We start from the raw sequence: 57,671 nt of genomic DNA, 5'->3' as shown, positions 1-57,671 counted from the left end.
TCTCGCGGCGGCGCGACACCGACTTCACCCGCGGCGTGGCCATCTCGTCGTCGTTCCACCCCGACGAGCGCACGCACGTCGAGTCGGTGCGCTACGGCAAGGGCTCGAACTTCATGGGGCTGCTCGGCACGGTGCTCACCGACGGGGTCGACGGCGTCCCGCGCTGGAAGGTGTGGGCGCGCACCCTCGCGGCGAACCCCGGCGACGCCGTGCGGTCGCTGTCGGTGCGGCGCTGGTCCGAGCGCGGCGCCATCGCGCTCGTGATGCAGTCGGTGGACAACTCCGTGACGGTGTCCTCGATCCGCACCCGGCTGGGCCGGTGGAAGCTCACCTCGCGCCAGGGCGACGGCGAGCCCAACCCCACGTGGATCCCCGCGGGCAACGAGGCAGCCAGGCGCATCGCCGAGCACATCGACGGCTTCCCCATGGGCAACCTCGGCGAGCTCATCGACGCCCCGCTGACCGCGCACTTCGTCGGCGGGTGCTGCATCGGCGCCGACGCGGGGCACGGCGTCATCGACGGCTACCACCGCGTGTTCGGGCACGAGGGCCTGCACGTGGTCGACGGCGCGGCGGTGACGGCCAACCTCGGGGTGAACCCCTCCCTCACCATCACCGCGCAGGCCGAGCGCGCGATGGCCCTGTGGCCCAACAAGGGCGAGCCGGACCCCCGGCCGCCGCTCGGCTCGGCGTACACGGAGGTCGACGCCGTGCCCCCGGCGCGCCCGGTCGTGCCCGAGTCGGCGCCGGGCGCCCTGCGCCTTCCCGTCGTCGACGTGCGCCACGGCGCCGCCGCCCGTCCGGATCCCACCCGCGCCTGAGCGTGCCGTTCCCCCTGATCGTGGGGGAGCTCCGGCGGGCGCGCCGAGGACGGCCGCCACGAGCGGGACCGCAGAGGCTCCGGGCGGCCGCGGGCACGCAGCGAGCAGCGCGGACGTGCGACGTGACCCCGGGGTCGGGTCAGAACGGCGGACGGTCGGGCGGGGCCGATGAGCCGGGGTCGTCGCCGGGGGCGACATCGTCATCGTCGCCCGGTGGCGCGGCACCTGGCGCAATCGGGGCTCCCACAGGCGATGCAGCCTGTGGTGGTGCTTCGAGGACCGGTTGGGCGGGGATGCGGATGCGCTGCCGCCATCGGGTGACCCACGTTCCGGAGCCGTCGGGGGCGCTGTCCTCGAGGGTGGCGTGCCCGGCGGTCTTCACCTGGTGGCAGCGCGAGCACAGCCCGCCGCAGTTCGCCGTGTCGCTAGCGCCCTGCGGGAACGGGAGGGCGTGGTCCATCTCCTGCGCGCGGCGCGTGCAGCCCGGGCGGCGGCAGACGGGGTCGCGGCGCAGCACGAACTCGCGCAGCGCGGCGGGCAGGTACTGGCGGGTGCCGTAGTCGAGGAGGTGCCCGTCGACCGGGTCCACGACCAGCCGGCGCCACCAGTCGGCGACCGCGGCGACTTCACGGGCGATGGGCGCGGGTATCGGGGTGCCGTTGAGGAGGGCGAGCCCGTCGCGCCCTCCGCGGAGGGTGTCGAGGTCCATCACGACGTGCACCTCGGTCTGCGTCCGGGAGGCGTCGTAGACGAGCTCGCCCTCCTGGTTGCGGGTCCCGAGCACGAGGGCGGCGAGCGCGTCGGCGCGGCAGGCACCCGACGCTGCGTCGTCATTCCCGGCCTGCAGGGCCTCGGCGCCGCCGCGCTGCGCGCGCAGGGCCTTGCCCGCAGCCTCGATCGCGTCGAACACCGCGTCGATCACGGGCGCCTGGTGGGTCACGCCGAGGAACGCCAGCCCGTCACCCAGGGGCTGCCGGTACGCGTCCCGTGTCGCGACGGCCTTGTGGGCGCGGACGGTCGCGTCGGGGTCGAGGCGGGAGATCAGCTTGTCGAGGTGCTTGCGCAGCTCCGAGGCGGTCAGGGTGCGGGCCTTCTCCAGCGCCGCGCTCTCGATCGTCGCGAGTACCTCGGGGTCCGTGATGTGCCGGGTCTGGTCCACGAGGACGGCGCAGTGCCGCTCGGTGAGCTCCCCCGCAGCCAGCGCCGCCCCGAACCCCGGGAAGAGCTCCTTGAGCGCGCGGCCGCGGTCGATCTCCTTGGACGCGCCGTAGACGCTGTTGTGGGTGGCGTAGGCGACTTCCTGCTCGGCCGCCGCGTCCGCGTACGTCGCGTGAACGCTCGTCGAGTCCGGGCACGCCTTCGCCGCGAACGCGGCCTCGGCCGCCAGGCGCAGCGATGCGAGGTGGGCTTCCAGCCGGGTCGCGACGGAGAGGTAGTCGATCAGCTCGGCCGGCTCGGCGATCGCCTCGACGTCGACCTGCTCGAGCAGGATCAGGTCGGTCGCGTCCACCGGCTGCTCGAGCAGCAGCGGCAGTGCGTGGGGGTCCCCGGTGAGCCACGCGATCGGGTCGTGCACGTCCCAGTCCGGGTGGAACCCCAGACCCACCGCACGGAAGCCCAGGGCGGTGTCCCGGTCGTCGACGGCGGTCATCGGGCACCTCCCACCGGATCCACGGAGTTTCGGATGAATGTAGGAATGCTATCGAAGACCACGGACAGGCACAACCCCTAATCACCAGCAATATCAGGGGATTTCGCCGATTCGTTGTCCACAAGCTGTGGACCTCCGACCCGCTTTGCGCAGGGCCTCCCTCGCGCCTCGCTGACTACGGAGCCTCGTCGGTCCCGTCGCGGCACACTCGGTGCGGATCCCGGAGGTGTCGCGATGCGTCGAACCCGCGTGAGCGTCATCAGCGGTACGCGCAGGACAGTGGTCGGCGTCGCGGGTGCGGTGCTGATGGGGCTCACGGCGCTCACCGTGTCGGCATGCGGCTCCGCGGCGGCTTCGGCAGGGACGCCGACGCCGATCCCGACCTCGGACTGGAACGGTGGCCCGGGCATGGCGGCCCTGCTCGAGGGATCGCTCACCCGGGACGCATCGGGCTGCCTCGTGGTGGGCGGCATCGTGGTGCTCTGGCCCCAGGGGTACACGGCGGTCACCCGGGCGGACGGAGTCGTGGAGGTGCGCAACGTGGCCGGCGCGGTGGTGGCGAGGACGGGTGCGCCGCTGCATGTCGGTGGCGGAGAGCCGTCGGCAGGCACCCTCGCCGGTCCGTGCCTCACCGGGCGCGAGGTGTTCGCCGTCAACGACACCCCGTCGCCGCTCGACTGACGCGGCCCGCGCCCGAGGTGCCGTGACATCGGCGGCGCGCAGGTCGATCAGGGCAGCGTCGCGCACCGTCCAGGGCGCGCGTCGAGCCCGACCAGCCCGTCGGACGCAGCATCGCCATCGGGCAGGAGACATGCCTGCTCGCGGCCGACCACCGGCGCCCGCGACGGAGTGCCGACGTCAGTCGGCGTCGCGCCAGCTGCGCCAGAGCGCGGCGTAGGCGCCGTCGGCCGCGACGAGTTGGTCGTGGCTGCCGAGCTCGCTCACCCGGCCGTCCTCGATCACCGCGATGCGGTCGGCGTCGTAGGCGGTGTGCAGGCGGTGCGCGATCGCGATCACGGTGCGGCCCTCGAGCACCGCGTTGAGCGAGCGCTCGAGGTGGCGCGCCGCCCGCGGGTCGAGCAGCGACGTCGCCTCGTCGAGCACGAGGGTGTGCGGGTCGGCCAGGATCAGCCGGGCGAGGGCGACCTGCTGCGCCTGCCCGGGTGCCAGCGAGTGGCCGCCCTGGCCCACCTCGGTGCCCAGGCCGTCGGGAAGCGTGTCGTACCAGGGCATCGCGTCGACGGCCTCCAGGGCGGCGAGCAGCTCGTGGTCGTCGGCGTCGGGCTTGGCCAGCAGCAGGTTGTCGCGCAGCGTGCCGACGAACACGTGGTGCTCCTGGTTGACCAGGGCCACCTGCGTGCGGACCGTCTCCGTCGGCATGAGCGAGAGCGCCGCGCCGCCCATCTCGACCGTGCCGGTGCGCGGCGCGTAGATGCCGGCCATCAGCCGGCCGAGGGTCGACTTGCCCGCCCCGGACGGGCCCACCAGCGCCACGCGCTCGCCCGGAGACACGTCGAGGTCGATGCCGTGCAGCACGTCGCGCCCGGCGCGGTAGCCGAAGCGCACGTCGTCGACGACGAGCCGGTCGTCGGCCGGCTCGAGGGTGTCGTCGGTCTCCGGGTCCGGCACCTCGTGGACGCCGACGAGCCGGGCCAGCGAGGCCTGCCCCACCTGGAGCTCGTCGTACCACATGAGGATGAGGTCGACGGGCTCGACGAGCATCTGCGTGTAGAGCAGGCCGGTGGTCAGCTGGCCGAGGGTGATGGTGCCGTTGCCGACGAGCACGCCGCCGAACGCCAGCACGCCGGCGAGCGGCAGCACGTAGCCCGCCTCGATGAAGGGGAACCACGTGCACCGCAGCCACAGCGTGTAGCGCTCCCAGGACACCCAGCGGCGGATGCGGCGGTCGGTGACCTCGGCCCGCTGCTCCTCGAGCCGGTACAGCTCGATGGTCTGCCCGGCGTCGACGGTCTCGGCGATGGACGCGCTCACCGCGGCGTACGTGGCCGACTCGGCCCGGTAGGCCTGCGGCGCCCGGCGGAAGTACCACCGCGAGGCGATGAGGATCGGCGGGACGGCGAGCAGCCACACGAGCGCGAGCTGCGGCGCCGTGACCACGAGCGCGCCGCCCACCAGCGCGGCGGTGACCACCGAGATGGTGATCTGCGGGATCGCGTCGCGCACCGCGTGGTTGAGCTTGTCGATGTCCGTCGTCGTCCGCGACACGAGGTCGCCCGTGCCGGCCCGCTCCACGACGCCGGTGGGCAGCGCCACGGCCCGGCCGAGGAAGTCCTCGCGCAGGTCGGCGAGCACCTCCTCGCCGAGGATGCCGGCGCGCAGCCGCGTGATCCGCGTGAACACGGTCTGCACGACGAGCGCGGCGAGGAACCACAGCGCGGCGCGGTCGATGAACTCGGTCGTGGTGCCCGTGGTGAGGCTCTCCACCAGGCCGCCGAGCACGATCGGGCCGGCCAGGCCGGCGACCGACGCCACGGCGTTGGCCGCGATGACGACGCCGAACGCGCGGCGGTGGCGCAGCAGCAGGCGGCGGACGTAACGGCGCATGGTCGGGTCGCTGGCGACCGGCAGCGACTGGCCGGTGAGCGTCGCGGCGGCGACGGCGTCCTCGGGCGGCCTCATGACGACGTCACCTCCTCGCGCGGGCCGCCCGCTGCGTGGTCGGCCGCGGCCCCCGGCTCGCCGGCCTCGGCCACCTCGCGCGTGACGACGGCGCGATAGGCCGGGTCGTCGCGCAGCAGCTCGCGGTGCCGTCCGGTGGCCACGACGCGACCGTCCAGCACGAGTGCGACCCGGTCGGCGCGGTCGAGCACGAGCGGTGAGCTCGTGAGCACCACGGTGGTGCGACCGGCGCGGGCCTCGTGCAGCGCGGAGGCGATGCGCGCCTCGGTGTGCGAGTCGACCGCACTCGTGGGCTCGTCGAGCACGAGCACCGGCGGGTCCGCCACCAGGGAGCGGGCCAGGGCCAGCCGCTGGCGCTGGCCGCCGGACAGCGATCGGCCGCGCTCGGTGATGCGGGCGGCGAGCGGGTCCGACACCTCGGGGGAGGAGTCGACCAGCGCGTCGAGCACGTCGTACGCCGAGGCCGTGCGGACGGCGTCGGACACGGTGACGCGGCCCGAGCGCGGGACGTCGACGAGGTCGGCGAGGGTGCCGGACAGCAGCACCGGGTCCTTGTCCTGCACGAGGACGGCGGCGCGGGCCTGCGCCCGCGGGATGCGCGCGAGCGGCACGCCGTCGAGGGTGACGTCGCGGCCGCCGGGGCCGATGCCGGCCAGGCGCAGCGCGATGGCGTCGGCGACGGACTGCTCGGCGCACACCACCGCCGTGAGCACGCCGGGCTCCACGGTGAGCTCCGACGTCGGGTCGTGCAGGACGGCCAGCGGCGCGATCGCCGATCCGCCGGCGGGCGCGTCGGCGTCGTCGCGCTCGAGCCGCAGGACGCGCACCACGCGGGCGGCGCCGACGTAGGAGCGGGTCCAGCGCTGCGCCGCCTCGGTGAAGGTGCGCAGAGGCGTCATGAGGAACGCGGAGTAGCCGTAGAACGCGACGAGCTGCCCCACCTCGAGCGTGCCGTTCTGCACGAGCCGGGCGCCCACCCAGGTGACGAGCACGAGGAACAGGCCGGGCAGGGCCACCTGCTGGGCCTCCAGAAGGGAGCGCACCTTGGCGACGTCGACTGCCGCGGAGCGCACGCGCTGGGACGCCTCGTGGAAGCGGCGCAGGAACAGCTCCTCGCCGCCGATGCCGCGCAGCACGCGCAGGCCGGCGACGGTGTCGGACGCGAGCTCGGAGGCGCGGCCGACGAGGTGGCGCTGCGCCGACTCGCGCCGCTCGAGCGGGCGCAGCAGCGGGCCGACCGCGAGGGCGAGCAGCGGGACGATCACGAGGACGAGCGCACCGAGCAGCGGCGCCGAGCGCAGCAGCACGACCAGCACCGCGACGAAGCCGACGACGCTCCCCATGAACCGCGAGAACACGTCGAAGCCGCTGCCGATCTTCTCGACGTCGTTGCTCGTCACCGCGACGACCTCGCCGGTGGCGATGGTGCGCCGCAGCGTCGCGCCGAGGTAGGCCGCGTGCCGCACGACGAGCTGCTGCGTGCGGCTCGCGGCGGTGATCCAGTTGGTGACCGCCATGCGGTGCCGCAGCACGCCTCCCGCGGCCTGCACGACGCCCAGCACCACGAGCACGACGGTGGCCCGGACGACACCGGCCTCGTCCCCGTCGGCCGCGGCCTGCACGCCGGCGCCGATGGCCGCCGGCACCGCGGCCATCGCGACCATCCAGAGGATGCCCCACGTGGTGCCGAGCGCCAGGGGTCGCCACTGACGGCGCGCCAGCCACAGCAGGTACGCGGCGGGGGAGCGGAGGTCGGGTCTTCCCGGGTCCGGGAGGGGAAGGTCCGACATCACCATGGCCGGTCGAGCGTAGGTCCGGCCCGGCACGCCGGTCGCCCCGGTTTCCGGCCAGAGGACGCCCCCGTCGCTACCGTCGTGCGTGCGCGCCGGGACGTCCGGCCCGGCACCTCGAGGTGATGCTGTGAGCGAGTCCGACGTCCCGCCCGAGCGCGACCCGTTCGTCCCGCCGCCGCCCCCTCCGGGCTATGGCGGCACCCCCGCCCCGCCGCCCCCTCCTCCCTACGGCGCGCCCCCGCCCCCGTATGGGAGCCCGTCCCCTGTCTACGGCACCCCACCGCCCCCGCCTGCCGCGGGCGCGGTCCCGCCGCCCACGTACCCGCCGGCGCCGGGGCAGCCCGGCGCGCCCGCCTGGGGCTACGCGCAGCCGCAGAACGGTCCGGGCACCACCGCGCTCGTCACCGGGATCCTGAGCCTGGTCTGCTGCGGGATCATCCTGGGGATCGTGGCGATCGTGCAGGGGCGCAAGGGGATGGCGCTGGCCGACCAGGGCCTGGCCACCAACCGCGGCACGGCCCAGGCCGGCTTCGTGCTGGGCATCATCGGCCTCGTGCTGTGGGCGGTATGGCTGGTGTACCTGCTCGCGAGCGGCAGCTGGTCCTCGTCGATCACGTCGGGCTGACGACGGCGCCGCCGCCGGCGGGGACGGCGCGCGCCGCCGACTAGGATCGGGCCACGCGCCGCCCGACGGAGGGCGCGCGGCCACCGACGGAAGGCCTGCGAACCGGTGACCATCCCCCCGCACCGCCCGGTCCTCGTCGTCGACTTCGGGGCGCAGTACGCGCAGCTCATCGCGCGCCGGGTGCGCGAGGCCCGGGTCTACAGCGAGATCGTCCCGTCGACCATGCCGGTCGAGGAGATGCTCGCGAAGGACCCCGCGGCCGTGATCCTCTCCGGCGGGCCGTCGTCGGTCTACGCCGAGGGCGCCCCCCAGGTCGACCCCGCGCTGTTCGCCACGGGGGTGCCGACCTTCGGCATCTGCTACGGGTTCCAGGCCATGGCCGCGGCGCTCGGCGGCGAGGTCGCGCAGACCGGTCTCTCCGAGTTCGGGCGCACCACCCTCACGGTCACCGAGCCGGTGTCCGCGCTGTTCTCGGGGACGCCGACCGAGCAGCTCGTGTGGATGTCGCACGGCGACTCGGTACGCCGAGCGCCCGCCGGCTTCACGGTCACGGCCGTCACCGACGGCGCTCCCGTGGCCGGCTTCGAGGACCTCACCCGGCGGCTGGCCGGCGTGCAGTTCCACCCCGAGGTGATGCACTCCGAGCACGGCCAGAAGGTGCTCGAGCACTTCCTCTACTCCGTGGCCGGCATCGAGCCGACGTGGACGGCGTCCAACGTCATCGAGGAGCAGGTCGAGGCGGTCCGCGCGCAGGTGGGCGACAAGCTCGTGATCTGCGGGCTGTCCGGCGGCGTCGACTCCGCCGTGGCCGCCGCGCTCGTGCACCGCGCGGTCGGCGACAACCTCACGTGCGTCTTCGTCGACCACGGCCTGCTGCGCAAGGGCGAGCGCGAGCAGGTGGAGAACGACTACGTCGCGGCCACCGGCATCCGGCTCAAGGTCGTCGACGCCTCGGACCGCTTCCTCGACGCGCTCGACGGCGTCGAGGACCCGGAGGAGAAGCGCAAGACCATCGGGCGGCTGTTCATCCGGGTGTTCGAGGACGCCGCGCGCGAGGTGGTCGAGGAGGCCGGCGCGCACGGCCAGCAGGTGGAGTTCCTCGTGCAGGGCACGCTCTACCCCGACGTCGTCGAGTCCGGCGGCGGCACCGGCACCGCCAACATCAAGAGCCACCACAACGTGGGCGGCCTGCCCGAGGACCTCCAGTTCTCGCTCGTCGAGCCGCTGCGCACGCTGTTCAAGGACGAGGTGCGCGCCGTCGGCACGGAGCTGGGCCTGCCGCCGGAGATGGTGTGGCGCCACCCGTTCCCGGGCCCGGGCCTCGCGATCCGCATCGTGGGCGCCGTGTCGCGCGAGCGGCTCGCCGTGCTGCGCGAGGCCGACGCGATCGTGCGCGAGGAGACCGCGGCCGCCGGCGTCGACCGCTCGATCTGGCAGCTGCCGGTGGTGCTGCTCGCCGACGTCCGCTCGGTGGGCGTGCAGGGCGACGGCCGCACCTACGGGCACCCGGTCGTGCTGCGCCCGGTGTCGAGCGAGGACGCGATGACGGCCGACTGGTCGCGCCTGCCCTACGACCTGCTCGCGCGGATCTCGACCCGGATCACCAACGAGGTGCGCGAGGTCAACCGGGTGGTGCTCGACATCACGAGCAAGCCGCCCAGCACCATCGAGTGGGAGTGACCTCCCCCGTTCGCGACGTCACCGGTGGAAGGGCTGCTTCCCGGCCCGGGAGACGACCGATCCACCCGTGACATCGGGCCCGGGAGGGTGACGCTGCGCTGTCGGCGCTCACCCGTCCGGGCGAGTCCCGTGGCCGAGGACGGCTCCGAGGCGTCATCCTGGTGCGCGTGACCCCCGTTCCCCGGCGCGCCGCCGCCGCGACGCTGCTCCTGCTGGGCCTGGCCGGGGCCGCCCTGGCGGCCGCCCCCGCGGCGTCCGCCGACGCCCCCGTGGGCGAGCTCGTGCTGCACCAGTCGGCCGACTGCAGCGGCCCGGCGCTGCCCGGGGGCTCGCTGGTGACGCTGCCCTTCAGCATCTCCGTGCAGGGGTTCGCGCCCAACACCATCGGCGTCCTGGAGTGGACCTCCGAGGACGGGCAGACGGCGTCCAACAGGTTCACCACCGGCGACACGGGCACGACGTGCGACGCGATCGGCGCGGCGGCCCTCGGCGCCTTCCAGGCCACGTTCGTCTACACCGACGACGACGGGTCGCACGCGGTGCCGGTGGCCGGCGTCATCTCCGACACCCTCGTGGGCGACCCCTCGCCCACCCAGCCGACCTCGCCGTGGACCTCGCCGACGGCGACCGCGAAGCCCACCTCGTCCGCGAGCCCCACGCACCACAGCGCGACGCCGACCGCCTCGGGCAGCGCCGCCGCCGCGGGCAGCGGCTCGGGCGGCGACCCGACGACCCTGCCGAGCACCGGCAACAGCGCCCAGCTGCCGCGCACCGGGGCCGACCCCGTGCTCGTGTGGTCCGCCCTCGGTGCGCTCGTGGCCGGTGCCGTCCTCTACGTCGGGGCCGGTGCGCCGGCCAGCGCCCGGCGCCACTAGCGCCTGCGGGCTCAGTCCCCCGGCAGGCCCCGGGCCCGGTCGAGCAGGGCGGCCACGGCGGCCACCTGCTCCTCGACGTCCCACTCGAGCGTCGCCTCGCCGGCGACCACCTCGGTCATCGACCAGCCGGGCACCTCGGCGGGGCGCCACCACGCGCTGACAGCGACGCCGTCCTGCTCCATCTGCTCGAGCCCTGCCGTCTCGAGCCGCTCGTGCGGCAGGTCGACGAACACGCGGAAACCGTTGGTGCGCGGGGGATCCGGGAGCACACGCACCCCGTCGAGGCGGGCCAGGGCGGCCGCGAGCTCGACGGCGCGGTCGCGGTAGGCGGCCATGCGTGGCAGGTAGGTGCGCAGCCCGTGGCGGGCCAGGACGGCGTAGGGCAGCAGCGAGAACAGCCGCCCGCCGTGGCGCCACTGCCAGCGGCGGGCCTGGGCCACGAGGTCCTCCGGCCCGGCGAGCACGGCCCCGGCCAGCCCGCCGAGGCCCTTGTAGAACGACACGTAGACCGAGTCGGCGAGCGCCGCGATCTCCGCGAGCGGCCGGTCGTAGAACGGCTGCGACTCCCAGATGCGCGCCCCGTCGAGGTGCAGCGGCACGCCGCGCGCCCGCGCCGCCTCGCTCAGCGCGACCAGCTCGTCCCAGTCCGGCAGCAGGTAGCCGGCGTCGCGCAGCGGGAGCTCGACGGCGACGGCGGCCAGCGGCTCGGCCAGCTCCTCGAGGTCGGCGGCGGTCGAGGGGCGCGGGTCGGTGGTGAGGTGCTGCACCCGCAGGCCGTGCAGCTCGGTCAGGGTCCCCAGCTCGTGCAGCACGAGGTGCGAGAGGGCGTGGACGGCGACCGCCCGGCTCGCCGAGCGGTCGCACCAGGCGCGCAGGGCCGCCTGCTGCGCCATGATCCCGCTGGGCATGAGGACCGCCGCGGGCTTGCCGAGCAGCGCGGCCACCTCGGCCTCCAGTGCGGCGACCTCGCCGCCCTCGCCGTAGCGGTCGAGCGCGTCGGTGGTGACGGCCTGCGCGGCCCGCTCCAGCGCCTGCTCGGGGCCGACGCCGCGGTGGCCCACCAGGGTGCGACCGCACGCGTCGAGGGCCGCTCTCCTGCGCGCCGCGAGCGCGGCCTTCTCCTCGGATGGCACGGCCACACGCTACGGCGCCCGGCCCCGACGTCCGCCCCGGATTCCCCGCGCCGCCCGGGCCGACACGGCTGCGCCACCGCTGGGCGGCCCCGGACGTTGACAGGCCCGGCGCGCCCGCGGCAGGCTGTGGGAGCGCTCCCAAGCCGCGGGGGGACCGGTGTCCGGCCCGCCGGCGGCGCGGCAGGCGTCGACGTCGGGTGCTCGGCACGGGCAGGGGCCCGGGCCGGGGGAGCCGCCCGCCGCCGGCGCGGAGGCGGGTCGGGATCGAGGGAGCCTCGACCCGCCTCCGCGCGCGCCGCCCCGGCGTGCCAGGGTGGTCGACCGGCGCGGCGGGGGACGCCGGCCCGCACCGGCCCGCCAGCACGACGCACCACCGCACGAGCACGACGCACGCTTCAGGAAGGTGACCCCCGTGACCGCCGTACCCGCGCTGACCACCCCGGTCGAGGCGAGGACCCCGCGCCGATTCCCCGACGGCTTCGTGTGGGGGGCGGCGACCGCCGCGTTCCAGATCGAGGGCGCCACCACCGAGGACGGCCGCGGCCGGTCCATCTGGGACACCCTGTGCGCCAGGCCCGGGGCGATCCTCGACGGGTCCGACGGCTCGGTCGCCTGCGACCACTACCACCGGTGGGAGTCCGACCTCGACCTGCTGCGCGACCTCGGACTCTCGGCGTACCGCTTCTCGATCGCCTGGCCCCGGGTGATCCCGGCCGGGCGCGGCGAGGTCAACGCCGCCGGCCTGGCCTTCTACGACCGGCTCGTCGACGGCCTGCTCGAGCGCGGCATCGAGCCGTTCGTCACCCTCTACCACTGGGACCTGCCGCAGGAGCTCGAGGACCTCGGCGGGTGGCGCAACCGCGACACCGCGCTGCGCTTCGCGGAGTACGCCGCCATCACCCAGCACCGCCTCGGCGACCGGGTGCGGAGCTGGACGACGCTCAACGAGCCGTGGTGCTCCTCGTTCCTCGGCTACGCCTCGGGCGAGCACGCGCCGGGCGCCACCGACCCGGTCGCCGCGATCACGGCGTCGCACCACCTGCTGCTGGCCCACGGCCTGGCCGCGCAGGCGCTGCGCGGGGGCCGGCGTCCGGCCCAGGTGGGCATCACGCTCAACCTCTACGACGTCACCGCGGCCAGCGACAGCGAGGCCGACGTCGAGGCCGCCCGCCGTCTCGACGGCATGCAGAACCGCTGGTTCCTCGACCCCGTGCTGCGCGGCACCTACCCGGCCGACGTCGTCGCCGACCTCGCGCGCTTCACCGACCTGTCGTTCGTGCACGACGGCGACCTCGAGACCATCTCGACCAAGCTCGACCACCTCGGCGTCAACTACTACAGCTCGTTCGTCGCGCAGGGCCTGCCCGAGCCGGTGCCGCCGGCCGAGGGCGAGCGGCCCACCCCGTGGGTGGGGCTCGAGGACGTCGGCCTGCTCGACCGCGGCCTGCCGCGCACCCACATGGGCTGGGACGTCGACCCCGCCGGCCTCACCCACGTGCTCGAGCGCATCGCCCGCGAGTACGACGCCCCGCCGATCTACATCACCGAGAACGGCGCGGCCTACGAGGACGAGGTGGTCGACGGCGCCGTCGACGACCAGCAGCGCTGGGGCTACATCGACGCGCACCTGCGCGCGGCGCTCGACGCCGTCGACGCCGGGGTCGACCTGCGCGGCTACTTCGTCTGGTCGCTGCTCGACAACTTCGAGTGGGCCTGGGGCTACACGCGCCGCTTCGGCGTCGTGCGGGTCGACTACGACACCCAGGAGCGCATCGTGAAGTCCAGCGCCCGCGCCTACTCCGGCGTCGTGCGCGACAACGGCTGGGCGTAGCCGGGCGTCAGCCGGAGCTCTCCCGCACCACGAGGTGCGTGGGGAGCACCTCCTGGCGCGGCTCGCCGGCGCCGCCCACGAGCTCGAGCAGCAGCTCGGCCATGCGGTGGCCCGCGCGCTCGACCTCCTGGCGCACCGAGCTCAGCGGCGGCACGGACTGCCGCGCCGTCTCGCTGTCGTCGAACCCGACCACGGCGACGTCGTCGGGCACCACGCGGCCGTGCTCGCGCAGCACCCGCATCGCGCCGGCGGCCATGAGGTCGTTGGCGGCGAACACCGCGTCGATGCCGGGGTCGCGCGCGAGCAGCTCGGCCATGCGCTCCTGTCCGGACTCCACGCTGAAGCCGCCGTGCGCCACGAGCGCGTCGTCCGGCTCGATCCCGGCCTCGGTCAGGGCCCGGCGCCAGCCGGCGAGCCGGTCGACGCCGACCCCCATGTCCAGCGGCCCGGTGATCGTCGCGATGCGCCGCCGTCCGCGGCCGACGAGGTGCGCCACCGCCTCGTGGGCGCCGGACTCGTTCTCGGAGTCGACCCACCACAGGTCCTGCCGCGACGCCGTGCTCGTCCGTCCCGCGTAGACCGCGGGCAGCCCCGAGGCGACCAGGCTCTCCACGAGCTCGGCGTCGCCGTGGCCGTGCACCACCAGCAGCCCGTCGAGGCGGTCGGCGGCCAGGCCGAGCAGCTGGTCGCGCTCGGCCGTGTCGGCCGCGAGCGAGAGCACGAGCCCGACGCCGGCCGCCGCGAGCGCGGCGTGCGCGCCGCGCGCGATGCCGGCGAAGAACGGGTCGCTGAACAGCCGCTCGTTGGTCTCGTTGACCACGAGGCCCACCAGCCCGGTGCGCCCGGTGACCAGGCTGCGCGCGGTGAGGTTGGGCCGGTAGCGCAGCTCGGCCGCGGCGGCGGTGACGGCGGCGACCGCCTGCGGGCTGACGTTGGTGGCCCCGGACAGCACCCGGCTCGCCGTGCCGCGGCTGACGCCGGCGCGCGCGGCCACCATCTCCAGCGTGGGGCGCGAGGGCGGACGCGCGCCGCCGGACTCGGTCGCGTCGGTCGCGTCGGCCGCGTCGTCGGGCGGGGGCGTCGTGGTCATCGCCCCGATCCTAGGAGCGCTCCCACTCCCGTCGCGGGCCGAGGGCCGGTTCGGGTGCGCGCCGTCGGACCGGCCTGGCACGGTGGGCGCGTGGCCACCCGGATCCCCGTCGTCGTCGAGCAGGGCCGCTCGCGCACGTTCGCCTCCGCGCTGCCCTGGCCGGGCTGGTCGCGGTCCGGGCGCGACGAGGCGTCGGCGCTCGAGGCGCTCCTGTCCTACGCCGACCGCTACGCCGTCGTGGCCCGCCGGGCGGGGCTCGCGCTGCCGGCGTCCGTGAGCCTCGAGGTCGTCGAGCGCGTGCCCGGCGACACCACCACGGACTTCGGCGCGCCCTCGCGTCCCGCCGCCGCGGAGTCCGCGTCCGCGACGCCCGCCGCGCGCCGCCGCCAGGTCGCCCTGCTCGAGGCGTCGTGGGCGGTGCTCGCCGACGTCGCCGCCGGCGCCCCGGCGGCCCTGCGGCGCGGCCCGCGCGGGGGCGGCCGCGACCGCGACGAGGTGGTGCGCCACGTCGAGGACGCCGAGCGCGCCTACGCCCGCAAGGTCGGCGTGCGCCACCCGCCCTATCGCGCCCCCGGTGACGTCGCGGTGATGCGCGCCGAGCTCGTCGCCGCCCTGCTCGCCGGCACGGCCGAGGGCCCGTGGCCGGCGTCGTACGCCGTGCGACGCACGGCCTGGCACGTGCTCGACCACGCCTGGGAGATCGAGGACCGGTCCGGCTGACCGGCGCGCATGGCCCGGACCGGTCATGCCGGCCCGGCCACCGAGATGGCCGACGCGGCCGACGCGCGACGACGCGAGTGGCGGGCACGCTGGCGGGCGTCGTACCCGACTCGAGGAGGCCCCCGTGCCGTTCATCCAGGTCAAGGTGATCGAGAACGTCTTCACCCCGGAGCAGAAGGACGAGATCGTCCGTCGGCTCACGGACGCCCTGGTGGCCGTCGAGGGCGAGAACATGCGCCCGGTCACCTGGTGCGTCGTCGAGGAGGTCGCGAGCGGGTCGTGGGCCATCGCGGGGACCCCGCTCACCACGGAGGACCTGCGCGCCCTCGCGGCCGGCGTCGGCGTCTGAGGACCACCGTGCTCACGGCGGTCTTGCCGCGCCCGCGCGCCCCGATGGAGGCTGAGCCCGTGCCTGCCGGCCCCTCCGCCCTCGACGCGGCCCGCGCGGCGCTGGCGCAGGGGGACTGGGCCGGGGCCGCCGCGGGCTTCCGCGCGGTGCTGGCCGACGGCGAGGACGCTGCCGCCCTCGAGGGACTGGCGCAATGCGCGTGGTGGCAGGACGACGCCGAGGTCTGCCTCGGGTCGCGGGAGGCGGCCTACCGCTGCCACCGCGCCGCGGGCGACGACCTCGGCGCGGCCCGCGCCGCCACCGCGCTGGCCTGGGACTCGCTGCTCTTCGGCCGGGGCGCCGCCGTGGCCCAGGGCTGGGCACGGCGCGCGCGCGACCTGCTCGGCGCGGTGCCCGAGGCGGCCGAGCACGGGTGGCTCGCGGTGCGCGAGGCCGAGCTCGCGCTCGCCCTCGGCCACGACCAGGTGGCCGCGCAGGCGTCCGCCGAGCGTGCCCGGGACCTCGGCCACCGCCTCGGCGACAGCGACCTCGAGCTGGCCGGCCAGGCGTTCTCCGGCCTGGCGCAGGTGAGCGGGGGCCAGCTCGCCGAGGGGATGGCACGCCTGGACGCCGCGGTCGCCGGGGCCACCGCTGGCGACGTCAGCGACCTCATGTGGATGGGCAAGATCTGCTGCTGGCTGATCGTGGCCTGCCACGAGACCCAGGACGTCGAACGCGCCGCCGACTGGTGCCGTCGGGTCGAGACGATCTGCCTCGACCGAGACCTGCGCCCGTTGTTCAACGTCTGCCGCATCCAGTACGCCTCCCTCCAGGTCTCGCGCGGCACCTGGCCCGACGCCGAGCGCGAGCTCACCGGCGCCCTCGACCGGCTGGCCGGGTCGCAGCGCGGCTCGCGCCTCGACGCCGTGGCGCAGCTGGGCGAGCTGCGCCGGCGCCAGGGCCGGCTCGACGAGGCCGACGCCCTGCTCGCGCAGGCGGAGTTCGTGCCCGAGGCGGTGGTGAGCCGGGCTCTCGTGCGTCTGGCCCGGGGGGACGCCCCCGCCGCGCGGCGCATGCTCGCCGAGCAGCTCGCGCAGATCCCGCCGGCCCACCGCCTCGCCCGCGCCGCGGTGCTGCCGGCCGCGGCCGCCGCGGCCCTGGCCGCCGGCGAGCGCGACACGGCCGCGGCGGTGGCCGACGAGCTGCGCGAGACCGCGGACCTGGTGGGCACCGACGCGCTCCTCGGCCACGCCGCCGCGGTGGAGGCCGCCCTGCACGACGGGCCGGACGCCGTGGCGCGGTGGTCGGAGGCGGTGCGCCGCTACGCCTCGGCCGGGCTGCGGTTCGACGAGGCCGAGGCCCGGCTGCGCCTGGGGGAGGCGCTGCTCGCCGAGGGCGATCGCGGGTCCGGGCGGGAGCAGGTGCTCCTGGCCGCGGACGCGTTCGCCGCGCTGGCGGCCGGCGCCCACCTCGAGCGGGCGCGGTCGCTGCTCGGCGCGGGCCCCGACGCCTCGCCCCTCACCGCCCGGCAGACCGAGATCCTGCGGCTCATCGCGCAGGGACGCACCAACGCCGAGATCGCCGCCGCCCTGCACCTGAGCGAGCACACGGTCCACCGCCACGTCTCGAACATCCTCACCGCCCTGGGGCTGGGCACCCGTGCCGCCGCGACGGCCTACGCCGCCGGCCATGGCCTGATCTAGCGCGACCGCCCGGCACGCCGCCCGCGCCGGCGCACCAGCCTGCGCCCGCCCGACACCGCCCGACACCGCCGTCCCGCCGCGCGGGGCCGACCCACCGAGGAGAACCGCATGCCGCAGCCCGAGCAGTGGCTCACCGTCGACGAGGGCTGGGGCCGGCGCGCCGCCGACTTCGCCTCGCTGTCCGAGCCCGCGAACTGCCGCGAGTACGTCGCGGTCCAGCGCCTGGCCCGGCTGCGCCCGGGCGACCGCCTCCTCGACGTGGCGTGCGGCTCCGGCCTCGCGCTCGAGCTGGCCGGCGTCGCCGGTGCCCGGGTGGCCGGCATCGACGCCTCGGAGCGCCTGGTCGCGGTCGCCCGCGAGCGGGTGCCCGACGGCGACGTGCGGGTGGGCGACATGCGGGCGCTGCCGTGGCCCGACTCCTCCTTCGACGTCGTGACGAGCTGCCGCGGCATCTGGGGCACCACGCCGGAGGTGCTCGAGGAGGTCCGCCGCGTGCTGCGGCCCTCGGGCCGGCTCTGCCTCACGGTGTGGGGCCACCTCAAGGCCGCCGAGGGCTCGTGGGCGCTGGCGCCCTTCCGGCTCGCGCCGTCGGACAAGCTCGCCGACCAGTCGGCCATGAACGCCCTGGGCCGCCCCGGCGTGGGCGAGCAGGCCCTGGCCGACCACGGGTTCACCGACGTCCGCCGCCATGACGTCCCCTTCGCCTGGGAGTTCCCGGACCCGCAGGGCTACGCGCGGGCGCTGGCCTCGACCGGTCCGGCCTACGAGGCGATCCGCGCGATCGGGGAGGAGGAGTTCCTCCGCCACGCCGAGGAGCTGGCCGCCGAGCGCGTGCGCCACGGCCTGCCCCTGCGCGCCGTGCTCCCGGTCGTGGCGTTCACGGCGCGGGCACCGCAGCCGGCGCCGCCGCCCGCGCCGGCCGCCGACGCGTCGCTGCTCGGGTCCGCACCCCTGACGCCCGAGGGCCAGCGGCTCATCGACGACGACGTCGAGGAGCTCGGCTTCGTCATGAACGCCACCCGGCTGTGGATGCACGACCCCGCGGCGCTGGACGGTCTCTTCGCCCTGCTCGGCGAGCTCGTCGACCGGGTGGGTCTCGACCTGGTCGACCGGGGCGTGCTGGTGTCGGCCGCGGCCTCGCACGCCGGCGACCCCTACTGCTCGGCCGCGTGGGGCGACCGGCTCTCAAGGTTCGGCTCGCCGGAGGTCTCGGCGGCGGTGCTCACCGGCCGGGACGAGCCGCTCACCGAGCGGGAGCGCGCGCTGGCCGCGTGGGCGCGGCAGCTGGCCCTCGCGCCCCGCGCGACGACGCCGGAGCAGGTGTCGGCCCTGCGCTCGATCGGGCTCGACGACGCCGCGATCCTCGACCTCACGCTGTTCGTGGCGCTGCGCCTGGCGTTCTCCGCCGTCAACGGCGCGCTGCGGGCGCGCGTGGACGACGCGCTCGTGCAGCGGCTGCACCCGAGCGTGCGCGAGCGGGTGCTGGCACTGCTGGGCTGAGAGCAGCCCCACGCGACGACGACGGGACGCGCGTGGTGCGCGTCCCGTCGTCGGTCTCCCGTCCCGTCAGCCCCCGTGACCCGGCGGCCCGTTCGGGTCCGCGGGGGCGTCGTCGGGCGGCGTGCCGACCCCGGCGTCGCCGAGGTCCGGCACGGCGACGGCGGTGCCGGCCTCGGAGACCTGCGCCCGGGCGTAGGCCGACTCCTCGCGGCGCGTGGCGGTCACCGCCGCGGCCACGCCGGCGGCGCCGAGCGCCACGAACAGCACCGGCCAGACGATCCGGGCGTCGACGGTCAGGTCGGTCGAGGTGGCCACGAGGTAGAGCAGGGCCAGTCCGGCGAAGGCCGCTCCCGCGATGAGCGAGATCCAGTCGAGGTCATGACGTCGCACGACGCACCTCCAGCTGTCCGAGGCCGATGTCGGCCGTGAGGTCGACGGTCGTGGTGGGGGTCCCCGTCACGGCGTCGATCGTGGTGTCGGTGCGCAGGCTCGTGCCCGACTGGTCGGGCTGGCCGGGCACCGTGATGTCGCCCGCGCCGACGGTGCCGTGCAGGTGCACGGTCGTGTCCGGTGGCACGGTGACGAGCAGGTGGCCCAGGCCCACGTGGGCGGTGACGGTCGCGGGGCCGGCCGGCAGCCGGCCGAGGTCCAGGCGCGCCTCGCCGATCCCGAGGTCGAAGGGCGCCGGTGCCGACACCGTCGGCGTCCAGCGGCGCTGCCCGACCCCGCCGGAGGTCGCCGTGCTCAGCGAGGGCACGAGCGCGGCGGCCTGGGTGATGACGAGCAGCAGCGCGGCCGGTGCGATGAGCCAGCGGGCCCGCCCGCGGACGGCACCGACCAGCAGGCCGAGCCCGAGCACGAGCAGCATCGACGCGGGGATCACGGCGTCGGGCAGGTCCGCCCCCGCCACCTCGACGAGGGCGAGCACGCCCCCGACGAGCACGGCGAGGGAGACCGCGACCAGCCCCAGGTAGGAGCGCGGCTCGCGCGGGGCGGGCGGGGCAGGCGGCCCGTAGGAGCCGGCCACCGCGCCGCTGCCGGGGTCGACGTAGACGCCGGTGCCGCCGGCCGCGTAGCCAGTGCCCGCCGGCTGCGGCGCGACGGGGGGCGGGTAGGAGCCGGGCGGGGGCCAGCTGCCGGGGCCGCCCGGCAGGGCCGCCGGGAGCAGCTCGGGCTCGTTCTCGATGAAGATCCAGCCGACGAGGTAGGCGATCGCGAACCCGCCGCCGGTGAAGATGGTCAGCACCACGGTGAGGATGCGCAGCAGCGTGGGGTCGACGTCGTAGTGGCGGCCGATGCCGCCGCACACGCCGCCGAGCACGCGGTCGGTGCGGGAGCGGCGCAGCGGGGGACGCGGCACGCGGGCGTACACGGGCGGGTAGGGCGGCGGGGGAGCGGCCGTCGACGGTCCGGCGCCCTCGGGCTGCGGACCGGTGCCGGTCGGCTCGGCGATGGTGGGTGTCTCGTTCATGCCCTCACCTTCCGGCCGGGCGGGGTCGCGCCACATCCGGGATCAGCCCTGAACCGACCCCGGCCGGACCCTGACGCGAGGGCCGGGCCGGACCCCGATGTGCCGCGGGGCCGCGCCGGGGATCATGGACACGTGGATCACGCACCCAGTCAACCGCGCCGGGCAACCCGGGTGTCGGACGGCCGCGTCCTCGGCGGCGTGTGCACGGGCATCGCGGCCCACCTCGGCTGGTCGGTGCGCCTGGTGCGCGCGCTGTTCGTGCTCCTCACCCTGGCCAGCGGGTTCGGCCTCGTGCTCTACGCCGCCTACTGGGCCTGGCTGCCGCTCGACCACGGCGCCCGCGGCGAGGCGGGCCGACGGGCCGAGGGCCGCGACCTGGCCGGCGCCCTGGGCCTGGGCGTCCTGGCCGTCGGCGTCCTGCTCCTGCTCTCGCTGCGCGGGGTCGACCTCGTGGGCACGTGGGTGACCCCGCTCGTGCTCGTGGGGGCCGGCGTCGCGCTGCTGTGGCGCCAGTCCGACGACGCCCGCCGCACCGAGCTGCTCGCCGAGGTCGGCGCCAGCGCGCGGGCCACCACCCGGACGGCGGTCCGTTACGCCGGGCCCCGCGTGGCGCTCGGGCTGGCGCTCGTGGCGCTCGGCGTGCTCGGCGTCCTCGCCTCGCAGGGCAGCCTCGTCGACTCGCTCAAGGGCCTGGCCGCCGCGCTGCTCGCGGTGCTCGGCGTCGCGCTCGTGCTGCTGCCGGTGGTGCTCGGCTGGTGGCGCGACCTGGTGGCCGAGCGCCGCGCCCGCATCCGGTCCGAGGAGCGGGCGGAGGTCGCCGCGCAGGTGCACGACTCGGTGCTGCAGACCCTCACCCTCATCCAGCGCTCGGCCCACGACCCGGACGAGGTCACGCGCCTCGCGCGCACCGAGGAGCGGGCCCTGCGCCGGTGGCTCTACGCGCCCGTGGGCGACCCGGCCGCCACGCTGGTCGCCGGGCTGGAGACCGAGATCGCCGACATCGAGTCGACGTACGCGTGCGCGGTGGAGCTGGTGCACGTCGGCGACGCGCCGCGCGACGAGCGGGTCGACGCGCTGCTCGCCGCGGCGCGCGAGGCTGTCGTCAACGCCGCCAAGCACGCCGGCGGCCAGGTGACGGTGTACGTGGAGTGCGGGCAGGAGGGCGTGGAGGTGTTCGTGCGCGACCGCGGACCGGGCTTCGACCCGGAGCAGGTGCCCGACGACCGGCTCGGCCTGCGCGAGTCGGTGATGGCGCGGATGGCGCGCGTGGGCGGCAGCGCCCGCGTGCGCTCGACGCCGGGCGAGGGCACCGAGGTGTCGCTGGTGCTGCCGGCGCCGCTCGCGGCGAGGGTCCGGTCATGAGCGACGGCACGGACGCCACGCCGTCCACACGGCTGCTGCGGATCGTCCTCGTGGACGACCACCGGCTGTTCCGCTCCGGCGTGCGCGCCGAGCTCGGCGACCGCGTCGAGGTGGTGGGCGAGGCCGGCGACGTCGACGAGGCGGTCGCGGTGATCCGGCGGGAGCGTCCCGACGTCGTGCTCCTCGACGTGCACCTGCCCGGCGGGGGCGGCCGGGCCGTGCTCGACGCCTGCGCCTCGGAGCTCATCGACGTCCGGTTCCTCGCGCTGTCGGTGTCGGACGCGGCCGACGACGTGATCGGCGTCGTGCGCGGGGGCGCCCGCGGCTACGTCACGAAGGCGATCTCCGGCGACGACCTCGTGGACGCGATCCGGCGCGTCGCGGACGGCGACGCCGTGTTCTCGCCGCGGCTGGCGGGGTTCGTGCTCGACGCCTTCAGCGCCGGGTCCCTCGACGTCGACGAGGAGGGCCTCGACGCGCTGAGCCCGCGCGAGCGCGAGGTGATGCGGCTCATCGCCCGCGGCTACACCTACCGCGAGGTGGCGCGCGACCTCGTGCTCTCGGTCAAGACGGTCGAGACCCACGTGTCGTCCGTGCTGCGCAAGCTCCAGCTGTCCAACCGGCACGAGCTCGCCCGCTGGGCCGCCGCGCACCGCATCGTCTGACCGCGCAACCCACCCCGTCGTTACTGCCCGGATGACCGGAGATCGGCCCGGTCTCCGGTTCTTCCGGCAGTAACGACGGGAAGGGGACGGGGGCCGGACGTACGCTGCCGACGTGGACGCCGACGAGCTCGCGACGCTGACGGCGCTGCGCCGCGCCCGCGACTTCATGGACCGCGAGTACGCGCGCCCGCTCGACGTCCCGGCTATCGCGCGCACGGCGCACATGTCGCCGGCGCACTTCTCCCGGCGCTTCCGCGCCGCCTACGGCGAGACGCCGTACTCCTACCTCATGACGCGCCGCATCGAGCGGGCCAAGACGCTCCTGCGCCAGGGCACGATGTCGGTCACCGACGTGTGCATGGCGGTGGGCTGCACGTCGCTCGGGTCGTTCAGCTCGAGGTTCACCGAGATCGTGGGCGTCACGCCGAGCGCCTACCGCGCCCGCGACCACGCGGCGGCCCAGGTGGTGCCGGCCTGCGTCGCGAAGGTGGCGCTGCGCCCGGTCCGGACGCCGGCCGTCACCCCCTGACCCCGTCGACGTCACTGCCCGAGAGCGCGGGGACCGGCGAGATCTCCGTGCCTTCGGGCGGTGACGACGGGACGCAGAGGCGTCAGGCGGGCATCGTCGCGACGAAGAAGCCCTCGGCCAGGCGGCCCTCGGGCAGCCCGGCGGCCTCGGCGTTGCGCGCGGCCCAGCCCCGCACGAACTCCTCGAGCGTGTCGAGGTGGCCGGTCTGGGACTCGTGCGCGCGCAGCGCGGCGAGCTTGCGGTCGAACGTGTCGGTGATGTCCACGTAGTGCGTGATCGTGGGGTGGCCCATCACCCACACCTCCTGCACGCTCCAGGCGTCGAGGCCCTCGTCGCGCAGCAGCACCGGGTGGGCGAACGGGTTGCGCGCGTCGGGGTAGACGGCCTGGATCGCGGCCTCGCCCGCCGCCATGTGGTCCGGGTGCGACGCCGGGATGCGCTCCCAGTTGCGCTCCGGGGTCTGGATGAGCAGCCGCTGGGGACGGATCTGGCGGATCGCGCGCGACAGGTCGCGGCGCAGGTCGTGGGTCACGGTCAGCGAGCCGTCGTGGTAGCCGAGGAACCGCACGTCGGTGACACCCGCCGCGGCGGCCGCCGCGACCTGCTCGGCCCGGCGGATCGCGGGGATCTCCGAGCGCGGGACGTCGGGGTCGAAGCCGCCCGCGTCGCCGTCGGTGATCACGCAGTAGGTCACCTCGACGCCTGCGTCGACCCAGCCGGCCACGGTGCCGGCGGCGCCGAAGTCGACGTCGTCGGGGTGGGCGGTGATCGACAGGACGCGGGTGACCTCGGAATCGTCGAGCACAGGACCTCCTGGATGTCCGGTCTCCGGACCAGTTGCTGCGGTCACGGCTCCGGGCGGGGGATTTCGGCTGCCATCGTAGGGACGGTGCGCAAGGACGACGCCGGCCCTGCCGATGACCCTCCCATGAGCTTCGCGACGCCGCCGCCCACCCGCCGCGCTCCTCGCGCCCTCCCCGCCCCGGTCCTGCTGGCCGTGGCCCTGGTGCTCTCGGCCCTCCCCGTGCTGGTGCCGGCGCCGGCCCGGGCGGCCGTCCCCGCCCCGCGCACGGTGCCCGAGGCGATCGACGCCTACGCCGGCTACGAGGGGCAGACCCTGTGCACCCCCTCGACCAAGCCGGGCACCGCCAAGCTCGTCCGGCTGCTGCTCACGACGTACGGGAGCGCCGGCATCGGCGTGGGCCGGTCGTGCTCCTCCGGCGGCACGAGCGAGCACAAGGAGGGACGCGCCATCGACTGGATGGTGAGCCACCGCGTGCCCGCCCAGCGGGCCAAGGCCGAGGCGTTCCTGCACTGGCTGCTCGCCCCGGGGGCCGACGGCCAGCCCGCCGAGATGGCCCGGCGCCTGGGCGTGATGTACATCGGGTGGAACAACCACTTCTGGGCGTCCTACCGCGCCGCCGACGGCTGGACCGACCTCAAGGGCTGCACCACCGACCCGGCCAAGAAGGCCAGCGGCTACGACACGTACTGCCACCGCAACCACGTGCACCTCTCGCTGAGCTGGGACGGCGCGGCCGGGCTCACCTCGTACTGGTCCGGCTCGGCAATCGAGCCGGCCTGCTCGGCGCCCTGGGGCGCGGCGTCCACCACCGCGGGCCCGGCCGGCGACCTCGTGCCGGTGGCCGCGGTCCGCGTGCATGGGACACGCGGGGGCACCGGCCTGGACTCCCCGTGCCGGCTCGAGGCCGAGCCGTCGTGGGACACGACCCGCGGCGACGCCGTGGTCCGCGTCACGGGCGTGGGCGACGTGCCGGCCGAGGGCGTCGGCGCGGTCGCGGTGCGGGTGAACGTCGGCCGCACCAGCGCACCCGGGCCGACGGTGTCGCTGCGTTCCACGGCGTCCTCGCCGTCGATCCCCGTCGTGACCTCGCCGACGTCGCTGTCCTACGGGTCGACGACGGTCCTCCCGGTCGCCTCGGACGGGACCATCCGGGTGGGGCTCGACCGCGGGGGTGCCGACGTGTCCCTCGACGTCGTGGGCTGGGCACCGGTCGTGCCGGCCGCCCCGCCGGTCACCGGGCCGTCGGCCACCGTCACCTCCGGCACCACCCACGCCGTGGCGGCCGCCGTCGTGTACTCCGGCGCCGACCCGCTCGCGCCGCGCGAGACGCGCACCGTGCACCTCGCCGGGCTCGGGGGCCTGCCGGCCTCCGGTGTCACGGGGGTGGCGGTCACCCTCACCGTGGCGCCGACCGCCCGGCCCGGCCTCGTCGGCGTGGTCACCGACACCGGCCGCGCGTTCCTCGGCTCGCTGCGCTCGAGCACGACCGCGCCGCGCAGCACGCAGGTGATCGTCCCGGGCTCCGGCGACGTCGTCCTGCGCAACCTGGGCGCCGCGCCCGCGCAGGTGACGCTGCGGCTCGACGGGTGGTTCGACGCCACGCCCACGCCGGGCGCGGCCCTCACCCTGCTCGACACGCCTGCCACAGTGATCGACACCGCCCGCCACGTCGGCCTGCCCACGGGCGTCCTGCACGCGACCTCCCGGGTGGTCACCATGACCGGCGACGTCGTGCCCGCCGGCGCCACGGGGCTGCTGCTCGCCGTGGACGTGCACGGCGGCCGCACCGAGGGGACGCTGTCGCTCGGGTCGGTCCGGTGGATGCCGGCCGTCTCGTTCGGCGCCCGCGAGTGGGCCCACGAGACCGTGCTGATCGCGCTGCGGGGCAACGGCCGGATGGCCCTCGGCACGGCGTCGATCGGGTCGCACTTCCGCGTGACGGTGCTGGGCTACACGTCCTGACACCCCTCGGCGGCCCGTCGCCGCTGTCCCACGGGCGACCTAGACTCGTCGTGAGATGACCACCCTCTTCGACGACCTCGGCCTGCCGCGCCCCGAGCCCGAGCCGTCGCGCGGCCCGGCCTCGGTCGAGCCGGCCGCCCTGCTCGACGACCTCAACCCGGAGCAGCGAGCCGCCGTGGAGCACCGCGGCTCGCCGCTGCTCATCGTGGCCGGCGCGGGGTCCGGCAAGACCCGCGTGCTCACCCGCCGCATCGCCCACCTGCTCGCCACCGGCGACGCCCGCTCGGGCGAGATCCTCGCGATCACGTTCACCAACAAGGCCGCGGGCGAGATGCGCGAGCGCGTCGTCGAGCTCGTCGGCCCGCGGGCCAAGGCGATGTGGGTCTCCACGTTCCACTCCGCCTGCGTGCGCATCCTGCGCCGCGAGGCGCCGCGGCTGGGCATGTCGTCGTCGTTCTCGATCTACGACGCCACGGACTCCCAGCGGCTCATGACCCTCGTGTGCCGCGACCTCGACCTCGACCCCAAGCGCTATCCGCCGCGCGCCTTCAGCAACCAGGTGTCGAACCTGAAGAACGAGCTGATCGACCACGAGACGTTCGCCGAGCGGGCCACCAACCACCAGGAGCGCACCCTCGCCGAGGCCTACGCCGACTACCAGCGCCGGCTGCGCCGGGCCAACGCCTTCGACTTCGACGACCTGATCTTCTCCACCGTCTCGGTGCTCCAGCTGTTCCCGGACGTCGCGGAGCACTACCACCGGCGGTTCCGGCACATCCTGGTCGACGAGTACCAGGACACCAACCACGCGCAGTACGTGCTGGTCAACGAGCTCGTGGGCCGCGGCGACGACGGCGTGCCGCCGGCCGAGCTGTGCGTCGTCGGCGACGCCGACCAGAGCATCTACGCCTTCCGCGGCGCGACCATCCGCAACATCGAGGAGTTCGAGCGCGACTACCCGGACGCGGACACGGTGCTCCTCGAGCAGAACTACCGCTCCACGCAGACCATCCTCTCGGCCGCGAACGCCGTCATCACCAAGAACACCTCGCGCCGCCCCAAGCGACTGTGGACCGACGCCGGCAACGGCGCGCAGGTGATCGGGTACGTCGCCGACAACGAGCACGACGAGGCGGCGTTCGTCGCGGGGGAGATCGACCGCCTCGCCGACGAGGACGGCGTCCCGGCCCGCGACGTCGCGGTGTTCTACCGCACCAACGCGCAGTCGCGGTCGCTGGAGGAGGTGTTCATCCGGGTGGGCCTGCCCTACCGCGTGGTGGGCGGCGTCCGCTTCTACGAGCGCAAGGAGATCCGCGACGCCGTCGCCTACCTGCGTGCCCTGGCCAACCCCGACGACGACATCTCGCTGCGCCGCATCCTCAACGTGCCGCGGCGCGGCATCGGCGATCGGGCCGAGGCCGTGGTCGAGGTCCTCGCCCAGCGCGAGCGGATCTCCTTCGGCGCGGCGCTCGCACGCGCCGAGGAGGCGCCGATGATCGCCACGCGCTCGCTGACGCAGATCCAGGCGTTCGTGCAGCTGATGTCCGACCTGCGCACCCTCGTGGAGGCGGGCAGCGGGCCGGCCACGGTGCTCGCCGCGGTGCTCGAGCAGACCGGCTACCTCGCCGAGCTCGCCGCCAGCAGCGATCCGCAGGACGAGACGCGCGTCGAGAACCTCGCCGAGCTCGAGTCGGTCGCGCGCGAGTTCGAGACCGACCAGCCCGAGGGCACCCTGGCCGACTTCCTCGAGCGCGTGTCGCTGGTCGCCGACTCCGACGAGATCCCCGACGCCGACGAGCACGGCGGCGTCGTCACGCTCATGACGCTGCACACCGCCAAGGGACTCGAGTTCCCCGTCGTGTTCCTCACCGGCATGGAGGACGGCGTCTTCCCGCACATGCGCTCGCTCGGCGACGTCCACGAGCTCGAGGAGGAGCGCCGCCTGGCCTACGTCGGGATCACCCGCGCGCGCGAGCGGCTCTACGTCTCGCGCGCGATCGTGCGCTCCGCGTGGGGCGCGCCGTCGTACAACCCGCCCAGCCGGTTCCTCGACGAGCTGCCGGGCGAGCTCGTGCACTGGAACCGCGAGGACCCGGTCTCGTCCGCGGGGCCGGCCGCGAGCCGGCCGAGCCGCGGCGGCTTCGGCGCGGCGCCCTCGCTGCTCGCCGCCGCGACGCGCCCCGGCGCCCGCAGCCCCGGCAACCGCGAGGTGGTCTCGCTCTCGGCCGGCGACCGGGTCACCCACGACAAGTTCGGGCTCGGCACGGTCGTGTCCACGAGCGGTATGGGCGAGAAGGCGGAGGCGACCATCGACTTCGGCGCGGAGGGCACCAAGCGCCTGCTGCTGCGCTACGCCCCGGTCGAGAAGCTCTGACCCGTCGGGCGGGGCTCAGGACGACGGGCCGCGCGCGGCGCGGGCCTGCGCGCGCGGGGCGCGCTGGCGCGGCACCGAGGCGGACGACCGGCCCCGGCTGCTCGCGATCGAGGTGGCACCCGCGGCCAGCGTGTGCCCGTCGTGGTCGAGGTGGGCGAGGGTCGTGCAGATCTCGTGCACCACGCGTCCGTCGACCGGCAGCGACATGTGGCCGACGCCGCGCACGAACACGTTGCGCGCCGAGAGGTCCGGGTGCACCACCTGCGCGGACCTCGACGGCACGATCATCTGGTCGAGGTCGCTCCACACGGCGACGAACCGCGTGCGGCACGCCGGCGCGGGCTCGCACAGCTCGCGCACGAGGTCGCTGCCCGGGCGCATCTGGCGCACCAGGGGGTGCGGCAGCGCGTACGCCGGGAGCGTGCCGTCGTGGGGGCTGCCGAGGGTGACCAGCGTGTGCACCCGCGCGTCGCCGCCCAGGCGCTGCACGTAGTAGCGCGCCACGAGGCCGCCCAGCGAGTGCCCGACGACGTGGACCCGCTCGTAGCCGGTCTCCTCGCACACCTGCTCGACGACCTCGCCGAGGCGGGTGGCCAGCACGCGCACGTCGCCGGTGAGGGAGCGGTAGTTGACCGCGACGACCCGGCCGAACCCGCGGCGGCGCAGCCCGCGCCGCAGCAGCGTGAACACCGAGCGGTTGTCGACGATGCCGTGCATGAGGATGATCGGCGTCCCCGCGGCCTCCACGTCGCCCACCACCAGGCCGCGCTGCACGGGCGAGAGGCCGCCGAGGTGCGTGTGGTGCACGACGTCGAGCGTGCGCTCCTCGAGGATGCTGAACGGCCACATGGCCAGGTGCGCGGTCCACCACGCGACCTCGACCGCGACGCCGCGCACCCCGCTGGGCGACACCAGCGACCGGCCCACCCGGGCCACGCCCGCCCGCGCCTCGTCGGCCGCCTGGGCGAGCCGCTCGAGCCGCCCGGGCTCCCGGGCGGCTGCCTGGCGCGGATCGGCGTCCTGCGGCACCCCGCGAGGGTAGCCGCCGCCACCCGGACCTCGCGCCGCGCGACGCGCATCGTGACGCGGGTGCGACGTCATCGTGACCGGGCGTGAGCGTCCCCGGTGCCCGCGGGGCGTCGCGGGAGGCCCGCTCGCTACGCTCGACGCAGTGCCGGCCGGGCCGGTCGCGCCCCGTGGCGCGGCCCCCGCAGCAGTCCCCCCAGGAGGCCGTCGATGAGCACCGCCACCGTCCCCCGCACACCGACGGGCGCGCCCATCCGGGTCATCGTGGCCAAGCCCGGCCTCGACGGGCACGACCGCGGGGCGAAGGTGGTCGCGCGGGCGCTGCGCGACGCCGGCATCGAGGTGGTCTACACCGGCCTGCACCAGACACCGGAGCAGATCGTCGAGACCGCCATCCAGGAGGACGCCGACCTCATCGGGCTCTCGGTGCTCTCCGGCGCCCACCTGACGCTGTTCGCCGCCGTGCTCGAGCAGCTGCGCGCCCGCGACGCCGCCGACATCGTGGTGTTCGGCGGCGGCATCATCCCCGCCGACGACATCCCCGTGCTCGAGGAGATGGGCGTCGCGAAGATCTTCACCCCGGGCACCACCACCGCCAGCATCGTCGACTGGGTCGTCGAGCGGGTCGGCGCCAGCGCCTGAGGCCTCGTCCTCGACCATCCCGGCCATCCCCGCCCGGCTCCGCCGATCGGGCGGCGAGCGGTACGCCCGGCACGCCGAACGGTCGGCCCGGCCGTCCCGCGTCGCCCAACGGCTGTGACCTCGGTCGCACTGCGCCCGGGGCCCGGGACCGGCGGTGGCGGGGGGAGGCGCCGGGGCTAGAGTCGCGAGCGATTCCGCGTCGCCGCCGGTCCGCACGGGACGGGCCCCGGCGTCACCCTCGACGAGTCAGGACATCCAGCGGTGGATCTCTACGAGTACCAGGCGAAGGAGCTGTTCGCCCAGCACGGCGTGCCGACGCAGAGCGGCGAGGTCGTGCGCACGCCGCACCAGGCCAAGGAGGCCGCCGAGCGCATCGGCGGCCTCGTGGTGGTCAAGGCCCAGGTGAAGACCGGCGGCCGCGGCAAGGCCGGCGGCGTCAAGCTCGCCGCCACGCCCCAGGAGGCCTTCGAGAAGGCCCACGACATCCTCGGCCTGGACATCAAGGGCCACATCGTCCACCAGGTGCTCGTCAACCCGGCCGCGGACATCGCGGAGGAGTACTACGTCTCCTTCCTGCTCGACCGCGCCCAGCGCACCTTCCTCGCCATGGCGAGCAAGGAGGGCGGCATGGAGATCGAGCAGCTCGCGGTGGAGCGGCCCGACGCGCTCGCGCGCGTGCCGGTCGACGCCCTCGTGGGGGTCGACCGCGCCAAGGCCGAGGAGATCACCGACACCGCCGGCTTCGACGCCTCGGTGCGCGAGCAGGTCATCGAGGTCCTGCAGCGGCTCTGGGACGTCTTCGTCAAGGCCGACGCGACGCTGGTCGAGGTCAACCCGCTCGTGAAGACCCCCGAGGGCCAGGTGGTCGCGCTCGACGGCAAGGTGACCCTCGACGACAACGCCGCTTTCCGGCACCCGGAGCACGCGGCGCTGGCCGACGCCACGCAGACCGACCCGCTCGAGCTGCGCGCGCAGGAGAAGGACCTCAACTACGTCAAGCTGTCCGGCTCCGTCGGCATCATCGGCAACGGCGCCGGGCTCGTGATGAGCACGCTCGACGTCGTGGCCTACGCCGGCGAGGAGTTCGGCGGGCAGAAGCCGGCCAACTTCCTCGACATCGGCGGTGGCGCCAGCGCCGAGGTGATGGCGGACGGGCTGGAGATCATCCTGTCCGACCCCGAGGTGCGGTCGGTCTTCGTCAACGTCTTCGGCGGCATCACGGCGTGCGACGCCGTGGCCAACGGCATCGTGCAGGCGCTCGACCTGCTCGCCTCGAAGGGCGAGGCCGTCGACAAGCCGCTCGTGGTGCGCCTCGACGGCAACAACGCCGACCTCGGTCGGCAGATCCTCCGCGACGCGGCGAACCCGCTCGTGGAGCTCGTGGACACGATGGACGGTGCCGCGCGACGCGTGGCCGAGCTTGCGGCACAGGGAGCCTGACGACCATGGCCATCTTCCTCACCGAGGACTCCAAGATCCTCGTCCAGGGCATCACCGGGTCCGAGGGCACCAAGCACACGATCCGCATGCTCGGGTCGCACGCGAACATCGTCGCGGGCGTCACGCCGGGCAAGGGCGGCCAGGTCGTCGAGGCGGAGGGGCGCACCATCCCGGTGTTCTCCTCGTGCCAGGAGGCGGTCGAGGCGACCGGCGCCGACGTGTCCGTCGTGTTCGTGCCCCCGCGCTTCACCAAGGGCGCCGTCGTCGAGGCGGTGGACGCCGGCATCCCGCTCGTGGTGGTGATCACGGAGGGCGTCCCGGTGCACGACACCGCGGAGTTCTTCGCCTACGCGCAGAGCAAGGGCACCACGCGGATCATCGGCCCCAACTGCCCCGGCCTGATCAGCCCCGGGAAGTCCAACGCGGGCATCATCCCCGGCACCATCACGAAGGCCGGGCGCATCGGCCTGGTGTCGAAGTCCGGCACGCTGACCTACCAGATGATGTACGAGCTGCGCGACCTCGGCTTCAGCTCCGCCGTCGGCATCGGCGGCGACCCGGTCATCGGCACCACCCACATCGACTGCCTCGCCGCGTTCGAGGCCGACCCCGAGACCGACGCCATCGTGATGATCGGCGAGATCGGCGGCGACGCCGAGGAGCGCGCGGCGGCCTACATCGCCGAGCACGTCACCAAGCCGGTCGTCGGCTACGTCGCCGGGTTCACCGCGCCGGAGGGCAAGACGATGGGCCACGCCGGCGCCATCGTGTCCGGCTCGTCGGGCACCGCCGCCGCCAAGAAGGAGGCGCTCGAGGCCGTGGGCGTCAAGGTGGGCAAGACGCCGTCGGAGACCGCCCGCCTCATGCGCGAGATCATCGAGGCGAAGTAGCCTCGCGCCATGCGCAGGACGACGCTCGGCCCGGCCCTCCTGGTGGCAGCCATCGTGCCCGCCGTCCTCGTGGCGGGGGCCGCGCCGAGCGTGGCGGTGCGCGCCCCCGTGGGGGCCGCGCCGCGCACGGTCGAGGCCGTGGTGCGGCCGGCCGCCGTGCCCGCCCCGGTGGTCGCGGCCGCCGGACCGACCCCGTCGTCGTGGGAGGGCGGCCACGCGGTGGCCGTCGCGCCGCGCTGGTGGCCGCAGGGCTACAGCCACGCCTCGGCGCCGTGGCCGTCCGCGTGGCCCCGGCCCGTCGCGTTCTCGCCCACCCGCAAGGGGCCGCTCACGGGCCTGGTGATCGCGCTCGACCCGGGCCACAACATCGGCAACCGCAACCACGTCGCGCAGCTGAACCACACCTACTGGGTCGGTCTCACGAAGATCTGCAACACCACCGGCACGGCCACCAACAGCGGCTACCCGGAGGCCACGTACAACTGGGACGTCATCGCCCGGCTGCGCCGGATGCTGGTCGCCAACGGCGCCACCGTGGTGGTCACCCGTGACCGCAACTCGGCCACCACCTACGGCCCCTGCGTGAGCGCTCGGGGCTCCTTCGGGCAGTTCGAGAAGGCCGCGTTCATGCTGTCGGTGCACGCCGACGGCGGCCCGTCCACCGGCCGCGGCTTCCACGTGATCGTGCCGGCGTACTACAAGGGCTACACCGACGACATCGCCGCGCGGTCGCGCGTGCTGGGCAACGACCTCATCGCCGGCATGTCCACCTCGTTCCAGCGCACGACCTACCTGTCGAACGTGCTCTCGGTGCGCAAGGACCAGGGCACGCTCAACATGTCGAACGTCCCGGTCGCGGTGGTCGAGACCCTCAACATGCGCAACCGCTACGACGCCCGCATCGCGACGTCGCGGCTCGGTCGCCAGCAGGTCGCGCACGCCCTGCTCGTCGGCATCCTCCGCTACGCCAAGCGCCTCTAGGCGGCCCCGCGCCCGGCCGAGACGGAGGGCGGCGGGTGCGAGTCTCGGTGGATCAGCCGGCCAGCTCGAGGAAGCGGCCGGCGTCGCGTGGACGGTCTGTGCAGAAGCAGTTAACATTCGGTCCGGTGCTCGCGATCACGCGGCGTCGACGCGGGGAGGTGACGTGGGCGCAGCGGATTCGCCTGCCGATCAGCTCGGATCACGACTGCGCGATGCGCGGGTCGCTGCAGGCCTGAGCCTTCGCGAGCTCGCGCGGCAGCTGGGGGTGAGCCCGTCGTTCGTCTCGCAGATGGAGAACGGCAAGTCGCAGCCCTCCGTCGCGACCCTGTACTCGTTGTCCAGGCTGCTCGACACGTCGATCGACGCTCTCTTCCACGACAGCGGTGAGGCTGTCGCATCCTCGCCCCCGGTCCCGGGGGAGAACGGCGCGGAGCCGAGCGCGCCGGAGGCGCCGAGCGTGAGCGCGGTGCTGGCCGGCCGGGTCAACCGGTCGACTCTGGGCTCCCCCGCGGACGCCTTCGAGCGTGGTGTGGGCCGCTCGCAGTGGTCCGTGGTCCGGCCCCACGAGCGACCGCGCATCGTCATGGACAGCGGGGTCGTGTGGGAGCAGCTGGCGGCCAACACGGGTGACGACCTCGACTTCATCGAGATCATCTATCCACCCCACGGGAGCTCGACGACCGACGACCGCATGCTTCAGCACGCAGGATTCGAGTGCGGGTTCCTGCTCGAGGGCGAGCTCGAGATCACCATCGGGTTCGACTCGTTCACGATGCGTCCGGGCGACTCCGTGGGGTTCGACTCGGCGACCCCTCACATCTTCCGGAACCTGGGAGAGACACCGGCGCGCGGCGTGTGGTTCGTGCGTCACTCGCACTGAGGGGTCGACGCCCGCTCTGCCTGCGGACCAGGCGCCGAGCCCCCGGTCCGCAGGCGGCCGGCATCAGCCCAGCGGGATGCGGTCCTTGTTGACTGCCAGCCAGTCGTCGAACGACTTCAGCCCCGGGTGCAGCCGCCGCACGGCGTCGAGCGGCCGCTCCGAGACGAAGTAGTCGTTGAAGTCCCGGTAGAACTGGAACATGTTGCCGAGGTCGTCGGCGCCCGGGAAGCCGAGCGCACGGTAGTCGTCGGGCTCGATCGCGGCGTAGGTGACCGGTTCCCCGAGAGCGCTCGACAACTGGGCCGCCATCTCGCTGCCGGTGAGGTGCTCGCCGGCGATCGACACCGTCTCCCCGGCCAGGTCTCTGCCTGCCGTGAAGATGCCGTACGCGACGACGCCGATGTCATCGGCCGAGATCCCCGACAGCCGGGCGTCACCCATCGGGAGGGTCAGCGTCAGCGCGCCGTCCGCGCCCCGCTGCGGCCCCATCCCGAAGTGGATCATGTTGTCCCAGTAGAAGGTGGTCTGCAGGAACGTGGTCGGGACGCCGGCGTCGGTGAAGTAGTGGTTGGCGGCGCCCTTCGCGTCGAAGTGCGGAACCTTGTACTGCTCCTGCAGGGTGGGCATGCGGTCGTCATCGAGGGGGACCCACCGCCGCGTGTCCTCCAGTGTCGACCACACGACGTGCTCGAGGCCGGCTCGTGCCGCGGACCGGGCGAAGCGCTGCGCCTCCGCGTCCTCCTGCTCGGCGGAGAAGTGCGCCCAGAAGAACGTCACGAAGAACGCGCCGTGGGCGCCGTCGAGCCCGGCCGCGAGCGAGGCGTCGTCGTCGATGTCGACCTGGACCACCTCGGCACCGGCGTCGGCCAGGGCGCGAGCGGCCTCGGACGAGGGATCACGCGTGAGTGCTCGCGCGGCGAACCCTCCGTCGGGGTCGGCGAGGATGGCGCGGACCAGCCCGCCTCCCTGGGCGCCCGTCGCGCCGACCACGGCGATCGTCTTCCGGTCCGTCATGTCTGTCCTCCCGGGGCGAGGGCGTGACCCGGCCGGGCCCGCCGCGTGTCCCGGATTGTTCAGCGGGACTGGACGAGAAGTCAATGAATACTGAACTATTGGTCCGACCGAAGCAGATGTGTCGAGTCAGGCTTCACCACCGCACGGGTGTGGTGCGCCCGGCTCGACCCGGCGAAGGGCGGGGCCCGAAAGTGAGCGCCAGGTCCGTCGCTGTTCTCGGGCTCGGACGGATGGGTGGCGCGGCCGCCGCCCGCCTGGCCGCTCGCGGGATGAGCGTCACGGCCTGGTCCCGCACGCCCGCGTCGGTGCGGCGCTGGCGCCACGATCATCCCGACGCGCACGTCACGCTCGCGGAGACACCGGCGGACGCTGCCCGCTCGGCGGACCACCTGCTGGCATTCCTGTCCGACGGCTCGGCGCTCGAGCACGTCGTGCTCGGTGCCGACGGCGTCCTCTCCGGGGCAGAGGGGCACGACGTGCTGCTCGCGGATCTGGGCACCTCCGGGCCCGGGTCCGTGGGCCGGGTGCACGCGGCGCTGCGCTCCTCCGGGGTGCGGTTCGTCGACGCACCTGTGTCGGGCAGCATCGCGGCCGTGCGCGATGGCAGCCTCCTGGTGATGGCCGGCGGTGCTGCCGAGGACGTCGAGTCCCTGCGATCAGTGCTCCTCGGCGTCCTGGCCCGCGAGGTCGTCCATGTCGGCATGGGAGGTGCGGGGGCCGCCATGAAGCTCTGCGTGAACGCGGTGCTCTTCGCGCTCAACGCCGGACTCGCCGAGGCTCTGCGTGTCGCGGAGTCGAGCGGAGTCGACCGTGACGCTGCGTACGACGTCCTGGCTCGGAGCGCGGTGGCCGCGCCGTACCTGGCGTACAAGCGCGAGGCCTTTCTGGAGCGCGGGTCGCCGGTCGCTTTCAGCCTCGACCTGGCGGCGAAGGATCTCCGGCTCGCAGTAGACCTGGCAGCTGCCGCAGGTGTCGGGACACCAGTCTGGGAGGCGGTCGCTCGCGGCATCGATGCCGCGCGGGAGGCTGGCCTCGGCGCCGATGACCTGGCGCGGCTGTCGTGGGAGGTCTGATGCGCGCCGTCGTCTATCACGGTCCACACGACGTCCGGGTGGAGGACCGCCCCGAGCCGGCGGCGACGTCCGGCTCGTGCGTCGTGGCCGTGTCGCTGGCGGCCCTGTGCGGCACGGACGCGAGCGAGTACGCCAAGGGTCCGACGCTGATGCGTCGCGAGGTCCCCACCGTGATCGGGCACGAGTTCGTGGGGACGGTCCTCGAGCCGGACCCGGCGGGCGAGGGCCCGCCGCGGGGCAGCCGTGTGGTGAGCGGGGCGGGCGTCTCGTGCGGCGCCTGCCCGCGGTGCCGGGAGGGCAGGACCAACCTGTGCTGGGCCTACGCCACGCTCGGCCTGTCCCTCGACGGCGGCGCGGCCGAGCGGGTGGCGGTCCCCGTCGCGACCCTGAAGCCGGTGCCCGACACCCTCCCGGACGAGCTGGCGGTCCTCGCGCAGCCTCTGGCTGTGGGGCTGCATGCAGTGGACCGATCCGGCGCCGGCGACGGAGACCTGGTCGTGGTGCTGGGGGCGGGTGCGATCGGCTCGTTCGTGCTGCTGGGCCTGGCTGCCACCGCGGTCGGGCACCTGGTCGTGGCCGACGTCGCTGCCGCGAGCCTGGCGAGCGCGCGTCAGCTGGCGCCGACGGCCACCGTCGTGCACGTCGACGACCTCGAGCGCGTGGTGTCGAGCCTGTCCGCAGGACGTGGCGCCGACGTGGTGTTCGAGACGTCGGGAGCCGCGGGGGCCTTCGGACGGGCGCTGTCGCTGGTGCGCAGGGGAGGGACCGTGCAGGCGGTGGGACTGCCGTCAGGACCGCAGCCGGTCGCGCTGACCCCGTGGGTGCTGGCCGAAGTCGACGTCCGGACCTCGGTGGCACACGTCGTCGACACCGATCTGCCGCGCGCGCTCGAGATTCTCGACGCCGCCCGGCCGTCGCTGCGCCACGTCGACGTCCCGCTCGAGGCGGCGGTCGACGAAGGGCTGGTACCCCTTGCGGAGGGCCGTTCCGGCGGGAAGGTCGTCATCCACGTCCGGTGACGGGCACCACGCGGGAGGGAGGGCCAGGAGACGTCCGGCTCCGGGCCCTCCCTCCCGCGGCGATCAGGACGCCGGGTAGACCTCGGGCAGCCAACGCCCTGGGTCCGAGACGCCGGACGCGGCGAGCACCCGGTCGCGCGCCTGCTCCGCCAGGCGGCGGACACGGGCGAAGTCGTGGCCCACGAGAGCGCCGTCCCGCTTCACGATCGTGCCGTCGACCATGACCGTGTCGACGAGCTGCGGGTTCCCTGACTCGAGCACCGCGCCGGCGGGGTAGTTCAGCGGCTGCATGCCGTAGACGTCCGTGCGGAGCAGCACGATGTCTGCGCGCTTGCCCGGTGTCAGCGAGCCCACCTTGTCGCCCAGCCAAGCCGCCGTGGCGCCGCCCTGGGTCGCGAACTCGAGCACCTGGGTGGCGAGCACCGGAAGCGGGTCGACCGCGACGTCCTGCGCGAGCGCCTCGACGTTGACGAGGTACCGCGTGCCCGCCAGGCAGGCCCTCATCGCGCTGAAGATGTCACCGCCGACGGACGTGCACACGTCGATCGACAGTGACGTCGTGATCCCCCGAGAGATCGCACGCAGCGTGGCCAGCGTCCCGTGCCCCATGTGCATCTCGAGCTCAGGAGCGATGGAGATCGCGCCGCCTGTCCGTGCGATGACGTCGTACTCGGCGTCGGACAGGGCGTTGCAGTGGACGTACGTGGTCCGATCGGTCGCGAGGCCGTTCTCCTCCATCCAGAGGACGGGAAGGCTCTTGCCCCAGGCGCCGTCGCCCACGTGGACGGTGACGGGGATGTCGAGCTCCTTCGCCAGCGCGAAGTCCTGCAGCGTCACGTCGCGGGTGGCGAACTGCGGACCGCGGGGCGCGAGCGCCAGCGTCACGAGCTGGTCCGGGGAGGAGAACCACTTCTCAGCGATGCGCACCACGTCCCGCGACTGGGGAACGTCGCTCACCGGCAGCCACTCGTCGTTGGAGTTGCCGTAGGCCCACACCGCGCGGATCCCCGAGTCGAGCACCGCCTGGATCGCGGCGTCCGCATGCTCGGGGGAGTTGTTGTTGTGCGACCAGTCGACCAGCGTGGTGATGCCCGAGTCGAGGGCGTCGAGCATCGCGATGAGATTCGCGGCGTACATGTCCTCGGCCGTGTACTTGTTGCCGAGCACCCCGCGGACGCCCGAGAAGTACTGGGGCAGGGTCCAGTCCGTGGACATGTGACGGATCAGCGACTGCCAGCTGTGGCGGTGCGTGTCGACGAAGCCTGGGAGCACGAAACGGTCCGTGCCGTCGATGACCTCGGCGTCGACGTCCCCCAGGTCCGGCGCCACGGCCTGGATCACTCCGTCCTCGACGAGGACGTCGGCGGAGCGGATCTCGCCGAGCTGCGGGTCCTGGGTGAGCGCCCAGGCGCCCTTGATGAGGTACCGGCCAGCGGCCATGAGGGCTCCTCGGTGGCAGGGGGAGGGGGCCGGTGACGACCCTCGGGAGGTCGGCACTGTAACGACGGGCATCCGGGGCGCGTCAAGTGCTTGTGAACGATTCCGTGCCCGGCCGCCGCTTCAGTGCTGCCGACGGTCACGATTGTGTCGCGCCGTTTAGCAGTGCTTGACAGTGCTGTTAACTCCCGCCTAGCGTCCCGCTCCACCCGGCACCCGCCACGGACACAGTCCCGACCGGCCACGCCACGACGCCCAGGAGGAGCACTCAGATGACCGAACGCGACATGCAGGGCCGCAGCGTCGTCGTCACCGGGGCGAGCTCGGGCATGGGCGCCGCCGTGGCACGAGAGCTCGGGCGTCGTGGAGCGGCCGTCGTCCTGCAGGGGCGGGACCCCGAGCGTCTGCAGGCCGTCCAGTCGGCGGTCGAGGACAGCGGGGGCCGAGCCGTCCAGGCGCCGGTCGACCTCGAGGATCTCGAGGCAGTCCCCGGGCTCGTCGACACCGCCGTCTCGGCCTTCGGCCACATCGACGGGCTCGTCCTCAACGCCAGCCTGTTCGACCCGCGTCCGCTCGCGGAGATGACCCTCGACTCGATCCAGCGCCAGTGGAACACCAACGTGGTGTCGCACCTGCTGATGGTGCAGAGAGCGGCTCCGCTGATGGCCGCCGGCTCGTCCGTCGTCTTCGTCTCGAGCACGACGGCGCACGCGGGATTCCCGGCCTGCGCCGCCTACTCGGCGACCAAGGGGGCCACCGAGTCGCTCGCTCGCCAGCTGGCGGTCGAGCTCGCTCCCACGATCCGCGTCAACTGCCTCGCGCCGGGCTTCGTGCGCACCCCGATGCTGACCCCGATCCTCGACGCCACACCGGGATACGAGGACTCGCTGTCCGAGTTCACCCCCGTGGGCCGCATCGGTGAGGCGGACGAGATCGCCGCTGCCGTCGTCTTCCTCCTCTCGGCGCCCGCGTCCTACGTCACGGGCGCGAGCCTCGTCGTCGACGGTGGCTGGACCGCCAAGTAGCCCTGGCACCACACGCGGACGATTGCCACCGAGGGGAGCGCTGTGAGCACGACGCAGAGCCCGGCCCGTGCGGCCGAGGCACCCGGCAGCGCCGCTGCCGGCAGGCTGCGATCCGTCGTGCGCTCGCCGTACTTCCCCATCTGGCCCGCGACGGTGGTGCTCTTCCTGGTCAGCCCGTTCATCGCGTCCGGGAGCGCGGGCGTCTCGGCTCTGCAGAGCATGCTGCCCTTCGCGGCCGTGCTCGCCGTCGTCGCCGCGGGCCAGACGCTCGTGATCCAGCAGCGCGGGCTCGACCTCGCGGTGCCGGGTGTCATGTCGCTGTCAGCGATCGCGGTGACGAAGCTCAGTGACGGGAACGACGACCAGCTGCTCAAGGCCGTCGCGGTCGCGCTTCTCGTGGGGGTGCTGGCCGGACTCGTCAGCGGCGTGGCCATCGCACGGTTCGGCATCACCCCGCTGGTGGCGACGCTCGGGGTGAACGCCGTGCTGCTGGGAGTGATCCTCAAGGTCACGGGCGGCAGCTCGACCGCCTCCGCGCCGCCCGCGCTGGGTGACTTCGCCTTCGGCGACGTCCTGGGGGTGCCCAACCTGGTGCTTGTCGCAGTGACCGTCATCCTCGTCGTCGCGCTCGTGATCCGGACGACCACGGTAGGCCGCCGGTTCGTCGCGATAGGGACCAGCGCCCCCGCGGCACGTGCCGCGGGCATGCCGGTACGGCGGTTCGTCGTCTCGACCTACGTCGTCGCCGGGTTCCTGTACGCCGTCGGCGGCATCCTCATCGCCGGCTATCTGCGCACGCCAGGTCTGTCCGTCGGCGACACCTACCTGCTCCCCTCGATCGCGGCCGTCGTGCTCGGCGGGACGTCGCTCGTCGGCGGAGGAGGCAGCGTCGTGGCGAGCGCTGTGGGAGCTCTCTTCCTCACCCAGCTCCAGCAGGTCGTCTTCGGGGCTGGTGCCCCGCAGTCGGTCCAGCTCCTGATCCAAGGCGCTGCCATCGGCATCGGCATGGCAGCGCGCACCATCCCGTGGGACCGCCTTCGGGCCGCTCGGCCCGGCGCACCACCCGTCGGCTCCGCATAGCCGACCGCACCGCCACCGGGCCCGTGCCCGGAGGGTTCTCCACCTCGTCGCACCACTCCCCTCGCGCACCTCGCGCGCTCGCACCGCTCGGAGGCACCACGTATGCACACCAACGCACGGCGCCCACTCCTGGGCGCACTCTCCGTCGTGCTGTCGGCGGCGCTCCTCGCCGCCTGCGGCTCCTCGACCGACACGGGCTCGTCCTCCCCGGCGGCGACGGACGGTTCGTCCGCGTCGTCCCCAGCGGCGTCGGCGTCCACGTTCACGATGACCGAGGCGCAAGAGCTGGCCTCCGCCGGCAAGACCGACAGCACGGCGTTCTGCGGGGACAAGCCCATCACGCTGGCGGTCCACGACGGGTTCGGTGTCAACGCCTGGTCGCAGGCGTCGCTCGCGGCCGTGCGCTCCGAGGCCGCCAAGTGCCCCAACGTCACCACCGTGGTCCAGATCGGTGAGGGCGACCTGCAGAAGAGCATCTCTCAGGTCAACTCGATGGTGGCGCAGGGCGCGAACGCGCTCGTCATCATCCCCGACTTCGGGCAGGCGCAGCTCGCGTCGATCAAGGCCGCGACGGACGCCGGCGTCAAGGTGGTCCCGTGGGCTGCGGACCCGGGCGGGACGCCGGGGACCGACTACGTGACCTACGTCGACTGGAGCAGCCCCGACGCCGGCACCAAGTGGGCTGAGTGGATGGTCAAGACGCTCGGCGGCAAGGGCAACGTCGTCTTCATCGGCGGTCCGGCCGGCAACCCCGTGACGGCCGGACAGCTCAAGTCCGTCGTCCAGGTGTTCTCGCAGAACCCCGGGATGAAGCTGCTGACCGGTGACAAGGACTGGCCCGTCACCAACTGGGACCCGGCCACGGCGCAGAAGGTGATGGCGTCGCTGCTCGCCAAGTACCCGCAGATCGACGGCATCATCTCCGACTACGGCACGGACGCGCTCGCCGCGACGCGTGCCATGCAGGCCGCAGGGCGCCCGCTCGTGCCGATCGCCACGCTCGAGGCGAACGGACTCGGCTGCCTGTACCAGAAGGAGAAGGCGGCGGGCGACACCAAGTTCCAGCTCGCCACGATCTCGTCGCGCAACTGGCTCGGGCGGGTCGCCGCACGCCAGGCGATCGCAGCCGCCGAGGGTGTCACGATCAACGAGCCGAGCACGTACACGCTGCCGCTGATCGAGGACTCGACCGCCGGTCTCGAGCCCAAGTGCGACGCGTCGCAGGGTGACGACTTCTACAACAGCAACCAGATCACGGCTGACGAGCTCGCGAAGTACGGCAAGCCGTAAGGGATGCTGACGTGACTACCGACGTCCTCCGACTCGACTCCATCTCGAAGACCTTCGGGAGCGTCCGCGCGCTCTCGGACGTGTCCTTCACCGTGCGCCCCGGCGAGGTCCACGCCCTCGTCGGCGAGAACGGTGCGGGCAAGTCGACGCTGATGGCCATCGCGGCCGGTGCGCTCGCGCCGGACGCGGGCTCGGTCGAGATCGGGGGACGTCGGTTGTCGCGGGTGGCGCCGGCGGCGGCCCAAGAGCTCGGTCTCGCCGTCGTCTACCAGCACGCCACCACGCTCGACGACCTCACGGTCCGGGAGAACCTGCTCGTCGCGCTGCCCGAGGACCGGCGTCCTGCCGGCTCCGAGGCCGCAGAGTGGGTGCGTGGCCACCTCGCCGCGGTCGGGTGCACCGCGCGGGCCGGGGACCGGGTCGAGGAGCTCGGCCAGGCGCAGCGCCAGCTCGTCGAGATCGCCCGCGCACTCGCGCTCGAGAGCCAGGTGCTCGTCCTGGACGAGCCGACCGAGTCGCTCACCGAGGCCGAGAGCGAGCTGCTCTTCGAGCAGATCTCGGCGCTGCGCACGGCCGGTGCCGGCATCGTCTATATCTCGCACCGGTTCCCCGAGGTGCAGCGGATCGCCGATCGCATCAGCGTGCTCCGGGACGGCAGGCTGCGCGGCACGTTCCCGGCATCCGACGTCACCGAGGACGACATCCTCGAGCTCATCGTCGGTCGCGAGGTCGACCACGTCTTCCCGGTCAGACCGGACCACGCTCCCACGGACGGTGCACCGCTCCTCGAGGTGTCGGGGCTGTCGGGTGCACGGTTCTCCGGAGTCGACCTGGGTGCTCGCCGGGGCGAGATCATCGGGCTCGCGGGCGTCGAGGGGAACGGTCAACGCGACTTCCTGCGGGCGCTCGCCGGGCTGACCCCCTCCGTCGGGAGGATCAGCATCGACTCGCGCGAGGTCGGCCACCGCTCCCCGGCGTCCGTAGCCGCCTCGGGCGTGGTCCATCTTCCGGGCGACCGCCACGTCGAAGGGCTCTTCCTCCCCCTGACGGTGCGGGAGAACACGACCGCCCTGGTGCTCTCAGGGGTGTCCCGCGGCGGTGTCATCGACGCGCGCCGCGAACGCGAGGTGGCCTCAGACGCCGTCTCCTCCCTGGCCATCCGGACACCTGGTACCGAATCCCCGGTCTCGAGCCTGTCGGGCGGCAACCAGCAGAAGGTGCTGTTCGCCCGCTCGCTCGCGGCGGAGCCGTCCGTGCTGCTGGCCGACGAGCCCACGCGCGGCGTCGACGTCGGGGCGCGCGTCGAGATCTACCGGCTCCTCCGAGAGTTCGCCGACTCCGGCAAGGTCGTCGTCGCGCTGTCGTCGGACGCGGTCGAGCTGGCCGGTCTCTGCGACCGCGTGCTGGTGTTCTCGCGCGGGCAGGTGGTCAGGGAGCTCACCGGGGACGAGCTGACGGAGCGCGCGATCACCGGCGCGGCCATCACGGCTCGCACCAGCCGCGTCGGCACCGGCAGGGCCGAGGGGTCGAGCTCCGACCGCAGGGCCGGCCTTCGTCGACTCGCCGGAGGCGACTACGCCCCGAGCCTCGTGCTCGGGGTGCTGCTCGTCGCGCTCATGGCCCTGGCGTACAGCAGGAATCCGCTGTTCCTCAGCGCCCGCAACCTGTCCGGCCTCCTGCTCCTCACGGCCATTCTCGTGCTCGTGTCGGTGGGCCAGCTCACCACGCTCCTCGTGGGAAGCATCGACCTGTCCGTCGGACCGCTAGTCGGGCTCGTCATCGTGATCATGTCGTTCTTCGCCGTGGACGGCGCCGGGTCAGCCGGGCTCCTGCAGGGGGCCCTCGTGTCGGTGCTCGTCGGCGCAGTGGTGGGACTCGTCAACGGGGTCGCGGTCAGGTTCCTCAGACTTCCTGCCGTCATCGCGACGCTGGTGGCCTACATCGTGCTCCAGGGTCTGGCCCTGCTGCTGCGACCCAACCCCGAGGGCTACATCGACTCGTCCACCATCTCGCTCCTCCAGGCCAAGCTCGGTCCGGTTCCGGTGGCCTTCCTGGTCACCCTCGCCGTCGTGGTCGCTGCCGAGTACCTCCTGCGCCGCAGCCGCGCGGGCATCACCCTGCGCGCCGTGGGTTCCGACGAGATCCGAGCACGCCGCCTTGGCGCGCCGGTCGCCCGGACCGTGGTGCTGGCGCACGTGGTCTGCGCCGCGTTCGCCGCGCTGGGGGGCGTCGTGCTGTGCAGCCTGGTCGGGGTGGGTCAGGCCGGGGTCGGGGCGCAGTACACGCTCACCAGCATCACCGCCGTGGTCCTCGGCGGGGCCAGCATCTTCGGCGGCCGAGGATCGTACGTCGGAGCGCTCCTGGGAGCGCTGCTGATCCAGACGGTCATCTCGGCCACGAGCTTCCTCAACCTCGATCAGGCGTGGCAGGAGTGGCTCCCGGGCCTGCTCATCCTCCTCGGTGCCGCGATCTTCTCCGGCGCTCGCAGGCGCGCGCTGGTGTCCGCTTCCTCGAGTCAGGAGTAGCGATGGTTTCCCCCACCTACGGCACCAACCAGGTCGACTGGGAGCACCGGCTCGACATGGGCCGCCTCCGGATCGAGCGGTTGGCCCGCCTCAAGGCGGAGCTCGAGAGGTCGGACCTTGGTGCGCTCCTCACCTTCGACTTCCACAACATCCGGTACATGACATCGACCCACATCGGCACGTGGGCGATGGACAAGATGATTCGCTTCGCCCTGCTGCCGCGCGGCGGCGACCCGGTCCTGTGGGACTTCGGATCGGCTGCCCGGCACCACCAGCTGCAGGCAGAGTGGCTCGATGAACCGCATGCCGAGGCAGGCCGCGGTCAGCACTACGGCAACCGAGCCGGCATCTCGACCCTTCGCGGCACGATAGGCCCCGGCGCGAGGCGCGCCGAGGACGTCGCCAACAAGATCGTCGAGGTGCTGCGTGACTTCGGGCTGGAGCACCAGCCTGTCGGTGTCGACGTCATCGAGCCCGACGTCCTGCTCGCGCTCCAAGCGGCCGGCGTGCCGGTGGTGGACGGCCAGCAGTGCTTCCTGGCGGCCCGTCGCATCAAGACCGCGGACGAGATCGGGCTGCTGACGCAGGCAGCATCGATGGTCGATGCCGCCTACGAGGAGCTGTACGAGTTCCTGCGACCAGGGGTCCGCGAGAACGAGTGCGTAGGGCTTGTCGCGAAGACGCTGTACGACCTGGGTTCGGAGCATGTCGAGGGTGTCAACGCCATCTCGGGGGAGCGCTGTTCACCCCACCCCCATGTGTACTCGGACCGGCTCATCCGACCCGGCGACCCCGCGTTCTTCGACATCCTGCACAGCTTCATGGGTTACCGGACCTGCTACTACCGCACGTTCGCCGTCGGGTCCGCGTCACGGGCGCAGCGGGACGCCTACGTCGTCTGCCGGGAGCTCATGGACACGGCGATCGCGGCGGTGAAGCCGGGGGCGACGACGGCGGACATCGTCTCGCTGTGGCCCACGGCGCAGGAGTTCGGCTTCGCCGACGAGGAGGCGGCGTTCGCGCTGCAGTACGGGCACGGCGTCGGACTGTCGATCTGGGAGCGCCCGATCTTCTCGCGCTACACCTCGTTCGACGCCCCCGAGACCCTCGAGGAAGGCATGGTCTTCGCTCTCGAGACCTACTGGCCGGCCAGCGACGGCTGGGGCGCGGCACGTATCGAGGAGGAGCTGGTCGTGACCGCGACCGGCTGCGAGGTCATCACGAAGTTCCCCGCGGAGGAGCTGCTGGTGGCGGGCAAGCGCTATTACACGACGGGTGGCTACCTTCCGGCGGTGCGCGACAGCCAGTCCCACCTCAACACCGAGCTCGGGTCCGGCTCCGGAGCCACCGCATGAGGCTCCCGCTGTCCGACCATCGCTACGGCGAGCACGGTGTCGTCCTCCCGCCCGAGGCACAGGACCGGCACGACGACGCGGACATCGACCTCGACCTGCGCCTGGCGATGTACCGCAAGCTGCAGGAGATGCGGCTGTTCGAGAAGCGCGCCTACGACCTGTTCATGCGCCAGCTGGTGAAGGGGACCAGCCACCTCTCGCTGGGCATGGAGGCGATCTCGGCCGGGTTCGGCGCCGCGATGCGCAAGGACGACTACACCTTCGCCACCTATCGCGGACACGCGCACACCCTGGCGCGCGGCGTGCCCATGACGCCGGTGCTCGCCGAGCTGCTGGGGCGCTCGAACGGCCTCATGGCCGGCAAGGGCGGCTCCATGCACCTCACCAGCGTCGAGCACGGGATGATGGGGTCCTACGCCATCATCGGCGCGCACATGACCATCGCGAACGGTGCTGCGTGGTCCGCGCAGTACCGCGGCTCCGGCCAGGTGGCGGTGTGCTTCTTCGGGGACGGCACCACCAACATCGGCGCGTTCCACGAGGCGCTCAACTACGCCGCCGTCTATCAGCTGCCGATCGTGTTCGTCTGCGAGAACAACCTGTACATGGAGTACACGTCGATCGCCGACATCACCGCGGTCACGCATCCGGCGGCCGACCGCGCCCCGGCGTACGGGCTCGAGCCGATCGTGATCGACGGCAACGACGTCGACGAGGTGTACCTGACCGCGCGGTCGGCGATCGAGCGGGCCCGCGGCGGTGGCGGCCCCTCCCTGGTGGAGGCGCTCACCTACCGGCACGGCGGCCACTCGCGCGCCGACCCGGGCAAGTACCGGCCCGATGCCGAGGTGGAGGCGTGGAAGGCGTACGACCCCATCACGATCTACCGGGGCCGCCTGCTGCGGATCGGCGTCGAGGAGAGCACCCTCGACCGGCTCGACGAGGAGGTCCTCGGCGCGGTCGAGCTCGCGACAGAGGAGGCGATCGCCGGCGACCTGCCCGCACCCGAGAGCGCCTTCACCGACGTGTGGGCCGATGGGGGTTCGTCATGGCGGAGCTGACCTACCGCGACGCGGTCGCACGCGGCATCGCGCAGGAGATGCGCCGCGACGAGAACGTGGTCCTCATCGGCGAGGACGTCGCCGGGGCCGGCGGGGTGTTCAAGACCACCGTCGGGCTGCTCGACGAGTTCGGCCCGAAGCGGGTGATCGACACCCCCATCGCCGAGCAGGCGATCCTGGGCGCCGCGATGGGCGCGGCAATGACCGGGCTGCGCCCGGTCGCCGAGATCATGTTCAGCGACTTCTTCGCCGTGTGCTGGGACATCGTGGTCAACGAGATCGCCAAGACCCGGTACATGACCAACGGCCAGGTGACCGTCCCCCTGGTCATCAAGACGGGCAACGGCGGCGGCCTGCGCTTCGGCGCCCAGCACTCGCAGTCGATCGAGAACTGGGCGATGGCCGTGCCGGGGCTCAAGGTGGTGACGCCGTCCACCCCGGAGGACGTCGTCGGGCTCATGGCGGCGTCGATCCGGTGCGACGACCCCGTGCTCTTCTTCGAGCACAAGGGCCTGTACGCGACGAAGGCCGAGGTGCCCGACGGCGACGTCGTCGACTCGCTGGGCGTGGCGAAGGTGCGCCGTGCCGGCTCCGACGCGACGATCCTCGCGCTCGGGATGATGGTGCCGCGGGCCCTCGCCGCGGCCGAGCAGCTGGCGGCGCGCGGCATCGACGCCGAGGTGATCGACGTCCGCTCCCTGGTGCCGCTGGACACGACGACGATCCTGGGCTCGGTCTCGCGGACGGGCCGGCTGTTCACGGTCGAGGAGAACCCGAGGCTGCTGGGCTGGGGCGCGGAGATCGCCTCGCTCGCGGTCGACGAGTGCTTCTGGGACCTCGACGGCCCGGTCCAGCGCATCACCACCCCGCACGTGCCGCTGCCCTCGGCCGACTCGCTCGAGGACCTGGTGATGCCTTCCGCCGACAGCGTGGCGGCGACGGTGGAGAAGGCCCTGCAGCCGTGAACGTGGACGTCACGATGCCGCAGCTGGGGGAGACGGTGGCCGAGGGCACCGTCACCCGCTGGCTGAAGAAGGTGGGCGACCTCGTCGCCGACCAGGAGCCGCTGCTGGAGATCTCCACGGACAAGGTCGACACCGAGGTGCCCTCGCCCGCGGCGGGCACGCTCCTCGAGATCGTCGTCGGCGAGGACTCGACGGTGTCCGTGGGCGCCGTGCTCGCGGTGATCGGGTCCGCCGGCGCCGCGACGGGCGGCGGGGGCACCCCCGCGGCCGCGGAGGCCGACGACGCTCCCTCCGCGCCCGGGTCCCCGCCGTCCCCCGCGCCGGCGCCGGAGCAACCGGCCGCGCGCACCAGCGGGCCGGCCGTCGCCGACCGCGTGGAGGGCGCGCCGCGCCACGTGCACTCGCCGCGGGTGCGCCGGCTCGCGCGCGAGCACGGGATCGCCCTCGACGCCGTCGCGGGCACCGGGCCGCACGGACGCGTCACACCGGTCGACGTCGAGCGTGCCGCCGCGGCCGCGCCCGGGATGGCGGCGGCACCTGCTCCGGGCCCGGCGGCGGCTCCAGCACGGCCCGCCACGCCGTCGGTGCCGCTCGGCGCCGGCGACCGGCGCGAGCCCATGTCGCGCCTGCGCAGCGTCGTCGCGGAGCGGATGATGACGTCGCTGCACACGTCGGCGCAGCTGACGAGCGTCGTCGAGGTCGACGTCACCCGCGTGGTGGAGCTGCGCCGCGAGGTCGCCGCGGACCTGCGCGACCGGCTGGGCGTGCGACTCACGCTGACGGCCTTCTTCGCCAAGGCCGCGGTCGAGGCGCTGCGCGCGCACCCGGTGCTCAACTCCTCGATCGAGCCGGACGGCGCGACCGTGGTGACCCGCGCCGGCGTGCACCTCGGTGTCGCCGTCGACACGGACAAGGGGCTCATGGTGCCCGTGGTCCGGGACGCGCAGGACCTCAACGTCCTCGGGCTCTCGCGCCGCATCGAGGACGTGGCCGCCCGCACCCGGGGCGGCACGATCGGCCCGGACGAGCTGGCGGGCGGGACCTTCACGCTCACCAACACCGGCAGCCGCGGCGCGCTGTGGGACACCCCGATCCTCGTCCCCGGTCAGGTCGGGATCCTCGGCACCGGCGCCGTCGTCGAGCGTCCGGTGGTGGTCCGCAGGCCCGACGGCGAGCGCGTCATCGCCATCCGGTCGATGGCCCATCTGGCGCTGACCTACGACCACCGCCTCGTCGACGGGGCCGACGCGGCACGATTCCTCACCACGATCAAGGAGCGGCTCGAGGCGGGCCGCTTCGAGACCGAGATCGCCTGACGCACGGAAGGCAGGGCACGTGCCGGTCGACCAGGGGGTGACATGCCGGTCCCGACGCGGCTCGGCGGGGGACCGGTCCCGGAGCGGACCGCGTAGCGATGCCCCTCGAGCGGGCGAGCGTGGTGCGGCGTCCCGATGACAGGATCGTCGTCATGACGGCCTACGACGAGCTCGAGTCACGCGCGCGCAGCGTCCTGCCGCCCGACGTGTTCGGGTTCCTCGACAGCGGGGCGGGGGAGGGGCGCACGCTGGCCGAGCAGGAGGCTGCATGGGCCGCGGTGCGTCTGCGGCCGCGGGTGCTGCGCGACGTCAGCACGGTGAGCACCGCCACCGCCGTGCTCGGCACCCCCGTCGCGGCGCCGGTGCTCGTGGCGCCGTCCGCGGCGCACGCGCTGTGCGACCCGGACGGCGAGGTGGCCACGGCGTCGGGCACCCGCGGCGCGGGCAGCCTGCTGGTGCTCTCGATGCGGGCCAGCGCCCGGCTCGAGGACGTCGCGGCCGCGGCGGGATCGTTCTGGCAGCAGATCTACGTGCTCGGCGACCGCGGCATCTCCGACGACGTCGCGCGGCGCGCGGCCGAGGCCGGCGCTACGGCTCTCGTCCTCACCGTGGACACCCCGATGATCGCCCGCAAGATGCACGGCTTCGCCTCGGCCATGCCGCGCACCGGGATCGTGGCCGAGCTCGACGACCGCAACTGGTCCGACGCCCGCTACCACCAGGCGCCGGACCTCGTGCCCGCCGACATCGGCCGGCTCGCGGCCGCGTCCGGGCTGCCCGTCGTGGTCAAGGGGGTCCTGCGGGGCGACGAGGCGGCGCGGGCGGTCGACGCGGGGGCGGCCGGCGTCATCGTCTCGACCCACGGCGGCCGCCAGCTCGACGGCGTGGTGCCGGTGCCGGTCGCGCTCGCCGAGGTGGTCGACGCCGTGGGCGACCGCGTGGAGGTCTACGCCGACGGCGGGGTGCGCACCGGGTCGGACGTGCTGCGCGCGCTCGCGCTCGGCGCCCGGGCCGTGCTGCTCGGCCGTCCGGTGCTCTGGGCGCTGGCCACCGGAGGCGCCGAGGGCGTGCGCGAGCTGCTCGCGGACCTGACCCGCGACGTGCACGAGGCGCTCGCCCTGGCCGGCTGCACCGGCTGCGGCGACGTGGGCCCCGACATCGTCACCCGCCCCGCCTGACCCGCGCCCCGTCCCGGGCCGGCACGACGGTCGAGTGCTGGCATCCGAGTGCTGACGGCTGCTTCCTGACGGAGTGCGGCGCAGCACGAAACGCGCGGCGCAGTCGGCGCCGGCGTGCAGGACGCACGCGCGGGCCGGCCGCATTCGGCCGTGTCGCTCGCGGGCGCCCGGGGGCACCGGTGCGAGCATCGAGAGGTGACCTCGATGCTGGAGCGGACTCCTCCGTCCGCGCCCGGCTCCCCGTCACCGCGCCGCCGCCTGCCGCGCGCGCTGGGCGGCACCCGGCCGGTCGCCGCCCTGACCGCTGCGGCGTGGGCCGCCGCCGTGGGCCTCGTCGTGGTCGGCGGCCTGGTCACCCTCGTGTGGGCGGTGGGGGCGCGCGGCGACGACGGCATCGGGACCCCACTGCAGGCCGCCGGCGTCGTGTGGCTGGCCGCGCACCACGCGCCGGTGGACACCCCCGCGTCCACCGTCACCCTGCTGCCCCTCCTCCTTCTCGTGCTCGTGCTGCTGCTGCTCGTGCGCGCGGGCCGGTGGGCGGCCCGCATCAGCCGTACCACCGAGACCCCGGACGCCGTGCTCCTCGTCGTCACCGGAACCGCCGCCTACGCATGCGTCGCCGCGCTCGTCGCCGAGGTGTCCGGGCTCGGCGGCGCCGACGTGCCGACGCCCTCGGCGTTCGCCTGGGCGGCGCTGGTGTCCGGCGCCGGGCTCGGCACCGGCGTCGCGCGCGAGACCGGGCTCGCCCGCCGGTGGCGGCGCCGTCTGCCCGATCGGCTGGCGGCCGCGCTGCCGGTGGCCGCGGCGAGCGGGGCGAGCCTGGTGGTGGCTGCCGGCCTGGTGGCCGCCGGCGCCCTGCTGGCGCACTGGGGCGCGGTGCTGGCGATGACGCGCCAGGCCGCACCCGGGGCCGGCGACGCCGTCGGGCTGCTGCTCGTGCAGCTGGCCTACCTGCCCAACCTGATCGTCTGGGCGCTGTCCTACCTCGCCGGCCCGGGCTTCGCCGTGGGCGGCGGCACCGTGGTGGACCCGTTCTCGGCGTCCGGGGGGCTCCTGCCCGGCGTCCCGGTGCTCGGCGCCGTCCCGCTCGACGCCCCGGCCGCGGGCCCGCTGCTGCTCCTGCTGCCCGTGGTGGCCGGCGTCGTCGGCACGGTGGTGCTGCGCCGTCGCGGCGAGCGCGACGTGCTCGACGAGTCGATCGTCGTGCTGGTCGCCGCGGGGCTCGTCGGGCTGGCGAGCGCGGTCGCGTGCCTGGCGGCGGGCGGCTCGCTCGGCGACGGCCGGCTCGCCGACGTCGGCCCCTCCGCCCTCGCCACCGGGCTGGCCGTGGCCGGCCTCGTGGGTGCGGGCGGCCTGGTGGTCACCCTCGCCGCGCACCTGCGCCCGGTGGTCTGGGTCCACGACGAGGCCTGACCCACCGACGGCCGGGCGCCCGCGGCGCGCCCCGTAGGATCGGCCCGGGCCGCCGACCGCGTGTCCCGCCCCCCGTCCGTGGAGGACCTCCGTCGTGCCCGATCCCGCCCGCGCGCGGCTGCGCCTCGTGGTGCTCGTGTCGGGCGAGGGGACCAACCTGCAGGCGCTGCTCGACGCGTGCGCCTCGCCCGACTACCCCGCCGAGGTCGTGGCCGTGGGCGCCGACCGCGACGGGATCCTCGCGCTCGAGCGGGCCCGCCGTGCCGGGGTGCCCACCTTCGTGCTGCGCGTCTCGGACTTCGCCTCCCGCGCCGAGTGGGACGCCGCGTTCGCGGAGGCCACGGCGGCGCACGACCCCGGGCTCGTCGTGTCGGCCGGCTTCATGAAGCTCGCGGGCCCGGCGTTCCTGGAGCGGTTCGCCGGCCGGTACGTCAACACGCACCCCGCCCTGCTCCCGTCGTTCCCCGGGATGCATGGCGCCGCGGACGCGCTCGCGCACGGCGTCAAGGTGACCGGCTGCACGCTGTTCGTCGTCGACGCCGGCGTCGACACCGGCCCGATCCTCGCGCAGGCCGCGGTCGAGGTCCGCGACGACGACGACGTCGAGTCCCTCCACGAGCGCATCAAGACGGCGGAGCGCGCGCTCCTCGTCGACGTCGTGGGCCGCATGGCCCGCGACGGCTGGACCGTCACCGGCAGGAAGGCCACCATCCCGTGAGCACCCGACCCGTCCGTCGCGCCCTCGTGTCGGTCTACGACAAGACCGGCCTCGACGAGCTCGCCCGCGGCCTGCACGAGGCCGGCGTCGAGATCGTGTCCACCGGGTCCACCGCCGCCCGCATCGCCTCGCTCGGGGTGCCGGTGACGCAGGTGGCCGACCTCACCGGCTTCCCGGAGTGCCTCGACGGCCGGGTGAAGACGCTGCACCCCAAGGTGCACGCCGGGATCCTGGCCGACCTCCGCCTCGACGAGCACCGCCGTCAGCTCGAGGACCTCGGCATCGCGCCGTTCGAGCTCGTCGTCGTCAACCTCTACCCGTTCGTCGAGACCGTCGCCTCCGGCTCCACGCCGGACGAGTGCATCGAGCAGATCGACATCGGCGGCCCCACCATGGTGCGCGCCGCGGCGAAGAACCACCCCAGCGTCGCCGTGGTCACCTCGCCGTCGTCGTACGACGAGGTCCTCGCCGCGGTGCGCTCGGGCGGCTTCACCCTCGAGCAGCGGCAGGCCCTCGCCGTCGCGGCGTTCGTGCACACGGCGAGCTACGACGTCGCGGTGGCGTCCTACCTCGGCAACGTGGTGTCGCCCACCGACGGCGGCACCGGCTTCCCGGCGTGGATCGGCGCCACCTGGGAGCGCGCCGAGGTGCTGCGCTACGGCGAGAACCCGCACCAGCGGGCGGCCCTCTACGTCACGGCCGGCACGCCCCGCCCGGGCCTGGCCCAGGCCGAGCAGCTCCAGGGCAAGGAGATGTCCTACAACAACTACGTCGACGCCGACGCCGCACGCCGGGCGGCGTACGACTTCGCCGAGCCCGCCGTGGCGGTCATCAAGCACGCCAACCCGTGCGGGATCGCCATCGGGGCCGACGTCGCCGAGGCGCACCGCAAGGCGCACGACACCGACCCGGTGTCCGCCTACGGCGGGGTCATCGCCGCCAACCGCCCCGTGACGGCGCAGCTGGCCGCGCAGGTCGCCGACGTGTTCACCGAGGTGATCGTCGCCCCGGGCTTCGACGAGGACGCCCTCGCCCTGCTGTCGGCCAAGAAGAACCTGCGCCTGCTCGTGGCGCCCGACGTCCCCGCCGGCGAGGGCATCGAGATCCGGCCGGTGTCCGGCGGCGTCCTGCTGCAGACCGTCGACCGCGTGGACGCGCCCGGCGACGACCCCGCGAGCTGGACGCTGGCCTGCGGCGAGCCGGCCGACGACGCGACCCTGCGCGACCTGCGGTTCGCCTGGACCGCCGTCCGCTCGGTGAAGAGCAACGCGATCCTGCTCGCGAAGGACGGCGCGGCGGTCGGGGTCGGCATGGGGCAGGTCAACCGCGTGGACTCCTGCCGCCTGGCCGTCTCGCGCGCCGGCGAGGAGCGTGCCCGTGGCGCCGTGGCGGCCTCGGACGCCTTCTTCCCGTTCCCCGACGGCCTCGAGGTGCTGCTCGAGGCGGGGGTGCGCGCCGTGGTGCAGCCCGGGGGCTCGGTGCGCGACGCCGAGGTCGTCGCCGCCGCGCAGGCCGCCGGCGTCACGATGTACCTCACCGGAACGCGCCATTTCTTCCACTGACGGCCCGGCGACGGCCCCCACGGGGGCCGGCGGTACGGAGCCCCACCACCATCCGCCGCTCTGGGCGCTCTCGCTCGCCTTCGGCATCGGGCTGCTCGTCGTCGCCCAGAGCCGCAGCACCGGCGAGCTCGCGGTCACCATCGGCGACGGGCTCCTGGCCGCGACGCTGTCGTTCATCGCCGGCCTGCTCATCCTCGGTGTCATCGCGCTGCTGCGCCCGGTCACGCGCGAGGCGCTCGCGCACCGGCTCCCGGCCGAGCTGCGCGCGCGCCGGCTGCGCTGGTGGCACCTGCTCGGCGGGCTCGGCGGGGCGACCCTCGTCGCCGGCCAGGGCATCGCCGTCCCGCTGCTGGGCGTCGCGATGTTCACCGTGCTGACCGTGGCCGGGACCACGGGCACCTCGCTGGGCGTCGACCGCGCCGGGATCGGACCCGGCCGCGCCCGGCCGGTCACCGCGCGGCGCGTGGTGGCCGCCGTCGGCGCGACGGTGGCCGTGGCGATCGCGGTCTCCGGCCGGGCCTCGAGCGGTCAGCTCGTCGTGTCCGCCGCGGTCCTCTCCCTCGTGGCCGGGGCGGCCGTCGCGGTGCAGCCGGCGCTCAACGGGCAGGTCGCCGCCCGCACCGGCGACCCGTTCACCGCCACGGTCGTCAACTTCACCGTCGGCCTGGCGGCGCTGCTCGTCGCGGTCGGCGTCGAGCACCTCCTCGGGCACGCCTGGACCACGCCCCCCTGGCCGTGGCAGGCGCCGCTGCTGTGGCTGGGCGGCCCCATCGGCGTCGTGTTCATCGCGAGCGCCTCCGCCCTGGTCGAGCCCCTGGGCGTGCTGCTCTTCGGACTTCTCAACATCAGCGGGCAGCTCGTCGGGTCGCTCGTGTCGGACCTGCTGTTCCCCACCGCGGGCACCGTGGTGGGGTGGCCGGTCGTGGTGGGCGTGGTGCTCACCGGCCTGTCCGTCGCGGTGGCCGCCATGCCGCCGAGAGGCGCGCGGCGCCGGTCCGTCCAGCCGGGCTGATCCCGCCCGCGGTCCCGTCGTCCGGGCCGGGACGCCTGTGGCAGGGTCGGGGCATGGCCCACCTCGCGCAGCTCAACATCGCGCACCTCGCCCACGACCTCGACCACCCGGACCTCGCGCCGTTCGTCGCCAGCCTCGAGCCGGTCAACGCGATGGCCGACGCCGCCCCCGGCTTCGTGTGGCGGCTCCAGGAGGAGAACGGCAACGCCACCGACGTCCGGCCGTGGGGCCCGACGATCATCGTGAACCTCAGCACGTGGACCGACGTCGAGTCGCTGCGCGAGTACGTCTACTCCGGCGCCCACGTGGAGGTGCTGCGGCAGCGGCGCGCGTTCTTCACCCCCGTGCCCGTCGACACCCTCGTGCTCTGGTGGGTGCCGGAGGGGCACCGGCCCAGCCTCGTGGAGGCGAAGGAGCGCCTCGACCACCTGCGAGCGCACGGGCCGACGGCGCACGCGTTCACCCTGCGCGTCCCGTTCGGGGCGGACGCCGCGCCGGCGCCCGCCGCCGAGCACGCGTGAGAGGATCCGACCCGTGACGGCCACCCTCCTCGACGGCAAGGCGACCGCGTCCGCGATCAAGGCCGAGCTCGCCGCCCGCGTCGCCAAGCTGCGCGAGAACGGGGTCACCCCGGGGCTGGGCACGGTGCTCGTGGGCGACGACCCGGGCAGCCGCTCCTACGTCGCCGGCAAGCACCGCGACTGCGCCGAGGTGGGCATCACCTCGCACCGTGTCGACCTCCCGGCCGACGCCACCCAGGAGCAGGTCGACGCCGCCATCGCCGAGCTCAACGCCGATCCCACGTGCACCGGCTACATCGTGCAGCTGCCGCTGCCGAAGGGCCTGGACGAGAGCCGGGCGCTGGAGGCCATCGACCCGGCCAAGGACGCCGACGGCCTGCACCCCACGAACCTCGGCCGGCTGGTGCTCGGCATCGAGGCGCCGCTGCCCTGCACGCCTCGCGGCATCGTCGAGCTGCTGCGCCGCTACGACGTCCCGATCGCGGGGGCCGAGGTCGCCGTCATCGGGCGCGGGGTCACCGTGGGCCGCCCGCTCGGGCTGCTGCTCACCCGGCGCAGCGAGAACGCCACCGTGACGCTGTGCCACACCGGCACCCGCGACCTCGCCGCGCACACCCGCCGGGCCGACATCGTCGTCGCCGCGGCGGGCGTGGCGCACCTGGTCACCGCGGACATGGTCAAGCCGGGGGCGGCGGTGCTCGACGTCGGCATCACGCGCACCGACGCCGGTCTCGTCGGCGACGTGCACCCCGACGTCCGCGAGGTCGCCGGGCACCTCGCGCCGATGCCCGGCGGCACCGGCCCGATGACCCGCGCGATGCTCCTGCTCAACGTGGTCGAGGCGGCCGAGCGCGCGGCGACCGCCGGCGGCGCCTGAGCGCCGTGTCCGGCCTGCGGCGGCAGTGGCCGTTGACGGCCACGCTCGCGGTCGTCGTCGCCGGGCTGGTCGTCGTCGCGAGCGGGCACTTCCGGCGCGGCACGGTGCTGCTGGCCTTCGGCGTCGCGCTCGCGTTCTTCCTGCGGCTCCTGCTGCCGGGCCGCGAGGCCGGGCTGCTCGCGGTGCGCTCCAAGCGGGTCGACGTCACCGTGCTGGCGATGCTCGCGCTGGCCGTGAGCGTGCTGGCACTGTGGGTCCCCCCGCCGAGCGGCTAGGCGGCGGGTGCGGATAGCCTGGCCCAGATGTCTTGATGACGAGATATCCACGCGGCTCGGGTCGACGGCACACCCGGCGACGGCCCGCCCGCCGACGACAAGGAGAGCCCTCATGGCCGCTTCGCCCGTCACCGTGACCGTCACCGGTGCCGCCGGACAGATCGGCTACGCGCTGCTGTTCCGCATCGCGTCCGGCCAGCTGCTCGGCCCCGACGTGCCGGTCCGGCTGCGGCTGCTCGAGATCACCCCGGCGCTCAAGGCGGCCGAGGGAACCGCGATGGAGCTCGACGACGGCGCCTTCCCGCTGCTCGCGGGCATCGACATCACCGACGACGCGCGGGCGGCCTTCGACGGCGTCAACGTCGCGCTGCTGGTCGGCGCCCGGCCCCGCACCGCGGGCATGGAGCGCGGCGACCTGCTCGAGGCCAACGGCGGCATCTTCAAGCCGCAGGGCGAGGCGATCAACGCCGGTGCCGCCTCCGACGTGCGCGTGCTCGTCGTGGGCAACCCGGCCAACACCAACGCCCTCATCGCGTCCTCGCACGCGCCGGACGTGCCGGCCGGCCGGTTCACCGCGATGACCCGGCTCGACCACAACCGGGCCAAGACCCAGCTGGCGAAGAAGGCGGGCGTCACGGTCAACGACGTCACCCGGATGACGATCTGGGGCAACCACTCCGCCACGCAGTACCCCGACATCTTCCACGCGCAGATCGGCGGGCGCAGCGCGGCCGAGGTCGTCGACGACCAGGCCTGGCTCGAGAACGACTTCATCCCCACCGTCGCCAAGCGCGGTGCCGCGATCATCGAGGCCCGCGGCGCGTCGTCGGCCGCCTCGGCGGCCAACGCCGCCATCGACCACGTGTTCTCGTGGGTGAACGGCACGCCCGTGGGCGACTGGGTGTCGGCGGCGGTCCCGTCCGACGGCTCCTACGGCGTCCCGGAGGGGCTGATCTCCTCGTTCCCGGTCACCTCGACCGGCGGGGAGTGGCAGATCGTCCAGGGCCTCGACATCGACGAGTTCTCCCGCGCCCGCATCGACGCCTCGGTCCACGAGCTCGAGGAGGAGCGCGAGGCCGTCCGCTCCCTCGGGCTGGTCTGACCAGCACGCCGCACGACCACACCGACCCCGACGCCACCGGCGTCCGACCCCCAGCGACGCCCCGAGGGCGTCACCGCACCGAGCGAGGAGCCACCGTGGCGAAGATCAAGGTCGTCAACCCGATCGTCGAGCTCGACGGCGACGAGATGACGCGGATCATCTGGCAGTTCATCAAGGACAAGCTGATCCTCCCGTACCTCGACGTCGACCTGAGGTACTTCGACCTGTCCATCCAGCACCGCGACGAGACCGACGACCAGGTGACCGTCGACGCCGCGAACGCCATCAAGGAGCACGGCGTCGGCGTCAAGTGCGCGACCATCACGCCGGACGAGGCGCGGGTCGAGGAGTTCGGCCTGAAGAAGATGTGGAAGTCGCCGAACGGCACGATCCGCAACATCCTCGGCGGCGTCATCTTCCGCGAGCCGATCGTGAT

At 74.3% G+C, this 57,671-nt stretch carries 51 protein-coding genes (1 of these 51 running past the window's edge); 40 read left to right on the top strand and 11 right to left on the bottom strand.

The window, feature by feature from the left end; all coding sequences use genetic code 11:
- Positions 1–821 carry the 3' end of an FAD-dependent oxidoreductase gene (locus tag GC157_13405; protein ID MBI1378463.1) on the top strand. Its footprint begins 943 nt before the window's first position, so only the last 821 of its 1,764 coding nucleotides appear in the window; the start codon falls outside the window, past its left edge; it ends in the stop codon at positions 819–821.
- Positions 822–960: 139 nt separating this feature from the next.
- Here the strand turns inward: GC157_13405 and GC157_13400 are convergent, their stop codons facing one another.
- Positions 961–2,472 (bottom strand): DUF222 domain-containing protein, encoded by a 1,512-nt coding sequence (locus tag GC157_13400; protein ID MBI1378462.1) that lies wholly within the window; start codon positions 2,470–2,472, stop codon positions 961–963.
- 234 nt (positions 2,473–2,706) lie between these two features.
- Here GC157_13400 and GC157_13395 point away from each other — a divergent pair, with 234 nt between their 5' ends.
- The gene (locus GC157_13395; GenBank protein MBI1378461.1) at positions 2,707–3,153 is read left to right on the top strand and encodes a hypothetical protein; all 447 of its coding nucleotides are present in this window, start codon (positions 2,707–2,709) and stop codon (positions 3,151–3,153) included.
- Between the two features lie 177 nt (positions 3,154–3,330).
- Here GC157_13395 and GC157_13390 read toward each other — a convergent pair whose 3' ends face one another.
- Both GC157_13390 and GC157_13385 read right to left on the bottom strand, forming a co-directional pair.
- A complete protein-coding gene (locus GC157_13390; GenBank protein MBI1378460.1) occupies positions 3,331–5,112 on the bottom strand; it encodes an ATP-binding cassette domain-containing protein in 1,782 nt (593 codons plus the stop codon).
- The gene (locus GC157_13385; GenBank protein MBI1378459.1) at positions 5,109–6,908 is read right to left on the bottom strand and encodes an ATP-binding cassette domain-containing protein; all 1,800 of its coding nucleotides are present in this window, start codon (positions 6,906–6,908) and stop codon (positions 5,109–5,111) included. The genes GC157_13390 and GC157_13385 overlap by 4 nt, the downstream gene beginning before the upstream one ends.
- A gap of 82 nt (positions 6,909–6,990) precedes the next feature.
- Between GC157_13385 and GC157_13380 the strand changes: the two genes are divergently transcribed.
- From GC157_13380 to GC157_13370, 3 genes are all read left to right on the top strand, one after another.
- A complete protein-coding gene (locus GC157_13380; GenBank protein ID MBI1378458.1) occupies positions 6,991–7,530 on the top strand; it encodes a DUF4190 domain-containing protein in 540 nt (179 codons plus the stop codon).
- Between the two features lie 105 nt (positions 7,531–7,635).
- On the top strand, positions 7,636–9,210 hold the full coding sequence (guaA, locus tag GC157_13375) for a glutamine-hydrolyzing GMP synthase (protein MBI1378457.1): 1,575 nt from the start codon (positions 7,636–7,638) through the stop codon (positions 9,208–9,210).
- A gap of 167 nt (positions 9,211–9,377) precedes the next feature.
- Positions 9,378–10,085 carry a hypothetical protein gene (locus GC157_13370; protein MBI1378456.1) on the top strand — a complete coding sequence of 236 codons (708 nt, stop codon included), beginning with the start codon at positions 9,378–9,380 and terminating at the stop codon, positions 10,083–10,085.
- Positions 10,086–10,096: 11 nt separating this feature from the next.
- Here the strand turns inward: GC157_13370 and GC157_13365 are convergent, their stop codons facing one another.
- Positions 10,097–11,224 (bottom strand): threonine aldolase, encoded by a 1,128-nt coding sequence (locus GC157_13365; GenBank protein ID MBI1378455.1) that lies wholly within the window; start codon positions 11,222–11,224, stop codon positions 10,097–10,099.
- A 424-nt stretch (positions 11,225–11,648) separates the two neighbouring features.
- Here GC157_13365 and GC157_13360 point away from each other — a divergent pair, with 424 nt between their 5' ends.
- A complete protein-coding gene (locus GC157_13360; protein MBI1378454.1) occupies positions 11,649–13,049 on the top strand; it encodes a beta-glucosidase in 1,401 nt (466 codons plus the stop codon).
- A 7-nt stretch (positions 13,050–13,056) separates the two neighbouring features.
- Here the strand turns inward: GC157_13360 and GC157_13355 are convergent, their stop codons facing one another.
- A complete protein-coding gene (locus tag GC157_13355; protein MBI1378453.1) occupies positions 13,057–14,139 on the bottom strand; it encodes a substrate-binding domain-containing protein in 1,083 nt (360 codons plus the stop codon).
- Positions 14,140–14,241: 102 nt separating this feature from the next.
- On the opposite strand from GC157_13355, the gene GC157_13350 reads away from it, so the two are divergent.
- The 4 genes from GC157_13350 to GC157_13335 all read left to right on the top strand — a co-directional run bounded on the left by GC157_13350 (position 14,242) and on the right by GC157_13335 (position 18,390).
- Complete coding sequence (locus GC157_13350; GenBank protein MBI1378452.1) at positions 14,242–14,859, top strand: hypothetical protein; 618 nt, start codon at positions 14,242–14,244, stop codon at positions 14,857–14,859.
- A 124-nt stretch (positions 14,860–14,983) separates the two neighbouring features.
- A complete protein-coding gene (locus tag GC157_13345; GenBank protein MBI1378451.1) occupies positions 14,984–15,208 on the top strand; it encodes a 4-oxalocrotonate tautomerase in 225 nt (74 codons plus the stop codon).
- A 44-nt stretch (positions 15,209–15,252) separates the two neighbouring features.
- The gene (locus GC157_13340) at positions 15,253–16,890 is read left to right on the top strand and encodes a helix-turn-helix transcriptional regulator (GenBank protein ID MBI1378450.1); all 1,638 of its coding nucleotides are present in this window, start codon (positions 15,253–15,255) and stop codon (positions 16,888–16,890) included.
- A gap of 108 nt (positions 16,891–16,998) precedes the next feature.
- Positions 16,999–18,390: a methyltransferase domain-containing protein gene (locus tag GC157_13335; protein ID MBI1378449.1), complete on the top strand. Its 1,392-nt coding sequence runs from the start codon at positions 16,999–17,001 to the stop codon at positions 18,388–18,390.
- Between the two features lie 66 nt (positions 18,391–18,456).
- On the opposite strand, the gene GC157_13330 is transcribed toward GC157_13335, so the two are convergent.
- Positions 18,457–18,780, bottom strand: coding sequence for a hypothetical protein (locus tag GC157_13330; protein ID MBI1378448.1), 324 nt, complete (start codon positions 18,778–18,780; stop codon positions 18,457–18,459).
- The gene (locus GC157_13325) at positions 18,767–19,897 is read right to left on the bottom strand and encodes a PspC domain-containing protein (protein ID MBI1378447.1); all 1,131 of its coding nucleotides are present in this window, start codon (positions 19,895–19,897) and stop codon (positions 18,767–18,769) included. Before GC157_13325 ends, GC157_13330 begins: the two co-directional genes overlap by 14 nt.
- Here GC157_13325 and GC157_13320 point away from each other — a divergent pair.
- From GC157_13320 to GC157_13310, 3 genes are all read left to right on the top strand, one after another.
- Complete coding sequence (locus GC157_13320; GenBank protein ID MBI1378446.1) at positions 19,676–21,223, top strand: PspC domain-containing protein; 1,548 nt, start codon at positions 19,676–19,678, stop codon at positions 21,221–21,223. The genes GC157_13325 and GC157_13320 overlap by 222 nt on opposite strands.
- Positions 21,220–21,888 carry a response regulator gene (locus GC157_13315; protein MBI1378445.1) on the top strand — a complete coding sequence of 223 codons (669 nt, stop codon included), beginning with the start codon at positions 21,220–21,222 and terminating at the stop codon, positions 21,886–21,888. Before GC157_13320 ends, GC157_13315 begins: the two co-directional genes overlap by 4 nt.
- Before the next feature lie 166 nt (positions 21,889–22,054).
- Positions 22,055–22,417, top strand: coding sequence for a helix-turn-helix domain-containing protein (locus GC157_13310; GenBank protein ID MBI1378444.1), 363 nt, complete (start codon positions 22,055–22,057; stop codon positions 22,415–22,417).
- 82 nt (positions 22,418–22,499) lie between these two features.
- Here GC157_13310 and GC157_13305 read toward each other — a convergent pair whose 3' ends face one another.
- Positions 22,500–23,222 (bottom strand): PIG-L family deacetylase, encoded by a 723-nt coding sequence (locus GC157_13305; GenBank protein MBI1378443.1) that lies wholly within the window; start codon positions 23,220–23,222, stop codon positions 22,500–22,502.
- A gap of 123 nt (positions 23,223–23,345) precedes the next feature.
- Between GC157_13305 and GC157_13300 the strand changes: the two genes are divergently transcribed.
- Complete coding sequence (locus GC157_13300; protein MBI1378442.1) at positions 23,346–25,184, top strand: hypothetical protein; 1,839 nt, start codon at positions 23,346–23,348, stop codon at positions 25,182–25,184.
- Between the two features lie 55 nt (positions 25,185–25,239).
- Positions 25,240–27,558 carry a DNA helicase PcrA gene (pcrA, locus tag GC157_13295; GenBank protein MBI1378441.1) on the top strand — a complete coding sequence of 773 codons (2,319 nt, stop codon included), beginning with the start codon at positions 25,240–25,242 and terminating at the stop codon, positions 27,556–27,558.
- Positions 27,559–27,573: 15 nt separating this feature from the next.
- On the opposite strand, the gene GC157_13290 is transcribed toward pcrA, so the two are convergent.
- Positions 27,574–28,659, bottom strand: coding sequence for an alpha/beta fold hydrolase (locus tag GC157_13290; protein ID MBI1378440.1), 1,086 nt, complete (start codon positions 28,657–28,659; stop codon positions 27,574–27,576).
- Between the two features lie 135 nt (positions 28,660–28,794).
- On the opposite strand from GC157_13290, the gene GC157_13285 reads away from it, so the two are divergent.
- The 5 genes from GC157_13285 (at position 28,795) to GC157_13265 (ending at position 33,417) form a co-directional block, all read left to right on the top strand.
- Positions 28,795–29,226: a methylmalonyl-CoA mutase gene (locus GC157_13285; protein ID MBI1378439.1), complete on the top strand. Its 432-nt coding sequence runs from the start codon at positions 28,795–28,797 to the stop codon at positions 29,224–29,226.
- 261 nt (positions 29,227–29,487) lie between these two features.
- Positions 29,488–30,666, top strand: coding sequence for an ADP-forming succinate--CoA ligase subunit beta (sucC, locus tag GC157_13280; protein MBI1378438.1), 1,179 nt, complete (start codon positions 29,488–29,490; stop codon positions 30,664–30,666).
- A gap of 5 nt (positions 30,667–30,671) precedes the next feature.
- Positions 30,672–31,556, top strand: a complete 885-nt coding sequence (gene sucD / locus GC157_13275) for a succinate--CoA ligase subunit alpha (protein ID MBI1378437.1) — start codon at positions 30,672–30,674, stop codon at positions 31,554–31,556.
- Between the two features lie 9 nt (positions 31,557–31,565).
- Positions 31,566–32,537, top strand: coding sequence for an N-acetylmuramoyl-L-alanine amidase (locus tag GC157_13270; protein ID MBI1378436.1), 972 nt, complete (start codon positions 31,566–31,568; stop codon positions 32,535–32,537).
- A 163-nt stretch (positions 32,538–32,700) separates the two neighbouring features.
- Positions 32,701–33,417 carry a helix-turn-helix domain-containing protein gene (locus GC157_13265; GenBank protein ID MBI1378435.1) on the top strand — a complete coding sequence of 239 codons (717 nt, stop codon included), beginning with the start codon at positions 32,701–32,703 and terminating at the stop codon, positions 33,415–33,417.
- A 63-nt stretch (positions 33,418–33,480) separates the two neighbouring features.
- Here GC157_13265 and GC157_13260 read toward each other — a convergent pair whose 3' ends face one another.
- The gene (locus GC157_13260; GenBank protein MBI1378434.1) at positions 33,481–34,431 is read right to left on the bottom strand and encodes an NAD(P)H-binding protein; all 951 of its coding nucleotides are present in this window, start codon (positions 34,429–34,431) and stop codon (positions 33,481–33,483) included.
- A 23-nt stretch (positions 34,432–34,454) separates the two neighbouring features.
- Here GC157_13260 and GC157_13255 point away from each other — a divergent pair, with 23 nt between their 5' ends.
- Both GC157_13255 and GC157_13250 read left to right on the top strand, forming a co-directional pair.
- Complete coding sequence (locus GC157_13255; GenBank protein ID MBI1378433.1) at positions 34,455–35,504, top strand: NAD-binding protein; 1,050 nt, start codon at positions 34,455–34,457, stop codon at positions 35,502–35,504.
- Entirely contained in the window at positions 35,504–36,523 is a 1,020-nt protein-coding gene (locus GC157_13250; protein ID MBI1378432.1) for an alcohol dehydrogenase catalytic domain-containing protein, read from the top strand. Before GC157_13255 ends, GC157_13250 begins: the two co-directional genes overlap by 1 nt.
- Positions 36,524–36,586: 63 nt before the next feature.
- Here the strand turns inward: GC157_13250 and GC157_13245 are convergent, their stop codons facing one another.
- Positions 36,587–38,035, bottom strand: a complete 1,449-nt coding sequence (locus GC157_13245; protein ID MBI1378431.1) for an amidohydrolase family protein — start codon at positions 38,033–38,035, stop codon at positions 36,587–36,589.
- Positions 38,036–38,232: 197 nt separating this feature from the next.
- On the opposite strand from GC157_13245, the gene GC157_13240 reads away from it, so the two are divergent.
- From GC157_13240 to GC157_13155, 18 genes are all read left to right on the top strand, one after another.
- A complete protein-coding gene (locus tag GC157_13240; protein ID MBI1378430.1) occupies positions 38,233–38,985 on the top strand; it encodes a glucose 1-dehydrogenase in 753 nt (250 codons plus the stop codon).
- Positions 38,986–39,204: 219 nt separating this feature from the next.
- Positions 39,205–40,065 carry an ABC transporter permease gene (locus tag GC157_13235; protein MBI1378429.1) on the top strand — a complete coding sequence of 287 codons (861 nt, stop codon included), beginning with the start codon at positions 39,205–39,207 and terminating at the stop codon, positions 40,063–40,065.
- 267 nt (positions 40,066–40,332) lie between these two features.
- Positions 40,333–41,355, top strand: coding sequence for a substrate-binding domain-containing protein (locus GC157_13230; protein ID MBI1378428.1), 1,023 nt, complete (start codon positions 40,333–40,335; stop codon positions 41,353–41,355).
- Between the two features lie 11 nt (positions 41,356–41,366).
- Positions 41,367–43,880 (top strand): ATP-binding cassette domain-containing protein, encoded by a 2,514-nt coding sequence (locus GC157_13225; protein ID MBI1378427.1) that lies wholly within the window; start codon positions 41,367–41,369, stop codon positions 43,878–43,880.
- A gap of 2 nt (positions 43,881–43,882) precedes the next feature.
- Positions 43,883–45,235 (top strand): M24 family metallopeptidase, encoded by a 1,353-nt coding sequence (locus tag GC157_13220; GenBank protein MBI1378426.1) that lies wholly within the window; start codon positions 43,883–43,885, stop codon positions 45,233–45,235.
- On the top strand, positions 45,232–46,296 hold the full coding sequence (locus GC157_13215) for a pyruvate dehydrogenase (acetyl-transferring) E1 component subunit alpha (GenBank protein MBI1378425.1): 1,065 nt from the start codon (positions 45,232–45,234) through the stop codon (positions 46,294–46,296). Before GC157_13220 ends, GC157_13215 begins: the two co-directional genes overlap by 4 nt.
- On the top strand, positions 46,284–47,261 hold the full coding sequence (locus GC157_13210; protein ID MBI1378424.1) for an alpha-ketoacid dehydrogenase subunit beta: 978 nt from the start codon (positions 46,284–46,286) through the stop codon (positions 47,259–47,261). The genes GC157_13215 and GC157_13210 overlap by 13 nt, the downstream gene beginning before the upstream one ends.
- Before the next feature lie 14 nt (positions 47,262–47,275).
- A complete protein-coding gene (gene sucB / locus GC157_13205) occupies positions 47,276–48,577 on the top strand; it encodes a 2-oxoglutarate dehydrogenase, E2 component, dihydrolipoamide succinyltransferase (GenBank protein ID MBI1378423.1) in 1,302 nt (433 codons plus the stop codon).
- 152 nt (positions 48,578–48,729) lie between these two features.
- Entirely contained in the window at positions 48,730–49,755 is a 1,026-nt protein-coding gene (locus tag GC157_13200; GenBank protein ID MBI1378422.1) for an alpha-hydroxy-acid oxidizing protein, read from the top strand.
- Between the two features lie 195 nt (positions 49,756–49,950).
- A complete protein-coding gene (locus GC157_13195; protein MBI1378421.1) occupies positions 49,951–51,168 on the top strand; it encodes a hypothetical protein in 1,218 nt (405 codons plus the stop codon).
- 94 nt (positions 51,169–51,262) lie between these two features.
- A complete protein-coding gene (locus GC157_13190) occupies positions 51,263–51,886 on the top strand; it encodes a phosphoribosylglycinamide formyltransferase (GenBank protein ID MBI1378420.1) in 624 nt (207 codons plus the stop codon).
- Positions 51,883–53,448, top strand: a complete 1,566-nt coding sequence (purH, locus tag GC157_13185; GenBank protein MBI1378419.1) for a bifunctional phosphoribosylaminoimidazolecarboxamide formyltransferase/IMP cyclohydrolase — start codon at positions 51,883–51,885, stop codon at positions 53,446–53,448. Before GC157_13190 ends, purH begins: the two co-directional genes overlap by 4 nt.
- Positions 53,264–54,460 (top strand): EamA-like transporter family protein, encoded by a 1,197-nt coding sequence (locus GC157_13180; protein ID MBI1378418.1) that lies wholly within the window; start codon positions 53,264–53,266, stop codon positions 54,458–54,460. Before purH ends, GC157_13180 begins: the two co-directional genes overlap by 185 nt.
- A gap of 53 nt (positions 54,461–54,513) precedes the next feature.
- The gene (locus tag GC157_13175) at positions 54,514–54,981 is read left to right on the top strand and encodes a DUF3291 domain-containing protein (GenBank protein MBI1378417.1); all 468 of its coding nucleotides are present in this window, start codon (positions 54,514–54,516) and stop codon (positions 54,979–54,981) included.
- 13 nt (positions 54,982–54,994) lie between these two features.
- The gene (locus tag GC157_13170) at positions 54,995–55,858 is read left to right on the top strand and encodes a bifunctional methylenetetrahydrofolate dehydrogenase/methenyltetrahydrofolate cyclohydrolase (GenBank protein MBI1378416.1); all 864 of its coding nucleotides are present in this window, start codon (positions 54,995–54,997) and stop codon (positions 55,856–55,858) included.
- Complete coding sequence (locus tag GC157_13165; protein MBI1378415.1) at positions 55,561–56,133, top strand: DUF3017 domain-containing protein; 573 nt, start codon at positions 55,561–55,563, stop codon at positions 56,131–56,133. The genes GC157_13170 and GC157_13165 overlap by 298 nt, the downstream gene beginning before the upstream one ends.
- 112 nt (positions 56,134–56,245) lie before the next feature.
- Complete coding sequence (locus tag GC157_13160; GenBank protein ID MBI1378414.1) at positions 56,246–57,235, top strand: malate dehydrogenase; 990 nt, start codon at positions 56,246–56,248, stop codon at positions 57,233–57,235.
- A gap of 95 nt (positions 57,236–57,330) precedes the next feature.
- A partial coding sequence (locus tag GC157_13155) for an NADP-dependent isocitrate dehydrogenase (protein ID MBI1378413.1) occupies positions 57,331–57,671 on the top strand: 341 nt, incomplete at its 3' end.

The organism is Frankiales bacterium, assembly GCA_016125335.1.
Classification (GTDB): Bacteria; Actinomycetota; Actinomycetes; order S36-B12; family CAIYMF01; genus Longivirga.
The sequence above is the reverse complement of the archived record's forward strand: the minus strand, read 5'-3'. Positions and strand labels throughout refer to the sequence as shown.

Bases quoted from the DNA above. Each gene is read 5' to 3' on its own strand.
- GC157_13400 (MBI1378462.1), bottom strand. From the start codon at position 2,472: ATGACCGCCGTCGACGACCGGGACACCGCCCTGGGCTTCCGTGCGGTG.
- GC157_13395 (MBI1378461.1), top strand. From the start codon at position 2,707: ATGCGTCGAACCCGCGTGAGCGTCATCAGCGGTACGCGCAGGACAGTG.
- GC157_13390 (MBI1378460.1), bottom strand. From the start codon at position 5,112: ATGAGGCCGCCCGAGGACGCCGTCGCCGCCGCGACGCTCACCGGCCAG.
- GC157_13385 (MBI1378459.1), bottom strand. From the start codon at position 6,908: ATGGTGATGTCGGACCTTCCCCTCCCGGACCCGGGAAGACCCGACCTC.
- GC157_13355 (MBI1378453.1), bottom strand. From the start codon at position 14,139: ATGACCACGACGCCCCCGCCCGACGACGCGGCCGACGCGACCGACGCG.
- GC157_13340 (MBI1378450.1), top strand. From the start codon at position 15,253: ATGGAGGCTGAGCCCGTGCCTGCCGGCCCCTCCGCCCTCGACGCGGCC.
- GC157_13335 (MBI1378449.1), top strand. From the start codon at position 16,999: ATGCCGCAGCCCGAGCAGTGGCTCACCGTCGACGAGGGCTGGGGCCGG.
- GC157_13325 (MBI1378447.1), bottom strand. From the start codon at position 19,897: ATGTGGCGCGACCCCGCCCGGCCGGAAGGTGAGGGCATGAACGAGACA.
- GC157_13315 (MBI1378445.1), top strand. From the start codon at position 21,220: ATGAGCGACGGCACGGACGCCACGCCGTCCACACGGCTGCTGCGGATC.
- GC157_13310 (MBI1378444.1), top strand. From the start codon at position 22,055: ATGGACCGCGAGTACGCGCGCCCGCTCGACGTCCCGGCTATCGCGCGC.
- GC157_13300 (MBI1378442.1), top strand. From the start codon at position 23,346: ATGAGCTTCGCGACGCCGCCGCCCACCCGCCGCGCTCCTCGCGCCCTC.
- pcrA (MBI1378441.1), top strand. From the start codon at position 25,240: ATGACCACCCTCTTCGACGACCTCGGCCTGCCGCGCCCCGAGCCCGAG.
- GC157_13290 (MBI1378440.1), bottom strand. From the start codon at position 28,659: ATGACGTCGCACCCGCGTCACGATGCGCGTCGCGCGGCGCGAGGTCCG.
- GC157_13285 (MBI1378439.1), top strand. From the start codon at position 28,795: ATGAGCACCGCCACCGTCCCCCGCACACCGACGGGCGCGCCCATCCGG.
- sucD (MBI1378437.1), top strand. From the start codon at position 30,672: ATGGCCATCTTCCTCACCGAGGACTCCAAGATCCTCGTCCAGGGCATC.
- GC157_13270 (MBI1378436.1), top strand. From the start codon at position 31,566: ATGCGCAGGACGACGCTCGGCCCGGCCCTCCTGGTGGCAGCCATCGTG.
- GC157_13260 (MBI1378434.1), bottom strand. From the start codon at position 34,431: ATGACGGACCGGAAGACGATCGCCGTGGTCGGCGCGACGGGCGCCCAG.
- GC157_13250 (MBI1378432.1), top strand. From the start codon at position 35,504: ATGCGCGCCGTCGTCTATCACGGTCCACACGACGTCCGGGTGGAGGAC.
- GC157_13245 (MBI1378431.1), bottom strand. From the start codon at position 38,035: ATGCCCGTCGTTACAGTGCCGACCTCCCGAGGGTCGTCACCGGCCCCC.
- GC157_13240 (MBI1378430.1), top strand. From the start codon at position 38,233: ATGACCGAACGCGACATGCAGGGCCGCAGCGTCGTCGTCACCGGGGCG.
- GC157_13235 (MBI1378429.1), top strand. From the start codon at position 39,205: ATGCTGCCCTTCGCGGCCGTGCTCGCCGTCGTCGCCGCGGGCCAGACG.
- GC157_13230 (MBI1378428.1), top strand. From the start codon at position 40,333: ATGACCGAGGCGCAAGAGCTGGCCTCCGCCGGCAAGACCGACAGCACG.
- GC157_13220 (MBI1378426.1), top strand. From the start codon at position 43,883: ATGGTTTCCCCCACCTACGGCACCAACCAGGTCGACTGGGAGCACCGG.
- GC157_13215 (MBI1378425.1), top strand. From the start codon at position 45,232: ATGAGGCTCCCGCTGTCCGACCATCGCTACGGCGAGCACGGTGTCGTC.
- GC157_13210 (MBI1378424.1), top strand. From the start codon at position 46,284: ATGGCGGAGCTGACCTACCGCGACGCGGTCGCACGCGGCATCGCGCAG.
- sucB (MBI1378423.1), top strand. From the start codon at position 47,276: ATGCCGCAGCTGGGGGAGACGGTGGCCGAGGGCACCGTCACCCGCTGG.
- GC157_13200 (MBI1378422.1), top strand. From the start codon at position 48,730: ATGACGGCCTACGACGAGCTCGAGTCACGCGCGCGCAGCGTCCTGCCG.
- GC157_13175 (MBI1378417.1), top strand. From the start codon at position 54,514: ATGGCCCACCTCGCGCAGCTCAACATCGCGCACCTCGCCCACGACCTC.
- GC157_13160 (MBI1378414.1), top strand. From the start codon at position 56,246: ATGGCCGCTTCGCCCGTCACCGTGACCGTCACCGGTGCCGCCGGACAG.